Here is a 45,585-nt window from a genome sequence, read left to right as displayed (position 1 = left end):
ATTTATTAAAGCAATATTATGAGTGCTGGTGGTAAAGGGCGTCACATAAATGTGGTGCATTTCCGCCAACAAAATTTTCGCATATGTTAAGGATTAACACGTGAAAAAGGTTTACTTGCCACGGCTTTGCCTCTCTGTGTTACTTTCGCCGTTGCTGCAGACACCGCAGCGCTGAAAGTCGAATGTCTATTGAATAACGCAGCATTCACCCCAGAACCAAGCAGCGTGGCAGGGTGACATACGGTACAAATAATTCAGCTACTTTATCAGTTATAACCGTTAGCCGTTGGGTCATAAAGCGTGATCTGTTGAAAGACTGTTAATCGGTCGTAAAGTTGAAAGGTGAGAAGAGCCTCAGTCTGAAGTACCAGCAATCTTTTTCAAAGTAACGTGAGTTAAATAAATCCAGGGGATAAATGCATAACGTGTTTATTCCTTTTTTAACAGCACGATGAACATGGAATGTAATGTAATAGGCTTCTAAGGATTTACTCATATGTCATGCTTTAAAAATGTATTATTGAAAACATTTATTACTGCTGCGTTATTCTCAGTGCAATTTACTGCGCATGCTGGCGGTATGGTCCCTGAGACCAGTCTGCTCGTTATTGATGAAGCAACGCACAGTGGAACCATTAACGTTAAAAATACCGATAGTTTTCCTTCACTTCTTTACACCAACGTTGTGGATCTTCCGAATGACAAGGGGGTGAAAGTAATTGTCACTCAGCCTGTTGTTCGTCTGGAACCGGGTCAAACTCAGCAGCTGCGTTTCATATTGCAGACAAAAGAGCCTCTGAGCGTTGAACACTATAAGCGCGTGACCTTCGAAGGTATTCCGCCGAAGAGTAGTGACAACAAGGTCAAAATTGGTATTAACCTGCGTCAGGATCTTCCTGTGCTCATCCGGCCTAAGTCCCTGGAAGTGGTCACCGATGCCTGGAAAGAGTTGAAATGGAGTGTTAACGGCACTTCATTAAAGGTTAATAACCCGAGTAAATACGTTGTTCGTCTGGCGCAAAAAATGGTGACCAAGCCATCGGGCGCGGTTGGTAAGCTTTCTAAAACCTACATCCTGCCTGGTGAAACGCTCACTGCCACGTTAGATAAATCGGCAAATAGCGACAACAAAGTGCAATTCTTCCCGGCTAGCCGCTATGGGGTTGAAGTACCAAGTTTTACAACGGATTTAAATAAATAAATAGGGAAATGACGGTGTGTAAAAAAAGCCGCCTTGCACTTTGTGTCCGCGCGATCCTTTGCGGCACGTTACCTCTGGTGTTACTGAACTCCACTTCCCTCCAGGCGAGGGAAGTGACGTTTGATACAGGCATCATTCAGTCCCGTGGTTTAAGCATGGATCTTAACCATTACTTTGCCGAAGCGCCGCGCTTCCTTCCGGGAACGCACTCCGTGCAGGTTAAGGTCAATGGTCAGGATCGTGGAACTGCGGCAGTGCGCTTCAACGAAGACGGCGTACTGTGTATTGATAATGACTTCCTGGAGTTTGCTGGCCTCATTCCTGTTCCTCTGAAAGCCAGCGAGACGTGCCACGATATTCACAGCGATTATGCGCAGGCCGTGGTGAACTCACTGCCAAACCAGGAAGCTGTTGAGCTCTATCTTCCACAGGAAGCTATTAACAGCCTGACGGCAGACATCAAAAACTTCCAGCATGGCGGTACCGCTGGTCTGCTTAACTATTCGCTGTTTAGCACCCGTAATGAGTATGAAGGTTCTGATAATAGCCGCTATTCACAGGCGAACCTCGAAGCGGGCTTCAATGCTATGGACTGGTCGCTGCGCAGCCGATATATCCTGACGGATGATAACGGAGAAAGGAATGCGGACAGTATCTATACCTATGCCGAGCATGTGTTTGTCCCACAGCGGTTGACGTTGCAGGTCGGTGAAGTTAACGCCATGTCGGATGTCCTGAACGGCGTACCGATTACGGGTGTTCAACTGATGCCAACGCCTGGTTTGCAAAAAGATAATTCCGGCGTGACGGTAACGGGCATCGCGCGTTCCCCGCAGGCTCGTGTCGAGGTGCGTCAGAACGGTCAGCTCATCTTCAGTACGTTAGTGCCGGCAGGTCCCTTCACGCTTGACGACGTGCCGATGGTGCGTAACAACGTCGATCTTGACGTCACCGTGGTTGAGACAGATGGCTCTAGCAGCCACTTTATTGTGCCGGCCGCCTCCCTGCGATCGAAGAACCTGGCGCGCCCACAGGGCCTGACGTTCTCCGCAGGCCAGGTGCGTGACATCGACAGTGATTACGACGATCCGATGGTCGTGAACGTTTCCGACGGCTGGCGCATCATGCCGTGGATGAACCTTCTCGCATCCGGCGTGGCTGCGGAAGATTACCAGGCCGTAGGGGGCAGAGCTGACTTTATGCTCACTGACCGCTGGGGCGTATCGGCAACGGCAGCCACCAGCAAATCGAACTTTGGCGAGAGCTACAAGGGTTTGAAAACGGAGTTATCAAGCGACTATGCGCTGGGCGAAAACGTAGGGTTATCAGCCTCTGCAACGCACTTTAGCAAAGACTACCGTGAACTCGCTGACGCGATGGACGATGATTTTGAACCTAACGATAACTCCTACGCAGGCAATATTAGCTTCTCATCTGGGATTGCGGGGACATTCAGCGCCGGTTTCAACTACGACCAGAGCGCGGGTGACGGGCCTGATTCGCGCTACCTGCTGCTTAGCTGGGGGAAAACGTTCAAATACGCAACCGTCACGGTGAACTGGCAGAGTGAGGTAGGAAACAATGATGATGACGATGAGCAGGATGACGATCTGCTCTACGTCAACCTGAGCATTCCTCTCGGCGGGTCTCAAAGCCTGAGCACCTATATGCGTAAGCAGGGTGACAGCACCAGTTACGGCGTTGCGAATAACGGAGCGATTGGTGATAACACCTATTACTACGTCTCAGCTGACCGGGATGAAGAGTCTAAAGAAAACAATTTTAACGGCAATATCACGTCTAACCTCCACTATACCCAGCTTGGGATCGGTGGCGGCACCAGCAGCGATCACCAGCGTAACTACAATGCGACGCTGTCGGGCGGTATCGCGATGCACAAGGATGGCGTGACCTTCTCGCCTTATGCGATCAAAGACACCTTTGCTATCGCTAAACTCAGCGAGCCTAAGAGCGGCGTCGAGATATCCACCCCACAGGGAACCGTCTGGACGGACCGCTGGGGGCAGGCCGTTGTGCCGGGCTTAAGCGAATGGCGCAACTCACGCCTGGAAATCAATGCGAATAAGCTGCCTCAGAGTATGTCCCTCGCAAACGGTACTAAGTATGTTGCCGCGGCGCATGCGTCCGTCAGTGAAGTGACCTTTAAAGTGCTCAACAGCCGCCGCGTTATGCTGCGCGTGAAGCATCCTGATGGTAAGCCATTGGCAAAAGGCCTTTCGATTGTTGATGGTAAAGGAAATTACATTGTAACCAGCGTGGACGATGGGCACATCTTCCTGAGCGACGCCGATCAGCTTGATAAGCTGTATGCAATGGATGACAACAACAAACAACTGTGTCAGATCGATTTCACCCTCAGCGATAAGCGAGATGAAAACGCATTCTACGAAGAAGTGAATGGAGTATGTCGATGAACATTCAGCGAAAAATGACCCTCGCCGGGCTGCTGGCGCTCTGTTTACCTGCTGTAGCTTTTGCCGGTGACTGCCAGATCACGCTGTCGCAAACCGTGGTGGATTACCATCAGCTTCAGCGAGACAACATTGTCACCACCCAGCAGAACTGGCACAAAATGCCGGAGCGTGAAGTTAACGTGAATGTCTTCTGCCCTGAACAGCAGCAGATTGGCGTACTTCTTCAGGGGGCGGCGGGGGAAAAAGGCCGTTTTATGTTCGGTGAAAAGGGCGGCGTTGCGGTCAAAGTCGACAATATGATCATTGACGGCAAAAATTACAACGTCGGTAAAACCCTTGACCAGGTTAACTTAACGCCTGAGGGCGAAACCGCGTCATCGTTATATCTTAAAAATAACGAAACCGTTGTTGCCGTGGAAAACAACAAAGTCCCGACAGCGCAGCAGATGAGCTTTAGGGTAACGGTCTTCCCGGTGCTGAGGGATAACGCATTCAGGAACACGGCGGACGTCACGCAGCTGGAAAGCGATCTCAGCTGGAAAATTTTGACTCACTGATGTCCTGGCCTTATGGAGCGCCGTGCACCATAAGGCCATTTCCCCTCCCTTTAATTTCCTGTGTTATGATGAACTGTTTTCCTTCAATAGCACCGGACTGCAATGAAACCGACTGATCTTAAAGCTGAAAACTCTGAAGACATTCCAGGACGCAGCCTTCGTCGTCGACCGCTGGCGCGCAAAAAACTGTCCGAAATGGTGGAAGAAGAGCTGGAGCAGATGATCCGCCGAAAGGAATTTGCGCAGGGAGAGCAGCTGCCCTCCGAGCGTGAACTGATGGAATTTTTCAACGTGGGCCGCCCCTCGGTGCGTGAAGCGCTGGCGGCTCTCAAGCGCAAAGGCCTGGTGCAGATCAATAACGGCGAGCGCGCCCGCGTCACCATGCCTTCCGCTGATACTATCATCAGCGAGCTATCAGGGATGGCGAAGGATTTTCTGACCCAGCCCGGCGGTATCGCCCATTTTGAGCAGCTCCGCCTGTTCTTTGAATCCAGCCTCGTTCGCTACGCCGCAGAGTACGCCACTGACGATCAGATCGCGCAGCTGACAAAGGCGCTGGAGATCAACAGCCGGTCCCTCGACGACAATGCGCTGTTTATTCGATCCGATGTTGATTTTCACCGCGTGCTGGCGGAGATCCCCGGGAATCCCATCTTTAACGCGGTCCATGTGGCGCTGCTCGACTGGCTCATCGCTGCGCGTCCTACCGTTCCGGACGCGGAGCTCTATCAGCATAACGAAGCGAGCTACCGGCAGCATATTGCGATCGTCGATGCGATCCGCCGCCGCGATCCGGATGAAGCCGATCGGGCACTGCAAACCCATCTCAACAGCGTATTCGCCACCTGGCACGCCTTCGGCCAGAGCTCTAAAACCCAATAGTCACGATCCTTTAGTGAAGCAGATCGCAATATAGGCGTTCTGTATTCCACTGCTGCTTAATTAGTCTGGTATAACAGGTATAAAGGTATATCGTTATTACAAACATGCGACCGATTGAGGTAACTATGGCAACGCAATTACGCGGCGTAATGGCCGCGCTCCTGACACCGTTCAATTCACAGCAGGCGCTTGATAAAGAGAGCCTGCGCCGGCTTGTTCAGTTCAATGTTGCGCAGGGTGTTGATGGCCTGTACGTGGGAGGCTCGACGGGCGAGGCCTTTGTACAAAGCCTTTCCGAGCGTGAACAGGTTATGGAAATCGTGGCGGAAGAGGCGCAGGGAAAAATTACCCTGATCGCCCACGTCGGCTGCGTCAGTACGGCGGAAAGCCAGCGGCTGGCTACCTCCGCCGCCCGTTACGGCTTCGATGCCGTGTCTGCCGTCACGCCGCTTTACTACCCCTTCAGCTTTGAAGAACATTGCGACCACTACCGTGCAATCATTGATTCTGCTGATGGTTTACCGATGGTGGTCTATAACATTCCGGCGCTGAGCGGGGTTAAGCTGACGCTGGATCACATCAATACTCTGGTCACGCTGCCGGGCGTCGGGGCGCTGAAGCAAACCTCCGGCGATCTCTTCCAGATGGAGCAGATCCGCCGCGCGCATCCGGATCTGGTGCTCTACAACGGTTACGATGAGATCTTTGCTTCTGGCCTGCTTGCGGGCGCGGACGGTGGGATCGGCAGCACGTACAATATCATGGGCTGGCGCTACCAGGCGATCGCCAGGGCGGTGCGGGAAGGGGATAGCGCTACCGCGCAGCGTTTACAGAGCGAGTGCAACAAGGTCATCGATCTTCTCATCCAGGCGGGCGTTTTCCGCGGTCTGAAAACGGTGCTGCACTATATGGACGTGGTTTCCGTGCCACTGTGCCGCAAGCCGTTTGCTCCCGTGGACGGAAAATTTTTGCCAGAGCTGAAGGCCCTGGCGGAGCAGCTAATGGCGGAAAAACGCTAACGCAATGCCGTCCGGCAAACGACAGAGAAATCGTCGGGAGAGTGAAATGAGTAAGTCTACCCTAAGCATCCCGTGGTACCGCCATCTTAGCCGCCCTCAGTGGCGCGCGTTCTCCGCCGCCTGGCTGGGATATCTGCTCGATGGCTTCGATTTTGTTTTAATTGCCTTAGTGCTGACAGAAGTAAAAAGTGAATTTGGTCTGACAACGGTTGAAGCCGCGAGCCTGATTTCCGCGGCGTTTATTTCACGCTGGTTTGGCGGGTTACTGCTGGGCGCGATGGGCGATCGCTACGGGCGAAAGCTGGCGATGATTGCCAGCATTGTCCTGTTTTCCTGCGGGACGCTGGCCTGCGGTTTTGCGCCGGGCTACGTAACCCTGTTTATTGCCAGAATGGTGATCGGCATGGGGATGGCGGGCGAATACGGCTCCAGCGCAACCTACGTGATTGAAAGCTGGCCGAAGCACCTGCGCAATAAGGCGAGCGGTTTTCTGATCTCCGGTTTCTCCGTGGGTGCCGTCATCGCGGCTCAGATCTATAGCCTGGTGGTGCCGGTTTGGGGCTGGCGAGCGCTGTTCTTTATTGGCATTTTGCCCATCGTCTTTGCGCTGTGGCTGCGTAAAAACATTCCCGAGGCGGAAGACTGGCAGGCGAAGCATGAGGGTAAAGCCCCGGTGCGCACGATGGTCGACATTCTCTATCGCGGCAAATACCGCGCGATAAACATGATGATGACGCTGTTTGCCGGTACCGCGCTGTGGCTCTGCTTTGCGGGCGAGCTTAACAATGCGGGGCTGGTTATGATTCTTGGCCTGCTGTGCGCCATCGTTTTCATCAGCTTTATGGTGCAAAGCAGCGGCAAACGCTGGCCGACGGGCGTTACGCTGATGGTTGTTGTGCTATTTGCCTTCCTCTACTCGTGGCCTATTCAGGCGCTACTGCCGACTTACCTGAAAACCGAACTGGCGTATGACCCGTCAACCGTGGCAAAAGTCCTGTTCTTTAGCGGATTTGGCGCGGCGGTGGGCTGCTGCGTCGGCGGCTTCCTCGGCGACTGGCTGGGCACCCGCAGGGCCTACGTCTGTAGCCTGCTGGCCTCGCAGCTGCTTATAGTCCCCGTCTTTGCCATCGGCGGTGCAAACGTCTGGATTTTGGGTCTGCTGCTCTTTTTCCAGCAGATGCTGGGACAGGGGATTTCCGGGATCTTACCCAAGCTTATCGGCGGCTATTTCGATACCGACCAGCGCGCCGCGGGGCTGGGCTTTACCTACAACGTCGGCGCGTTGGGGGGCGCAATTGCTCCGGTCATTGGCGCTCTGCTATCACAGAATATGCAGCTCGGCACGGCGCTGGGGTCGCTCTCCTTTGGCCTGACGTTTGTGGTTATTCTGCTCATCGGTCTGGATATGCCTTCCCGCGTTCAGCGCTGGATAAGGCCGGAAGCGCTGCGCACGCATGACGCCATTGACGGTAAACCGCTGAGCGGCACAGTGCCCTTTAGCGGCATCAGGAATAGCCTGATTAAGCATAAAGGGTAACGTAATGCGCCGTCCCTTGTCGCCGGGAGGGGGATTTCGATCCCCTGTGTTTACTGCAGCGCGCGTTATTGATCCTGAACGACTATTTTCATATCCAATTCGTAAAGGTTAGTCACAATTTTTTTTATGGCCCCAGGCTCGTAAATCGAGCGTGTTGCACATCATCACTGGCTGTAATGTAAGCTTTTTAATTTGCCATATTTATGGTATGCGCAGAATAATTGATCAATAAATAATGATTCTATATATATAGAGAAAAAATCAAATGGTAAACTCGTTAAACAGCCCTTTACTTTGCGGTAATGGTAGTATAAAAATTCATTTCTCTCTAAATAATATTTTAAGTAGCGATTGTTTTATCCTCGATATATCCAGTGCATGCGTGTTTTTGTATTTGTCCTAAATATGCATAGTTGGATGCTAATTATCTTCATCATTGTAAATGCTCGTTTTTATCTAAAAATTCAATTAATGCTCTCAATTTTGTAGGTTTAGTGATCGGAAAGATCGAGTGGCCTAATTTTATTAGATGGGCTTAAAAGGATTTTTAGCGAATAATTATTGATATTACAATTGGAGAGACGAATACTGCTGCCCGCCTAAATGACATTATCTCTCCAGTAATAATCCATGGCAGGATTATATTGATATATGATGTTTTCTGATTATTCTCTGTAAGCTAATTATTATGGGCGCTGTTTTCACTATTCAGGATTATATAATTTCATTGCACGCTGATAAGTTTTAATAATGTCAGGTGCAGTCTATTTCTTTAAGGATGAAAAATGATTTCTACTGTAAAAAAAACGGTTTCTGCTGCGCTGTTAATGGGTTTTGCCTCTTTTGCTAATGCTGCTGGTACGAATACTGGCACCGTAACTTTCACCGGTACGATTGAAGATTCTCCATGCTCAATTGCGGTGGGTGACGAACATCAGACCGTTGACCTGGGCCACATCGGTACGGGGTCTCTTCTCGGCGGTAAAAGCTCTTCTATGGTTGATTTTAATATCAGCCTGGAAAACTGTGCCTTTACCACGGAGAAGAATATGTCCACCGTATTCTCCGCAACGGGTAATGAATCCACTACTAACGCGGGCAACGTCGCGCTGATGGGCGCTAAAGGCGAAATGGCAGGCTCCAGCATTGTGATCGGTAATGCTAAGGGAACCCGTATTCCACTGAGCGCTAACTCTGACCAGGCGATGACCTTAGATGGCGCAGGCGTTGCGCTGGCTAACCAGACGCTGAATTTTAAAGCATGGGTACAGGGTGATGCCGCCGCCACCAAGATTGATACCGGTGAGTTCAGCAGCGTAGTGAATTTTGCAATCAGCTATCTGTAATATCTGAGTCCCCTGCAGCATGACGCTGCGGGGCTTTTTAAAAAATCCGGGGGCACTGAAGAACCCTGGCGCCGGATTTTACTTTGTAAGAAATTATTATAAATAAGCCTGTGATCAAGGATGAATTGCTCAATGCTTAAATATTCTTCTTATCGTTTGAGCATCGTTGCGACTATTGCTGGCCTAACCTTTTTCGGCGATATTGGAAATAGTTTTGCTGAACAGCCCATCCAATTTAATACGCAGTTTCTGGATATTAAAGAAGGCGCAAAAATCAATCTGGGCCGCTTTTCGCGCAAGGGTTATGTCATGCCCGGACGCTATACGCTAACGGTACTGGTTAACCAGACTGTCGTGAGCCAGGACAGCGCAATTACCTACTCCGCCCTGAATGACAATCCTGATGAAAGCGATCCCTGCCTGACGCCCGAGCTGGTGGCATTATTTGGCCTGAAGCCTGAACTCGTTGAAAACCTGCGGTGGGGACAGGCGGGAACCTGCCTCGAGCCTCATCAGCTGGAAGGTATGGCGGCACAAACCGATCTGGGCAAATCCACGCTCACGGTGATTATCCCGCAGGCCTGGCTGGAATACGCCGATGCCGACTGGGATCCGCCGTCGCGCTGGGATGAAGGCATCTCCGGTCTGCTGTTTGACTACAGCGTGAACAGCCAGTGGCAGCGCCCGGAGCATGATGCGGGTGACCGCTACGACGTCAGTGGCAACGGTACCGTGGGGGCGAACCTCGCTGCCTGGCGTTTGCGCGCCGACTGGCAGGCCAGCTACCTCCGTGCAGAGGCGGATGAGAAGGACGACGACGCGTTTTCCTCGTCGCAAACTGAGCGACGCTGGGACTGGAGCCGCTACTATGCCTACCGCGCAATCCCGGCGCTGCGCGCGCAGCTGAAGCTGGGCGAAGACGCGCTGGTTTCCGATATTTTTGACAGTTTTAACTACGCTGGCGCCAGCCTGGTCACCGACGATCGGATGCTGCCGCCAAACCTTCGCGGCTACGCGCCGGAAATTTCCGGCGTCGCGCGCACCAATGCAAAAATCACGGTCACCCAGCAGGGGCGCGTGATCTATGAATCTCAGGTCCCGGCCGGTCCGTTTCGCATTCAGGACATTAACGAAACCGTCTCCGGCGATCTGCACGTCAGAATAGAAGAGCAGAACGGCCAGGTGCAGGAATATGACGTCAGCACCGCCTCTATCCCTTACTTAACCCGTCCAGGCCAGCTGCGCTACAAAGTTGCGGTGGGCCGACCTCAGGATTGGGACCACCACATGGAAGGCTCGCCGTTTTCCACGGCTGAGCTTTCGTGGGGGATGACTAACGGCTGGTCGCTGTACGGCGGCGGGATTGGTGAACAGGATTATCAGGCTCTGGCGATCGGTATCGGCCATGATATGGCGGCGTTAGGCGCGCTGTCGTTCGATGTTACTCACTCCCGGGCCAGCGTACCGGAGGGCAGCGACTATGGCGACGGCATGCTTCAGGGGAACTCATATCGCGCCAGCTATGCGAAGGATTTTGACGAACTGGACAGCCGTATCACCTTCGCCGGCTACCGTTTCTCAGAAGAGAACTACATGACCATGGATGAGTACCTGGACGCTAACAGCGGCGACGGTGAACGCGTTCGCTCGGGTCATGATAAAGAGATGTACACGTTGACCTACAGCCAGAGCTTCAGCGATTTGAACGTCAATGCCTACATTAATTTTACCCATCGCACCTACTGGAACCGCCCGAGCCAGGACAGCTACAACCTGACGCTATCGCACTTCTTTTCCGTGGGGCAAATACGCAACCTCAGCTTATCCATTAACGGTTACCGCAATGAATATGACGACGAGGCGGATGACGGCGTGTTTGTCTCGCTCACCGTGCCGTGGGGCACCGAGCGGACCTTAAGCTATAACGGCTCGTTCAGTGGGGGCAATAACAGCAGCCAGGCGGGCTACTACGAGCGGCTGGACGATAACAATAACTACCAGATTAACGCCGGTCACGGCGACACCGGCGCGACGCTGGATGGCTACTACCGGCATCAGGCCAGCGTCGCCGACGTGGATGCCAGCCTGAACTACCAGGAAGGCGAGTATACCTCTGGCGGCCTGTCGCTGCGCGGCGGTGCGACGCTCACCGCGAAAGGCGGGGCGCTGCACCGCAGCGGCGTCACGGGCAGTACGCGTCTGCTGGTTGACGTTGACCAGCAGGCGGATGTGCCGGTCGGCGGCTACGGCACGCCGGTATATACCAACATCTTTGGGAAAGCGGTGCTGACCGAGGTGAACGATTACTACCGCAATCAGGTGAAAATCGACGTCACGAAACTGCCGGAAAACGCCGAGGCGATTAACTCGGTTACCCAGGCAACGCTGACGGAAGGGGCCATCGGCTACCGTCATCTGGAGGTGGTCAGCGGCGAAAAGATGATGGCGGCGATCCGCCTGCGCAACGGCGACTCTCCGCCGTTTGGTGCCGAGGTGAAGAATGCACGTCAGCAGCAGGTGGGGATCGTCGACAGCGACGGCAGCGTATTCCTGATTGGCGTGAACGCGGGCGAAGCCATGCAGGTGAGTTGGGACAATCAACCTCAGTGTGAAGTGACGCTGCCCGCGCCGTTGCCCGCCGATCTCTACAGCGGCCTGCTGCTACTGTGCCAGGGCGGTGCGCTGCCGCAGGAGACGCAGCCCGTGCCCCAGCCCATGCTGCAGCTACAAACCAGACTCATGGCGGACAAAGCGCCAGAACGGCTTTCGTCCCGTCAACGCGTTACGCATAACGGAGAATAATTGACCATGAAAGGATATCACCTTCGTCCAAAGGCAATCGCGCTGCTGATTGCCAGCCTGGCGCTTGGGGCATGTAGCGCGCAAGCGGCTATCGCCCCCGATCGTACACGTCTGGTATTCAAGGGCGATGAGAAATCGATCGGGATCGATCTGAAAAACGCCAGCGACAAACTGCCATACCTGGCACAGTCCTGGGTAGAAGACGAAAAGGGCAATAAAATCACCTCGCCGCTGACGGCGATCCCTCCTGTACAACGCATTGAAGCGCAGTCGATAGGTCAGGTGAAAATTCAGGGAATGCCGGCGTTAAGCGCCCTGCCGCAGGATAAAGAGACGCTGTTTTTCTATAACGTGCGCGAAATTCCGCCGAAAAGCGATAAGCCGAACACGCTGCAGATTGCGCTGCAGACCCGCATCAAGCTGTTCTACCGTCCGGCGGCAATCGCGAAAGTGGACGCCCGGCATCCCTGGCAATACAAGGTTACGCTGGCCCGCCGGGACAACGGATGGCAGGTCAACAACCCTACCGCGTGGTATGTGATTGTCAGCGACGCCGCCGACAAGGTTAACGGCAAAACGGCACCCGGATTCGCGCCGCTTGTCGTCGCGCCGGGCAGCAGTCAGAGCATGGCCGTGAAGGTGAGCGACCTCGGCACGTCGCCGGTGCTGACCTACGTTGACGACTACGGCGCACGCCTGCCGCTGGTATTTACCTGCAGCGTCAACCCGTGCGTCGTGAACGAAGAGCAGACCCGAAAAGCGCACACGCGTTAGTAAGGGCCATGAGATGACGCGACACACGACAATTCGCTCTGCCATTTTACTGCTGCTGGTCAGCGTAGCGGCTTCGCCGTGGGCGGCAAATAAAACGGTGAACCTGAAGCTGATTATCGCCATAAACGCACCTCCGCCCTGTACGGTCACTGCCCCGACGGTAGAGTTCGGCACGATAATGACGACAAATGTTGATGGCAGTAGCAATGCAAAACAGGTGCCCTACAACCTGATTTGTTCCGGTGGCGCTAGCGATTATCTGAAAATGCAGATCCAGGGAACGGCAATGACGGTAAACGGTGAACAGGTTTTAAAGACGGATGTGAATGGATTAGGTATTCGCCTGCAAACGCGGGCGGATAAAACGCTGTTGCCCGTAGGGACGTCCAGCTGGTGGAACTTTCAGCCTGGCAGAACGGATCCGGTGTTAGAAGCTGTGCTCGTGAAGTCAGCAGGAACAACGCTTACGGCAGGAGAGTTCAATGCAGCGGCAACGCTGGTGGTGGAGTATCAATGAATAAATTCGCACTCGCGCTAGTGCTGTTCGCCAGCGGCACCGCACAGGCAGCAGATAATCTGAAATTTCATGGCACGTTAATTGCGGGGCCAAAATGTACCATCGATAACGCCCAAACGATCGACGTGAATTTCAATAACGTGCTGATCGAGAAGATCGACGGCAGCAATTACAGCCAGCCGGTTCCCTACACGATTACCTGCGATTCCACTTATCGCGACGAGGCGATGTCCATGACGTTGACGCTGAGCGGCACGCCGGTGGAGTTTAACAACGCGGCGGTGGCGACAAGCGTCGAGGGGCTGGGAATTGAGCTACGGCAGAACAATACGCCGTTTACGATCGGCAGCAACATTACCATTCAGGAAGCCTCCCGGCCGACGCTGACGGCGGTCCCGGTGAAGAAAAGCGGGGCGACGCTGAAGGAAGGGGGATTTGAAGCGTGGGCCACGCTACAGGTGGATTACCAATGATCGTATGCCGAAAGGCAGGGCGGATGCTGGCGTGCATCGGCATGCTGGCGTTTTCCGCTGCGCAGGCCAGCGTGGATAACCTGCGCTTTCGCGGTAACCTGGTCGCCAGCGCCTGCACGGTGGTGGTGAACGGCGGCACGCTGGCGGAGGTGGCCTTTCCGGTACTTAGCGCAGGTGATTTACTGCGTGCGCCCTCCGCGCCGCAGCCCTTTACCCTGCAGCTTAACGACTGCGACAGCGCGCTCAGCAGCGGCGTGCGGGTGACCTTTACCGGCACGGAGGCCGCCGGGTTAAAGGGGTATCTGGCGCTGGATGCCAATTCGACGGCGGGCGGCGTGGCCATTGGCATCAGGACGCTAACGGGCAGGGTGGTAGATATTAATAACGCCGCCGGGACCACCTTCACGCTGGTGGCGGGCAGCAACCAGCTGGCGCTGAATGCGGTGGTGCAGGCGATTTCGTCCTCCGGCATCTCTGCCGGCTCGTTTTCCGCGTCGGCAACGGTCAATTTTGAGTATCTGTAAGATGAACAAAAAAATAGTGCTGGCGGCCCTGCTGCTGTCTTTAGGCTTCAGTTCAGGCGGCATGGCGCAAAGTAAGCAGAAAGTAGGCAATACCTTTCAGGGGGTGAATATTTATTATGGCGCCGGGAAAATGGCCGCCACAACCGTTGATATTAATACTATGGTGGCAACCCCGAAGGGTGTGTATTACGGCGTCTACAGTATGCCGCCTAAGAAAAACCAAAATGCGACGCTTAAATCATGGAGCGGTCCTGGTACCGCGCCGGTATTAACGCTGAGAAGCTTCCAAAACGTTGATTATTCTCTTTGCCCAGGCATTGACCGCAGCCTTTACAGCTGTCGCCACAATATTTTTGATATTACGGTTTCACAGGATAACGACGGCTGCCCCTGGCTCACGACGACCTACGCCTACAGCTATCCCACCACGGCGACGAATATCGGATCCTATCGCGGCCCGATGGTACGTGACTCACGATGTTCCGTACCGGTTGCCACCTACGACGTCTCCTGGTCGCCCAGTGCTATGCAGCATGAGAAGGTGCTAAAGGTGGTGCCAAATGGCGGAACGGTTAACGCCACGCTGCATACCTACCTGATGGAAAGCAGCATGCTGTGTGACGGCAGCAAGTTCGACGAACGCGGTGCGGGGTGCCGTTATGTTGCAACCGGGACAACGCTAACGGTGCTGGGGTGTGATAACCAGATTGTCACTACCACGGCGGTAGCGCATCCGATAACGGACAAAGAGCTGCATGATATTAACGTTGCCGTTAACACGAAGAGCGTAGGTTCAGGGACGATCAGCGCGACCTGTAATTTCCAGTATATTCTTGAACAGCTATAGCGCTGCACATCAGGCGGAGGCGTTTTTCCTCCGCCTGATGTTGTGACTACACTTCCAGGTAGTTCAGGATCCCGTCAGCCGCCTTGCGGCCTTCGGCAATCGCCGTCACCACCAGATCCGAACCGCGCACGATGTCGCCACCGGCGAAGATTTTCGGGTTGCTGGTCTGGAAGGCGTTGTCGCTGCCTTCCGGCGCAATGACGCGGCCCTGTGAATCCAGCTCGACGCTGTGCTTCGCCAGCCACTCCATGCTGTGAGGACGGAAGCCGAACGCCATGACAACGGCGTCTGCCGGGATCACGTGCTCAGAACCCGCGACGATCTCCGCGCGACGACGACCTTTTGCATCCGGCGCGCCCATCTCGGTGCGCGCCATCTTCACGCCGCTCACCCTGCCGTTAGCATTCACTTCCACGCCCAGCGGCTGGATATTGAACTGGAACTCTACGCCCTCTTCGCGCGCGTTTTTCACCTCGCGCTTAGAGCCCGGCATGTTCTCTTCGTCACGGCGATAGGCGCAGATGACGTGCGCCGCGTTCTGACGAATCGAGGTACGCACGCAGTCCATCGCGGTATCACCGCCGCCCAGCACCACCACGCGTTTACCTTCCATGCTGACGAACGGCTCATCGGCGGTTTCGCCGTAGCCCATCAGCTGTTTGGTGTTGGCAATCAGAAACGGCAGCGCGTCGTACACGCCCGGCGCATCTTCGTTTTCCAGCCCGCCGCGCATGGACTGATAGGTGCCCACGCCGAGGAACACGGCGTCGTAGTCCTTCAGCAGATCGTCGAGCTGCACGTCGCGGCCCACTTCCACGTTCAGCCTGAACTCAATGCCCATGCCGGTGAAGATTTCACGGCGGCGGGTCATGACCTCTTTTTCCAGCTTAAAGGCCGGAATGCCGAAGGTCAGCAGACCGCCGATTTCCGGATGGCGGTCGAAAACCACCGCCTTCACGCCGTTGCGGGTCAGCACGTCAGCGCAGGCCAGGCCCGCCGGACCCGCGCCGATAATCGCCACGCGCTTGTCGGTTTGACGCACGCCGGTCATATCCGGACGCCAGCCCATCTCGAACGCCTTATCGTTGATATAGCGCTCGATGTTGCCGATAGTCACCGCGCCGAACTCGTCGTTCAGCGTGCAGGAGCCTTCGCAAAGGCGATCCTGTGGACAGACGCGGCCGCACACTTCCGGCAGGGTGTTGGTCTGGTGAGACAGCTCGGCGGCCTCAAAAATACGCCCTTCGTTGGCCAGCTTCAGCCAGTTCGGGATGTAGTTGTGTACCGGGCATTTCCACTCGCAGTACGGGTTGCCGCAGGACAGGCAGCGGTCCGCCTGCGCCTTGGCCTGGCCTTCTGAAAACGGCTCGTAGATTTCAACAAATTCGATTTTACGGATCTTCAGCGGTTTCTTTGGCGGATCAACGCGCTGCAGGTCGATAAACTGGTATACGTTCTGGCTCATTGCTACCCCTTACTGCGCCTGCACGCGCAGCTCTGCTGCGCTACGACTACGGTGACCCAACAGGGCTTTAACATCGCTCGACTTTGGCTTAACCAGCGCGAATTTCGCCGAGAATGCCGGCCAGTTCGCCAGGATCTCTTCGCCGCGCGAAGAACCGGTATGCTGCACGTGTTCGGTAATCAAACCGCGCAGGTGTTCTTCGTGGATAGCCAGCGTATCAACGTCCAGCACTTCCACCAGCTCCGGGTTCACGCGCTTGCGGAACTCGCCGTCTTCGTCCAGGACGTACGCAAAACCGCCCGTCATGCCTGCGCCGAAGTTCACGCCGGTTTTACCCAGCACGCACACGATCCCGCCCGTCATGTATTCACAGCCGTTATCGCCGATGCCTTCCACCACGGTGATGGCACCGGAGTTACGCACCGCAAAACGCTCGCCCGCACGGCCCGCGGCAAACAGACGGCCGCCGGTCGCGCCGTACAGGCAGGTGTTACCGATGATGCTGGCCTCGTGGCTGCGGAAGGCGGAACCGACCGGAGGACGGATCGCCAGCAGGCCGCCCGCCATGCCTTTACCGACGTAGTCGTTGGCATCGCCGGTCAGGTACAGCTCAACGCCGCCCGCGTTCCACACGCCGAAGCTCTGACCCGCGGTACCGCTGAAGTGCGCGGTAATCGGATCGGCTGCCAGCCCCTGGTCACCGTGCGTCTGCGCGATGTAGCCGGAGAGCGAGGCGCCCACGGAGCGGTCGGTGTTGCGGATATCAAACCAGAACGTTTTGCTCTGCTTGTCGTCCACGTACGGTTTTGCCTGCTGCAGCAGCTGCGCGTTCAGCACGCCGTTGTCGAACGGCGGGTTGTTCTCGGTGCAGTACACCGCTTTGCCAGCTTTAGGCTGCGCGGTTTCCAGCAGCTTGCCCAGCGCCAGCTTCTGCTGCTTGGCGGTGAAGCCTTCCAGCTCTTTCAGCAGGTCGGTACGGCCAATCAGGTCGACCAGGCGCTTCACGCCCAGCTGCGCCATCAGCTCGCGGGTTTCGCGGGCGATGAAGTCAAAGTAGTTGGTCACTTTGAACGGCAGGCCGTGATAGTGATTCTTACGCAGCTTCTCGTCCTGGGTCGCCACGCCGGTTGCGCAGTTGTTCAGGTGGCAAATACGCAGATATTTACAGCCGAGCGCCACCATCGGGCCGGTACCGAAGCCGAAGCTTTCCGCACCCAGAATCGCCGCTTTAATGATGTCGAGGCCGGTTTTCAGGCCGCCGTCCACCTGCAGGCGGATCTTGTGGCGCAGGCCGTTAGCCACCAGCGCCTGCTGGGTTTCCACCAGGCCAAGCTCCCACGGGCAGCCCGCGTATTTCACGGAGGAGAGCGGGCTTGCGCCGGTGCCGCCGTCATAGCCGGCAATGGTGATCAGATCCGCATAGGCTTTCGCCACGCCGGTGGCGATGGTGCCGACGCCCGGCTCGGAAACCAGCTTCACGGAGATCATCGCTTTCGGGTTGACCTGCTTCAGGTCAAAAATCAGCTGCGCCAAATCCTCGATAGAGTAGATATCGTGGTGCGGCGGCGGGGAAATCAGCGTCACGCCCGGCACCGAGTAGCGCAGTTTGGCGATGTACGGGGTGACTTTATCACCCGGCAGCTGACCACCTTCGCCCGGTTTTGCACCCTGAGCGACTTTAATCTGGATCACGTCGGCGTTGACCAGGTATGCCGGCGTCACGCCAAAGCGGCCGGAGGCGACCTGCTTGATGCGGGACACTTTGTTGGTGCCGTAGCGCGCCGGATCTTCACCGCCTTCGCCGGAGTTCGAGTTACCGCCGATGCTGTTCATGGCTTCCGCCAGCGCTTCGTGGGCTTCCGGGCTTAGCGCGCCGATGGACATCGCGGCGGTGTCGAAGCGTTTAAACAGCTCGGACGCAGGCTCAACGTCGTCAATGCTGACCGCTTCATCCCCTGGATTCAGGGCAATCAGGTCGCGCAGCGTCGCCGCCGGACGGTTATTGACCAGCTCGGCATACTGCTGATAATCGCTATATTCGCCGCTCTGAACCGCCTGCTGCAGCGTGCGCACCACGTCCGGGTTGTAGGCGTGGTATTCGCCGCCGTGAACGTACTTCAGCAGCCCGCCCTGATCCAGCGGCTTGCGCGCCAGCCAGGCGCGTTTCGACAGATTCACCAGATCCTGCTGGAAGTCAGCAAATCCGGCGCCGCCGATGCGGCTGACCACGCCGTTGAAGCAGAGGTTAGCAACGTCATCGTGCAGGCCGACCGCTTCAAAAAGCTTCGAGCAGCGGTAGGAGGCAATCGTTGAAATGCCCATTTTGGACATGATCTTGTACAGGCCTTTGTTGATGCCGTTACGGTAGTTCAGCATCACGGCGCGGTAGTCTTTCTCGATCGCGCGGGTATCGACCAGCTTCGCCAGCGTTTCGTAGGCCAGGTACGGGTAGATTGCCGTCGCGCCAAAGCCCAGCAGCACGGCAAAGTGGTGCGGATCGCGCGCGCTGGCGGTTTCAACGATAATGTTGGCGTCGCAGCGCAGGCTCTTGTCCACCAGGCGCGTCTGGATCGCCCCCACGGCCATTGGCGCAGGCACCGGCAGACGGTTTTTCGCGATGTTGCGGTCAGACAGTACCAGCAGAACGGTGCCGTTTCGCACCATCTGCTCGGCTTTGTCGCACAGCGCCTTCACCGTCTCTTCGAGGCTCGCTTCGTTCACGTCGAAGGTAATATCGAGCGTGTCCGCGCGGTAGTGCTCCTCTTCCATGGTGGTGAGCTGTTTGAAATCGGAGTAGAGCAGGATCGGCGACTTGAAGGTCAGGCGGTGCGCCTGGCCTTCGGCCTCGCAGAAGACGTTCATCTCGCGGCCGATGCTGGTGGCCAGCGACATTACGTGCGCTTCGCGCAGCGGATCGATTGGCGGGTTGGTCACCTGCGCAAACTGCTGGCGGAAGTAGTCGTAAATGATGCGCGGCTGGCTGGAGAGCACGGCAAACGGCGTGTCGTCGCCCATTGAGCCGACCGCTTCCTGGCCGTTTTCACCGAGCACGCGGATCACCGAGTCCAGCTCTTCCGCGCTGTAGTTAAACTGTTTCTGGAAGCTCGCGAGGGCGTCGTCATCCATCTCGCGGCTGCCAACCTCGTCATCAGAGAGGTCTTCGAACGGCACCAGGCGGCGAACGTTTTTCTCCATCCACTCTTTATACGGGTGGCGGCTCTTCAGATCGTTATCGGTTTCAGCGGAGTGCAGTATACGCCCGCCGCGGGTATCGATAACCATCAGCTCGCCCGGGCCAACGCGGCCTTTCTCGACCACTTCGTCAGGCTGGTAGTCCCAGATACCGACTTCAGAGGCGCAGGTGATGAGCTTGTCTTTGGTGATGACGTAGCGCGCCGGACGCAGGCCGTTACGGTCCAGGTTACAGGCGGCGAAGCGGCCGTCGGACATGACGATGCCCGCCGGGCCGTCCCACGGCTCCATGTGCATGGAGTTAAAGTCGAAGAACGCGCGCAGCTCCGGGTCCATATCCGGGTTGTTCTGCCAGGCCGGCGGCACGAGCAGGCGCATGGCGCGCACGATGTCCATCCCGCCCGCCAGCAGCAGCTCAAGCATGTTATCCATGGAGCTGGAGTCCGAGCCGGTTTCGTTGACGAACGGCGCGGCATCGTGAAGGTCAGGGATCAGCGGGGTCTGGAACTTATAGGTACGGGCGCGCGCCCACTGGCGGTTGCCGGTGATAGTGTTGATCTCGCCGTTGTGCGCCAGGTAGCGGAATGGCTGCGCCAGCGGCCAGCGCGGCACGGTGTTGGTGGAGAAGCGCTGGTGGAACAGGCAAATGGCCGATTCCAGACGCAGGTCCGCCAGGTCCAGGTAGAAGCGCGGCAGGTCAGCCGGCATACAGAGACCTTTATAGATGTTCACCAGGTTGGAGAGGCTACAGACGTAGAACTCTTTATCATCCTGAAGACGTTTTTCAATGCGGCGGCGGGCGATAAACAGGCGGCGCTCCATATCGCGTGGACGCCAGCCCGCAGGCGCGTTGACAAAAATTTGTTCAATACGAGGCAGCGAGGAGAGGGCAATTTCACCGAGCACCCCTTCATTGGTTGGCACATCGCGCCAGCCAACAATCGACAGGGTTTCACGCTGAAGTTCTTCTTCGACGATGCGGCGCGAGGCGGCTGCCTTTTCAGGGTCCTGATTCAGGAACAGCATGCCGACGGCGTAGTTTTTGGCTAAACGCCAGCCGCGCTCTTGCGCCACTATGCGGAAGAAACGATCCGGTTTTTGCAGCAGTAGGCCGCAACCGTCGCCCGTTTTACCATCGGCAAGAATAGCGCCACGGTGCTGCATTCGGGCCAGTGCGTGAATAGCAGTACGCACTACCTTGTGGCTAGGTTCGCCTTCTATGTGGGCGATCAGGCCGAAACCACAGTTATCCTTCTCAAGGGATTTATCGTACAACATATCAGTGAACCTCCCCAGGCTCGTCGGGCTTCCCACTGAACTTTACCGTGGCGCGCAGGCGCAGAAAGAGCATGGCGACGGGGTTTGCGTTTCATACGCGGACCTCGCATTCGCCCTCTTTTTCATCCTTTCGCGCAGGTAAACAAGTTTGAGGACTTGCTTCAGAGGGAATCTCAATTACTGCATAAATATGATGAGCAGGCCGCTCATCCAGAAAGCTTCCAGCGGATTTCCAACTTATCGGGAATTGATACACAGGTCAAATGGCAATCTTATTTATAAAAAAATGTGCTAATAGTGTTTTATCTGATTGAATTTAAATGACATTTAATGATTTTTACAAGCGTATTGGCCTTCGGAAAGACGCAGCGTAATGTGATCTGACTCACTATATGAAAGCGGTATTATCAATGCAGCGTGCTGAATAGTGTTTTTAGTGCAGGATAATCCTCTGGTATGCAGTGCAAACCCGCATAAACTCACTGTTTTTCCGTGGGGGCGGTATTAATAAAAAAAACCATCAGAACATAAGGAAAAGTAATCACGAATGTCGTGAATGAAATTGCGGTAATCTTGAGTAGTTATTCAAATAGATAAAGGCCGTCCATGGCGATTGATCCAGGTCATCGCCGACAGAGGCTAAAAATGGCAGGCTTGTCCCCTTTCATCGGGACGGTCTATCAGATTATGCAGTTACAGAAATTAGTCAATATGTTTGGTGGGGATCTTTTGCAGCGGTATGGGCAAAAGGTTCACAAGCTGACGCTGCACGGGGGCTTTAGCTGCCCAAACCGCGACGGCACCATCGGGCGCGGCGGCTGCACCTTCTGTAACGTTGCGTCTTTTGCTGACGAAGCCCAGCAGCACAAATCCATTGTTGAACAGCTCGCCCATCAGGCCAGCCTGGTAAACCGCGCCAAACGGTATCTGGCCTATTTTCAGGCCTACACCAGCACGTGGGCGGAGGTGCAGGTATTACGCTCGATGTACCAGCAGGCGGTGAGCCAGGCCAATATCGTGGGGCTGTGCGTCGGCACGCGTCCGGACTGCGTGCCGGAAGCCGTGCTGGATCTGCTCAGCGAGTACAAAGAGCAGGGCTACGAAATCTGGCTCGAGCTGGGCCTGCAAACGGCGCATGACAAAACGCTGCACCGCATCAACCGCGGGCATGACTTTGCCTGCTACCAGCGCACTACGCGCCTTGCGCGCGCGCGAGGTTTGAAGGTCTGTTCACATCTGATTGTCGGCCTGCCGGGCGAAGGACAGCAGCACGGACTCGACACGCTGGAAAGAGTGGTCGAAACCGGTGTGGACGGCATCAAGCTCCACCCGCTGCACATTGTGAAAGGCAGCATTATGGCGAAGGCCTGGGAAGCGGGGCGGCTAAGCGGCATCGAACTCGATGAGTACACCGTGACGGCAGGCGAGATGATTCGCCACACGCCGCCGGAGATCGTCTATCACCGCATCTCCGCCAGCGCCCGCCGCCCCACGCTTCTGGCACCGCTCTGGTGTGAAAACCGCTGGACGGGGATGCTGGAAATCGACCGCTATCTGCACGAACACGGCGTTCAGGGCTCGGCGCTGGGCCGCCCGTGGGGTCCGCATTTACCGACGACGGCCGCCTAACAGGCTTCCCAGCATGCCGCGCACAATCTGGTTGGTGACCTGCCGCGCCGCGCTTTTCGCCATCGTTTGTACCACGCCGTCGCGCTTGCCGCCGCGCGGCCCGGTGGTGCCGAAGAGAATATCTTTCAACCCACCGAGAATGCCGTCGTCCACGGCCACTGATTCACCTTTGGCAGCCGGCGCGTCCTGAGATTCGGTAGCCGCCTGCACCCCTTTTTGCAGTATCTCAAACGCCGACTCCCGATCCACTTCATCTTCGTATTTGCCGTAAACCGGCGAGTGGTTGATCAGGCCGTTGCGTTCATCGTCGGTCACGGGCCCCATTCTTGAACAGGGGGCAATGACCATTGCGCGTTCGACCACCGACGGGCTGCCTTTTGCGTCCAGGAAGGAGATGAGCGCCTCACCTGTCCCCAGAGCTTGAATCGCGGCCTCGGTATCAAACGCGGGATTGGCCCGCATGGTTTGCGCGGCGGCTTTCACCGCTTTCTGATCTTTTGGCGTAAAGGCGCGCAGGGCATGCTGAACGCGGTTACCGAGCTGGCCGAGCACGTTGTCAGGAATATCCGATGGGTTTTGCGAAACGAACCAAACGCCCACGCCTTTGGAGCGAATCAGGCGGATGACCTGTTCAATCTTATCCAGCAGCACCTGAGGCGCATCGTTAAACAACAGATGCGCTTCGTCAAAGAAGAAGACCAGCTTTGGCTTTTCCAGATCGCCCGCTTCCGGCAGCTGTTCGTACAGTTCAGACAGCATCCACAGCAGGCTTGCCGCATAGAGCTTGGGCATCTGATAGAGCTTTTCCGCGCTGAGAATATTAATGATGCCTTTGCCGCTACCGTCGGTGCGCATCCAGTCTTTGATATCCAGCATCGGCTCGCCGAAGAAGTGCGCGGCACCCTGTTGCTCCAGCGTCAGCAGCCCGCGCTGAATAGCACCCACCGAGGCGCTGCTGATGTTGCCGTACTGGTTCTGGAAGGATTTAGCGTTATCCCCGATATATTGCGTAATGGCGCGCAGATCTTTGAAATCAAGCAGCAGCAGCCCCTGATCGTCGGCGATGCGAAAGATGATGTTCAGCACGCCGGACTGCACCTCATTCAGGTTCAGAAGACGGGCGAGAAGAAGCGGGCCAAGGTCGGAGACGGTCGCGCGAACAGGGTGGCCTTTCTCGCCAAAAATGTCCCATAGCACAACCGGGTTGTTGTGGGGAGTCCAGTCCGTAATACCAATGTTTTTGAGGCGCTCGAGCAGTTTTTCCGACGCCGCGCCTTCCTGAGCTACGCCGGTTAAATCGCCTTTTACATCGGCCATAAATACCGGTACGCCAATCTCTGAAAGCGACTCTGCCAGCTTCTGTAGGGTGACGGTTTTCCCCGTCCCCGTCGCGCCGGTGATCAGGCCGTGGCGGTTTGCCATCGCGGGCAGTAAAAACAGCTCTTTTTCCCGCGTCCGGGCAATTAACAAGGGTGTACTCATGATGCGCGTCCTCACTTTGACATGGGTGCAGTATAGGCAACCCGACGGCAAAATGTCTGCGTAAATTCCTGACTTTGCGGCGCGTTATCCAGCGCAGGCTATGCTTTTGCATACGGTAAACAAAATTTTGGAAAGCTATATCCAGATTCTTCTTTAACGACCGCAAACAGCTGGTCAACGACGCCATTGAAGGCATACTGATCTCCGCGCCGCACGGTAATCTCGTGAAGCTTGATATCGACCCTGCAATTCGCGTGGTGGCGCGCGGCGACTGGGACAAAAGCCGCGTGGCGGTCATCTCCGGCGGTGGCTCTGGTCACGAACCGGCACATGCCGGTTTTGTAGGGAAAGGGATGCTCACGGCGGCGGTGTGTGGCGATCTGTTCGCCTCGCCGAGCGTGGATGCGGTGCTGAATGCCATCGTGGCGGTAACGGGCGACCGTGGCTGTCTGCTGATTGTCAAAAACTACACCGGTGACCGCCTTAACTTCGGCCTGGCGGCTGAAAAAGCCAAGCGCTACGGGTTGAAGGTCGAAATGGTCATCGTCGCGGATGATATTGCCCTGCCGGACAACAAGCAGCCGCGCGGCATTGCCGGTACGGCGCTGGTGCATAAAATTGCGGGCGATGCGGCAGAGCGCGGCAAGTCGCTGAATGAGGTTCGGGATATCGCGCGGCAGGCGTGCGATAACCTCTGGAGCCTGGGCGTGGCTATGCAAACCTGCAATCTTCCAGGAAGCGATGATGAAGAGGGGCGCATCAAAAAAGGCCACGTTGAGCTTGGTCTGGGCATCCACGGGGAGCCGGGGGCTTCCGTTGTGGATACGCAAAACAGCAGGCGGATTATCGAGACGTTGGTGAAGCCGCTTATGGAACAGGCGGGTAAGGGTCGCTTCGCGGTGCTGATTAACAATCTGGGCGGCGTTTCGGCGCTGGAGATGGCGCTGCTGACCAAAGAGCTGGCGCATTCGGCCCTCAAAGAGCAGATCGCCTACCTGATTGGCCCCGCGCCGCTGGTGAGCTCGCTGGATATGAAAGGGTTTTCGCTTTCCCTGCTGAAGCTTAATGACGCCTTTGAGAAGGCGCTTACTGAAAGCGTTGAGACGCTGGGCTGGCAAAAGCCCGTTGCATTTTCGCCGGTGAAAACGCTGCCCCATACCGCAATTCACGACAGCGTGGAGTTTACGCCGTCGGAGAATGCGCAGGTTGCTGCAGGCGTGCGGGCGGTGACGCAGACGCTGCTCGATCTTGAGAACAGGCTGAACGCGCTGGATGCCAAAGTGGGCGACGGGGATACGGGGTCAACCTTTGCGCAAGGCGCGCGGGACATTGCGCAGCGGCTGGAGAAAAAGCAGCTGCCGCTTAACGACCTGCCAAAGCTGCTCCTGCTGGTGGGCGAACGTCTGGCGACCGTGATGGGGGGATCGAGCGGAGTATTGATGTCGATCTTCTTTACGGCGGCCGGGCAGAAGCTGCAAGACGGCAAGCCGCTGGCGGACGCGCTGCTGGGCGGGCTGGCGCAGATGAAGCACTACGGTGGGGCCGATCTCGGAGATCGTACCCTGATCGATGCGCTGCAGCCGGCGCTTGAGGCGCTGCAGAAAGGCGATCTTAAGGCGGCGGCAAAGGCGGCACAGGCAGGCGCTGACGCGACGGCGAAAATGGAAAAAGCGGGCGCGGGGCGTTCGTCGTATGTGAATAAAGAGAATCTGGACGGGGTGACCGATCCGGGGGCAGTTGCGGTGGCAGAAGTGTTTAATGCCATGATAGAAGCAAAACGGTAACAACCGTTACCGTTTTAGTGTTTGCGCCCTCTCCCAGGGGAGAGGGCTGGGATGCGGGCAGCAGGCCGCACATTCCCCGGCAAACTCACATCAAAAATCCGCTTTCAACACTACGCGGTAACGGGCTTTACCGTCGCGCACGTGCTGGATAGCTTCGTTGATCTTCGACATTGGATACAGTTCGGTGGTCGGCGCCACTTTGGTGCGTCCGGCAAACTTCATCAGCTTGCGCAACTCGTACGGCGTGCCCGTCGCGGAGCCGGAAACGCTGCGATCGCCGCCGATCAGCGTAAACGCCGGAACCGGCAGCGGCTTCATCACGGCACCCACGGTATGGAAGTTACCGCCGTAGGCCAGCGCTTCGAAGTACGGCTGCCAGTCGAGATCGACGTTTACGGTATTGATGATCAGATCAAACTGGCCCGCCAGCGCGTTGAGCGCCTGAGGATCGCGGCTGTTCACGACTTTGTCTGCGCCCATCGCCAGCACTTCTTTCTCTTTGGCGGGGTTCGAGCTGAAGGCCGTGACTTCGCAGCCCATAGCATGCAGCAGCTTAATGGCGATATGGCCCAGGCCACCGATGCCGATCACGCCTACGCGGCTGGTGGCGGTGATATGGTGCATCAGCAGCGGTTTGAACACGGTAATACCGCCGCACAGCAGCGGACCCGCGGTTTCGATATCAATGCTGTCCGGCAGCGGGATGACCCATTGCCAGCCGGCGCGAAGCTTATCGGCAAAACCGCCCTTGTTCATGATGGTCGGCGTTGCGCCTTCCAGACAGTTGATCTGGTTACCGCTGATACAGGCGTCGCAGTGGCCGCAGCTGCGTGCCGTCCAGCCAATGCCCACGCGCTGGCCAATCTTCAGTCCTTTGTCCTGTGCGGCTGTGCCGAGCGCGACGACGCGACCAATGATTTCGTGGCCTGCAATCAGCGGATACTGCGAAAAGCCCCATTCGTTGTCGATCATCGAGAGATCCGAGTGGCAGATCCCGCAGTAGTCGACCTGGACCTCGACGTCTTCTGCTTTTAGTTCGCCCGCGTCGTACTCGTACAGCTCAAGTTCTGCACCCGCCTGCGGTGCGGCGTAGCTTTTTATCTTCGACATCGTCCTTCCCCTTTATGGTGTGAAATGAAAAGTGTAGAGCATTCAGTTTACGGTCGCTTAGCAGAAGGGGGCGGTAACGAAACTTACAGACTTTTCAGCATTCTGACTTCGCAATCAACGTGGCCGGTACAGCCCAGAGGCGCGTCAATATGCTCAAAGCCCAGATGTTCATACAGGCCAATTGCCTCTTTGAGGAAGGCGGTGGTTTCGAGGTAGCAGCGTTTGAAGCCCTGCGTGCGGGCGTGCTCGAGCGCCTGCAGCGCAAGCTTCTTAGCCAGCCCCTGTCCGCGCACGCTGGGCAGGAAGTACATTTTTTGCAGCTCGCAGATGTCCGGCTCGCTGCAGCTGAGCGGCGCGATGCCGCCGCCGCCCACGACTTCACCGTCCTGCTCGATGATCCAGTAGGCATGGCCCGGCTGGCTGTAGAGCTGGTACAGCTCGTCAAGATTCGGATCGGCAACGGTGTAGCCTTTGTCGGCGGTCAGTCCGTACTCCGCAGAAACGTGGCGAATGACGGCGGCAATCGCCGGGTTGTCTTGCTCAATGAGACGACGCATCGTCGTCGCGGCGGGGGTAATCACGCTCATAGCCATACTCATGACAAAAATGACACATTGCTGGTGTTAATAGCACCGCAGAAAGGGGAGTGCAAGCGAGGAGTTTTCAGGAAGGTTACCCCTTACGCCCTGAAGCGTAAGGGGTAAAAGCATTACAGGGCGGCGATAACCGCCTGCTGCTCGATCAGTTTGGATTTCGCATCTGCGAAAGCAACCAGACGCTCACGCTCTTTGGCGATGACCGCTTCCGGCGCGCGGGCGACAAAGCCTTCGTTCGCCAGCTTGCTTTCGATTTTGCCGATTTCCACGTCGACTTTCGCCACTTCCTTCGCCAGACGCGCCAGCTCGGCGTCTTTGTCGATCAGGCCCGCCATCGGGATCAGCAGCTCTGCGCCGTCGATGATTTTGGTCACGGAGACCGGACCTTTGTCATCAGCAGGCAGCACGGTGATGCTTTCCAGGCGCGCCATCGTTTTCAGGAAGGTGTTGTTCTCACTGACGCGACGAACGGCAGCCTCGCTGCAGCCGCGCAGAAGCAGTTCCAGCGGCTTGCTCGGCGCGATATTCATTTCCGCACGAATATTACGTACGGCAACGATCGCCTGCTTCAGCCATTCGGTATCCGCCGCTGCGGCTTCATCAACGCGCGCAGCGTCAAATTCCGGGAACGGCTGCAGCATGATGGTGTCCGCGTTGATGCCTGCAATCACCTTCACGCGCTGCCAGATGGTTTCGGTAATGAATGGAATAACCGGATGCGCCAGGCGCAGCAGGCCTTCCAGCACGGTAATCAGCGTGTTGCGCGTGCCGCGCAGCTCTGCTTCAGACCCGCCGTTCATCACCGGCTTCGCCAGCTCCAGATACCAGTCGCAGAACTGGTTCCAGGTGAATTCGTACAGGATACCCGCCGCGATGTCGAAGCGGTAGCTGTCCAGCGCTTCGCGGAACGCTTTCACCGTCTGGTTGAACTCGGCCAGGATCCAGCGGTCCGCCAGCGACAGGGTCATCTCGCCGCCGTTAAAGCCGCAGTCCTGGTCTTCGGTGTTCATCAGCACGAAGCGACTGGCGTTCCACAGCTTGTTACAGAAGTTGCGGTAGCCTTCCAGGCGCTTCATGTCCCAGTTGATGTCGCGGCCGGTAGAGGCCAGCGCCGCCAGGGTAAAGCGCAGGGCGTCGGTACCGTGAGACTCAATCCCGTTCGGGAACTGCTTCTCGGTGCGCTTGCGGATTTTCTCTGCCAGCTGCGGCTGCATCATGTTGCCGGTACGTTTTTCCAGAAGTTCTTCCAGAGAGATACCGTCAACCATATCCAGCGGGTCAATAACGTTACCCTTGGACTTGGACATCTTCTGGCCTTCGTCGTCGCGGATCAGGCCGGTCATGTAGACGGTGTGGAACGGAACCTGCGGCTTGCCGTTTTCATCTTTGATGAAGTGCATGGTCATCATGATCATGCGGGCGATCCAGAAGAAGATGATGTCGAAGCCGGAAACCATCACGCTGGTTGGGTGGAACTGACGCAGCGCGTCGGTGTTTTCCGGCCAGCCGAGGGTAGAGAAGGTCCACAGCGCGGAGGAGAACCAGGTATCCAGCACGTCTTCGTCCTGACGCAGCGCGACGTCTGCACTCAGGTTATTTTCCTGACGCACTTCGTCTTCGGTACGGCCAACGTAGACGTTGCCTTCGTTGTCATACCAGGCCGGGATGCGGTGGCCCCACCACAGCTGGCGGGAGATACACCAGTCCTGAATGTCACGCATCCAGGAGAAGTACATGTTTTCATACTGCTTCGGCACGAACTGGATATCGCCATTCTCAACCGCTTCAACGGCCGGCTTCGCCAGCACGTCGGCGCGCACGTACCACTGGTCGGTCAGCATGGGCTCGATAACCACGCCGCCGCGGTCGCCGTACGGCACGGTCAGATCGTGAGGTTTGATCTCTTCCAGCAGGCCGAGCGCGTCAACGGCAGCCACGATCGCTTTACGCGCGGCAAAGCGCTCCAGCTTCTGGAACTCTGCCGGAATGTCGCTGGAGTAAACGTCAGATTCTTCGCCTTTCGTGTCAAAGACCTGCGCGCTTTCGCGGATATCGCCGTCGAAGGTCAGAATGTTGATCATCGGCAGGGCGTGACGACGGCCCACTTCATAGTCGTTAAAGTCGTGCGCAGGGGTAATTTTCACGCAGCCGGTGCCTTTTTCCATGTCGGCGTGTTCGTCGCCCACGATTGGAATACGGCGGTTTACCAGCGGCAGGACCACAAATTTGCCGATCAGATCTTTGTAGCGTGGATCTTCCGGGTTAACGGCCACGCCGGTATCGCCCAGCAGGGTTTCCGGACGGGTGGTGGCAACCACCAGATAGTCTTTACCGTCTGCGGTTTTTGCACCGTCGGCCAGCGGGTAGCGGATGTGCCACATGGAGCCTTTCGACTCGCGGTTTTCCACTTCCAGGTCAGAAATTGCGGTGCGCAGTTTCGGGTCCCAGTTTACCAGGCGCTTGCCGCGGTAAATCAGGTCTTCTTTGTACAGGCGGACGAAGACTTCTTTCACGGCATTGGAAAGGCCTTCATCCATCGTGAAGCGCTCGCGCTCCCAGTCTACGGAGTTACCGAGACGGCGCATCTGACGGGTAATGGTGCCGCCAGATTCCGCTTTCCACTGCCAGATTTTGTCGATGAACGCCTCGCGACCGTAGTCGTGACGGGTTTTACCTTCTTCAGCGGCAATTTTACGCTCAACCACCATCTGGGTCGCGATACCCGCGTGGTCAGTCCCCGCCTGCCACAGGGTGTTTTTTCCCTGCATGCGCTGGTAGCGGATCATGGTATCCATGATGGTCTGCTGGAAAGCATGACCCATATGCAAACTGCCGGTGACGTTCGGCGGCGGGATCATGATGCAGAAGGACTCTTTGCTTTCGTCGCCGTTAGGCTTGAAATAGCCCTGCTGTTCCCAGTGCTCGTAAAGCGGCTGTTCGATATCGCGTGGGTTATATGTCTTTTCCATTATTTCCAGGTTGCCGTATTCAGGTTAAAACCGGCCAGGCGGTACGCTTTGTAGCGTTCGCGCGCCAGCTGTTTCAAGGATTCTTCGTAAGGGACAAAGTCTACCACTTCTGTGAAAGCGGTGGCAAAATCTGCAAAATCTATCCGCAGGCTAATCAGGATATCGCGCGCGCTGCTGTTGCGTTTTTGCGGCCAGGCAATTTCTACCGGTGCACCGCCGCGCGGGCCTTCTCCGGACAAGTTATGCGGTACAAAACTCTCCGGCGGGCGCGCCCAAAGCGCCTCATCAAGGCGAATCGCCTGCTGTTCATCTTCACAGGCAATCAATACGCGCTTGCCTGCGCGCCAACGTTCTGCGGCAATTTCGCACACCAGCTGTTCAACGGCGCTAAGACCGTCCTGATGGGTGTCGTTGTCCAGAAGGTAGAACGTTGCATTCTTCATATATGGGGCTTCTTGTGCTCACTTTAAATGCTTAAGCCGGGTGGCGGCTTCGCCTTACCCGGCCTACGGTTTACTGCCGTTCTGACTTACTCGTCGCCGTTAAAACCCGCGCGGTTCAGCAGGAACTGCGACAGCAGGGCGACCGGGCGACCGGTCGCGCCTTTGGCTTTACCCGAGCGCCATGCGGTGCCCGCGATGTCCAGGTGCGCCCAGTTGTACTTGCGGGTAAAGCGCGACAGGAAGCAGCCTGCGGTGATAGCACCGCCCGGACGGCCGCCGATGTTCGCCATGTCCGCGAAGTTGGACTCCAGCTGCTCCTGGAACTCGTCGCCCAGCGGCAGGCGCCACGCGCGGTCTCCCGCCTGTTCGGACGCGCCAATCAGCTCGTGCGCCAGCGGATTATGGTTCGACATCAGGCCGGTGATATGGTGGCCCAGCGCAATCACGCAGGCACCGGTCAGGGTTGCTACGTCGATAACGGCTTCAGGTTCGAAACGCTCCACGTAGGTCAGCACGTCGCACAGCACCAGACGGCCTTCGGCGTCAGTGTTCAGCACTTCAACGGTTTGTCCGGACATGGTGGTCAGGACGTCGCCCGGGCGATAGGCGCGTCCGCCAGGCATGTTTTCACAGCCCGCCAGTACGCCAATGACGTTAATCGGCAGCTGAAGCTCCGCGACCATGCGCATCACGCCGTATACCGCCGCCGCGCCGCACATATCGTACTTCATCTCATCCATGCCTTCGGCAGGCTTAATGGAGATGCCGCCTGAGTCGAAGGTCAGGCCTTTACCGACCAGCACGATAGGGCGCGCGTCTTCGGACGGATTGCCTTTGTACTCAATGACCGACATCAGGGATTCGTTCTGCGAGCCGTTGCCAACCGCCAGATAGGAATGCATCCCCAGCTCTTTCATCTGCTGTTCGCCGATGACGCGGGTAATCACGTTTTTGCTGTAGGAATCGGCAAGCTGACGCGCCTGAGAGGCCAGGTAGGCGGCGTTACAGATGTTTGGCGGCATGTTGCCGAGATCTTTTGCCGCTTTGATGCCGGCGGCAATCGCCAGGCCATGCTGGATCGCGCGCTCGCCGCTGGTCAACTCGCGGCGGGTCGGGACGTTAAAGACCATCTTACGCAGCGGACGACGCGGTTCGCTTTTCGTGGTTTTCAGCTGATCGAAGCTGTAGAGGCTCTCTTTCGCGGTTTCGACAGCCTGACGCACTTTCCAGTAGGTGTTACGGCCTTTGACGTGCAGCTCGGTCAGGAAGCAGACGGCCTCCATTGAGCCGGTATCATTCAGCGTATTGATGGTTTTCTGAATGACCTGCTTATACTGGCGCTCATCCAGCTCGCGCTCTTTACCGCAGCCAATCAGCAAAATGCGTTCGGACAGCACGTTTGGCACGTGGTGCAGCAGCAGGGTCTGGCCCGGTTTACCTTCCAGCTCGCCGCGGCGCAGCAGGGCGCTAATGTAGCCGTCACTGATTTTATCGAGTTGTTCGGCGATCGGGGAGAGCCGGCGTGGTTCAAAAACGCCCACAACGATGCAGGCACTCCGCTGTTTCTCCGGGCTACCGCTTTTTACACTGAACTCCATGCACTACGCTCCTGAATCTTAAAGACAACGGCGGCCGCTACAGATAGAATTGAAACCTTTCGTAACTCATATCCGCTGTTGTGATGACTTCGTGTTAATCTTACGTTATTACGGTTTCGACACGTCAGACAATGTCCTGAAGCGTGAATCCGCCGGGTTTTTTAATCTTAGCGATGATTTCGACGACTCAAGAGAATAAATGACGTTTAAGCCATGAAACAAGCGATTTTCCAGCAAAAAGACGGGTTTTTACGGGCGTATTAATAGTGATAATCATAAGATATCTGGTGCGGGAGACGCTCAAGAGCCAACTGGCGATCCTCTTTATCCTTCTTCTGATCTTCTTCTGTCAGAAGCTGGTCAAGATCCTCGGTGCGGCGGTTGACGGCGAAATTCCAACAAATCTGGTGCTTTCCCTGCTCGGGCTAGGCGTGCCGGAAATGGCGCAGCTTATCCTGCCGTTAAGCCTTTTCCTCGGTTTGCTGATGACGCTGGGTAAGCTCTATACCGAAAGTGAAATCACGGTGATGCATGCCTGCGGCTTAAGCAAAGCCGTTCTGGTCAAAGCCGCCATGATTCTGGCGCTGTTCACGGGGATTGTTGCCGCCGTGAATGTGATGTGGGCAGGGCCCGCGTCGTCGCGCCATCAGGATGAGGTGCTGGCTGAAGCCAAAGCTAACCCGGGCCTGGCTGCGCTCGCGCAGGGCCAGTTCCAGCAGGCTACCGACGGCAATTCCGTGCTCTTTATTGAAAGCGTTAACGGCAACCGCTTCAACGACGTTTTCCTTGCCCAGCTTCGCCCGAAAGGCAATGCCCGCCCTTCCGTTGTGGTGGCTGACTCCGGACAGCTTTCACAGCGTAAAGACGGTTCTCAGGTGGTGACGCTGAACAAAGGCACGCGTTTCGAAGGCACCGCGATGCTGCGCGACTTCCGCATTACGGATTTCCAGAACTATCAGGCCATTATCGGGCATCAGGCCGTCGCGCTTGACCCAACCGATACGGAACAGATGGACATGCGCACGCTGTGGAATACCGATACCGACAGAGCGCGCGCGGAATTCCACTGGCGTCTCACTCTGGTATTCACCGTATTTATGATGGCACTGATTGTGGTTCCCCTCAGCGTGGTCAACCCGCGTCAGGGACGCGTGCTGTCTATGCTGCCCGCAATGCTGCTTTACCTGGTCTATTTCCTGTTGCAGACCTCGATTCGTTCCAACGGTGCGAAAGGTAAGCTGGACCCGATGGTCTGGACATGGGCGGTTAACAGCCTGTATATCCTGCTGGCAGTGGGATTGAACGTATGGGACACGGTGCCAGTGCGCCGAATTCGTGCCCGATTTACGCGTAAAGGAGCCATCTGATGCAGCTTTTTGGCGTTCTCGATCGCTATATCGGTAAAACCATTTTCACCACCATCATGATGACCTTATTCATGCTGGTGTCGCTCTCCGGCATTATTAAATTCGTCGACCAGTTGAAAAAGGCCGGACAGGGGAGCTATGACGCGCTAGGGGCGGGCATGTATACCCTGCTCAGCGTGCCAAAAGATGTGCAAATCTTCTTCCCGATGGCGGCCCTGCTGGGGGCGCTGCTCGGCCTGGGGATGCTCGCGCAGCGCAGCGAGCTGGTTGTGATGCAGGCGTCGGGCTTTACCCGCATGCAGGTTGCGCTCTCGGTGATGAAAACGGCTATTCCGCTGGTTATTCTGACGATGGCAATCGGCGAGTGGGTGGCACCGCAGGGTGAGCAGATGGCGCGTAACTATCGTGCCCAGGCGATGTACGGCGGTTCGCTGCTGTCGACGCAGCAGGGCCTGTGGGCGAAAGACGGCAGCAACTTCGTGTATATCGAACGCGTTAAAGGTAACGACGAGCTGGGCGGAGTGAGTATTTACGCCTTCAACAGCGATCGCCGCCTGCAGTCAGTCCGTCACGCCTCTTCCGCGAAGTTTGATGCTGAAAACAAACAGTGGCGCCTGTCGCAGGTGGATGAGTCCAACCTGACCGATCCGAAACAAATTACCGGCTCGCAGACGGTGTCCGGAACGTGGAAAACCAACCTGACGCCTGACAAGCTGGGCGTTGTGGCGCTGGATCCTGATGCGCTGTCCATCAGCGGCCTGCACAACTACGTGAAGTATCTGAAGTCGAGCGGCCAGGATGCGGGGCGCTATCAGCTCAACATGTGGAGTAAAATCTTCCAGCCGATGTCCGTGGCCGTCATGATGTTGATGGCGCTGTCGTTTATCTTTGGTCCGCTGCGCAGCGTGCCGATGGGCGTGCGCGTCGTGACCGGTATCAGCTTTGGCTTTGTTTTCTACGTGTTGGATCAGATCTTTGGGCCGCTGACGCTGGTTTACGGCATTCCGCCGATTATTGGCGCGCTGCTGCCAAGCGCCAGCTTCTTCCTGATCAGCCTCTGGCTGCTGCTTAAGCGCTCCTGACGGCTCGTCTTCTCGCTCCCGGTTCGTCGGGAGCGAGCTAATCTCCTGTTTCATCCCGCACTTTTTCTCATAACCTTCAACGCCCCGCCGCGAATTTGAGTATTATTGAGCGATATAGTCGTGAAGGGATCCTCTATGAAGCAAATTCGAATGCTCGCCCAGTACTACGTCGACCTGATGATGAAGCTTGGGCTGGTGCGTTTCTCCATGCTGCTGGCGCTGGCCCTGGTGGTTCTGGCGATTGTCGTGCAGATGGCCGTCACCATGGTGCTGCACGGCCAGGTCGAAAGCATCGACGTTATCCGCTCTATCTTCTTCGGCCTGCTGATCACCCCATGGGCCGTCTACTTCCTCTCGGTGGTGGTTGAACAGCTGGAAGAGTCCCGCCAGCGCCTGTCGAAGCTGGTTGAAAAGCTGGAGGAGATGCGCGACCGCGACCTTAAGCTCAACGTTCAGCTGAAGGACAACATTGCGCAGCTGAATCAGGAGATTACGGACCGCGAGAAGGCGGAGGCCGAGCGTCAGGCGACGCTGGAACAGCTGAAGGTGGAGATGAAAGAGCGTGAGGTGACGCAGATCCAGCTTGAGCAGCAATCCTCTTTCCTGCGCTCCTTCCTGGATGCGTCTCCGGATCTCGTTTTCTACCGCAATGAAGATAAAGAGTTTTCCGGCTGTAACCGGGCGATGGAACTGCTGACCGGCAAGAGCGAGAAGCAGCTTATCCACCTCAAGCCGCAGGACGTCTATTCAGAAGAGGCCGCCGCCAAGGTAATGGAAACGGACGAGAAGGTCTTCCGCCATAACGTCTCGCTGACCTACGAGCAGTGGCTGGATTATCCGGACGGGCGCAAAGCCTGCTTCGAGATCCGCAAGGTGCCGTACTATGACCGCGTGGGCAAGCGCCACGGCCTGATGGGCTTTGGCCGCGATATTACCGAACGCAAACGCTATCAGGATGCGCTTGAGCGCGCCAGCCGCGACAAGACGACCTTCATTTCCACCATTAGCCACGAGCTGCGTACGCCCCTGAACGGCATTGTCGGCTTGAGCCGCATTCTGCTGGATACCGACCTGACCGGCGAGCAGGAAAAATACCTTAAAACCATCCACGTCTCGGCGGTAACGCTCGGCAATATTTTCAACGATATTATCGACATGGATAAAATGGAGCGCCGCAAGGTTCAGCTTGATAACCAGCCGGTCGATTTCACCGGTTTTCTGGCCGACCTGGAAAACCTGTCCGGCCTCCAGGCGCAGCAAAAGGGGCTGAGCTTCCTGATGGAGCCAACGCTTCCGCTGCCGCATAAGGTGGTGACGGATGGCACGCGCCTGCGCCAGATCCTGTGGAACCTGATCAGCAACGCCGTGAAATTCACCCAGAACGGCGGCCGGGTAGCGGTGCGTATTCGCTACGATGAGGGCGATATGCTGCACTTTGAGGTGGAAGACTCCGGCATCGGTATTCCGCAGGAAGAACAAGACAAAATTTTCGCCATGTATTATCAGGTCAAAGACAGCAACGGCGGCAAGCCCGCTACCGGCACCGGAATTGGCCTGGCGGTGTCGAAACGCCTGGCGAAGAGCATGGGCGGGGATATCACCGTAGCGAGCCTGCCGGGCAAAGGCTCAACCTTTACGCTGACGGTGCATGCGCCTGCGGTGGCGGAAGAGGTTGAGGATACCTTCGATAATGACGATATGCCGCTGCCGGCGCTGCACGTGCTGCTGGTGGAAGATATTGAGCTTAACGTCATCGTGGCGCGCTCGGTGCTTGAGAAGCTGGGCAATAGCGTTGATGTGGCGATGACCGGAAAAGCCGCTCTGGAGATGTTTACGCCGGGAGAATATGACCTTGTGCTGCTGGATATTCAGCTGCCGGATATGACCGGGCTGGACATTTCCCGCGAATTGACCCGCAAATACGCCGCCGACGATCTGCCGCCGCTGGTCGCGCTGACGGCGAACGTGCTGAAGGATAAAAAAGAGTACCTTGATGCCGGTATGGATGATGTGCTCAGCAAGCCGCTGGCAGTGCCTGCGCTGACTGCCATGATCAAGAAGTTCTGGGATACCCGTGATGAAGAGGAGAGCACCATGACGTCTATTGATAGCGAAAAAGCTCAAACGATATTGGATACCGCCATGCTGGAGCAGTACATCGATCTGGTGGGGCCAAAACTGATTACCGACGGCCTGGCCGTGTTTGAAAAAATGATGCCGGGCTACCTGAACGTGCTGGAATCCAACCTGACGGCGCGTGACAAAAAGGGCATCGTGGAGGAAGGGCATAAGATTAAAGGTGCAGCGGGATCAGTAGGCCTGCGCCATCTGCAGCAGCTCGGTCAGCAGATTCAATCTCCCGATTTACCCGCCTGGGAAGATAACGTAGGTGAATGGGTTGAAGAAATGAAGCAGGAGTGGCAAAACGACGTGGCGGTATTAAAAGCGTGGGTGGATGCCAGAAAAAAATGACCCCGGCTTAACCGGGGTGCGCGAATACTGCGCCAACACCAGGGAAATTGTGGCTGCGCCGAATTTTTCGTGTTGTTTTCGCATGGGCGCCGCCTTAATGTGAGGCCGCACGCAAATAAGATAGCAAATCTTAAATGGTTTGTTACATGAATCAGTGAAATGTGTGAAGCATAGCGTTTTAATCAGAATTATTAATGTGCTTCAGCGAGTTGGAAAGAAGGATCGTCATGATGAAAAAGATTGGTGTCGTGCTGAGCGGGTGCGGTGTTTACGACGGATCGGAGATACACGAAGCCGTATTAACGCTGCTGGCCCTGTCCCGCCACGGGGCGGAAGTCGTCTGCTTCGCGCCGGATAAAAATCAGGCCGATGTCATTAATCATCTGACCGGCGAACCGATGGCGGAAACGCGTAACGTGCTGACTGAAGCGGCGCGTATTGTCCGCGGCGATATCCGCCCTCTGAAGGAGGCTGATGCCTCAGCGCTGGATGCGTTAATCGTGCCGGGCGGGTTTGGTGCGGCGAAAAATCTGAGCAATTTTGCGTCGCAGGGCGCGGAGTGTCGCGTTGAACCGGAGCTAAAGGCGCTGTCGCTGGCGATGCACGCGGCGGGTAAACCGCTGGGCTTTATCTGTATTGCGCCTGCCATGCTGCCTAAAATCTTTGATTTCCCGCTGCGCCTGACCATCGGAACCGATATCGATACCGCCGAGGTGATTGAAGAGATGGGCGGGGAACACGTGCCGTGTCCGGTCGATGACATCGTGGTGGATGAAGACAATAAAATCGTCACGACGCCCGCGTACATGCTGGCGCAGAACATTGCCGAGGCGGCCGTGGGGATCGATAAGCTGGTGGACAGAGTGTTGGTTCTTACTGAATGAGCCGGAAATTTGCTCCGGGCGCATGGGTAAAACGTCTCCTGCTGCGCGCTATCGTGATTCTGGCGGTCTTTTGGGGCGGCGGGATTGCTCTGTTCAGCGTCATGCCCGTTCCCTTTTCCGCGGTGATGGTTGAGCGTCAGGTTAGCGCATGGCTGTCGGGTGATTTCGGCTACGTTGCGCATTCAGACTGGGCGGGCATGGATGATATCTCGCCGTGGATGGGGCTGGCGGTAATCGCGGCCGAAGATCAAAAATTCCCGGAACACTGGGGGTTTGACGTCGCGGCGATAGAGAAAGCGCTGGCGCACAACGAGCGAAATGAGAGCCGCGTGCGCGGGGCGTCGACGCTATCTCAGCAGACGGCAAAAAACCTGTTTCTTTGGGATGGCCGCAGCTGGGTGAGAAAGGGGCTGGAGGCTGGCCTGACGGTGGGCATCGAAACCGTCTGGAGCAAGAAACGTATTCTGACGGTGTATTTGAATATCGCCGAGTTCGGCGACGGCGTCTTTGGCGTTGAAGCCGCATCCCAGCGTTATTTCAATAAACCCGCCAGCAGGCTGAGCCTTTCTGAAGCGGCGCTGCTGGCCGCCGTCCTGCCGAATCCGATCCGTTTCAAAGCGGACGCGCCTTCGGGCTATGTGCGAAGCCGCCAGGCGTGGATTATGCGCCAGATGCGACAGCTCGGTGGAGAAGGATTTATGGAGAGAAATTCACTCATGTAGGGCGGGAAGCGCAGCGCAACCCGCCTCGGAGACAGGGATCAGTCTTCGTCAAACCCGGCGTTGAATAGCGCGATAACTGCGGCCAGGGCTTCCTCTTCCTGAGGGCCAGTGGCTTCCACTTCAATCTGACGGCCTTTGGCTGAATCCAGCATCAGCAGCGCGATCACGCTGTTGGCTTCGGCTTCGGTGCCCTCGTCGTTACGCAGCAGAACCTCTGCATCAAAACCCTGCATCAGCTCAAACAGCTTCATCGCCGGGCGGGCGTGCATGCCCAGCTTGTTGGTGATCTCAACGGTCTGTTTTACGGTCATGTTTTACGTTTTTCCAGCGTGCGATGACGGGACTGAACGTTCTTCCCGCGCGAGCGGAAGTAGTCGGCCAGCTGTTCGGCGATATAGACCGAACGATGTTTACCGCCGGTACAGCCAATCGCCACCGTCAGGTAGCTACGGTTGTTGGTCTCCAGCATAGGTAACCATAGCTCAAGGTAGCTTCGCGTCTGGTAAATAAAATTGTGAACTTCTGTGTGTCTGTCGAGGAACGCCGCCACGGGCTTATCGAGGCCGGTCATTGGGCGCAGCTTAGGGTCCCAGTGCGGGTTCGGCAGGAAGCGCACGTCGAAAACATAATCTGCATCGATAGGAATGCCGTGCTTGAAGCCGAAGGATTCAAACACCATCGTCAGCTCGCGCTCGCGTTTGCCCAGCAACCGGGTGCGCAGCATTTCCGCCAGCTCATGCACGGACATTTCGGAGGTGTCGACAATCAGGTCGGCGCGGGAGCGTAGCGGCTCCAGCAGATCGCTCTCCTCGTCGATGGCGCTTTCCAGCGAGAGATTTTTACTGGAAAGAGGATGCAAACGACGCGTGTCGCTGTAGCGACGGATCAGCGTATTGCGGTCAGCATCAAGGAACAGCAGCTGAGGCGAGAAGGCTTCCGGCAGGCTATTCATTGCCTGTTCAAAAACTTCAGGTGATTCCGGCATATTACGGACGTCAATGCTGACTGCCGCCGAGATTTGTCTGTCTGCGAGCGTGCGGGCCAGATCGGGCAGCAGCACCACCGGCAGGTTATCTACGCAGTAAAAGCCCATATCTTCCAGCGCGCGCAGGGCCACGGACTTTCCCGAACCCGAACGACCGCTGACGATCATCAGCACCATGTTCCGTTTCTCCTCAGGGCAACAGATGTGAAGGTCATCTCCCGGTTACTCATCTTCCTGGCGGCCTTCTGATTCCGTGATAATTTGATATAGCTCTTCATCACTTTGCGCGGAGCGCAGCCGACGACAAATGGTTTTATCCGCCAGACGTTTCGCGACCAGCGAAAGGGTATGCAGATGCGTTTTCGTCTGGTCCGCGGGCACCAGCAGCGCGAAGAGGAGATCGACGGGCTGGTTATCGATAGCGTCGAAGGCGATTGGCGTTTCGAGCTGCACGAAAACACCGACGGCACGCAGGGTGTCTTCTTCCAGTTTGCCGTGGGGGATCGCAATGCCGTTGCCGATGCCGGTACTGCCCATTTTTTCGCGGGTCAGAATGGCTTCGAACACGACCTGCGGCGGCAGGCCCAGCTGTTTCGCGGCCAGTTCACTGATGATCTCCAGCGCACGTTTTTTGCTCTGGCAGTGAACGCCACTGCGGGTACATTCCTGGTTAAGGACATTGCTCAGTTGAAGAGCGGAATCGTTGTTCATCATAATTTCACCTAAGCGCTAACTGTACAAATGGCCCGTTGTGCTCCACAACAGGCCGTCCTGCACCCGTTAACTGCCCGGACAATTAGTGTTGTTTCAGTTTATCTTTATGTTTATTAAGCTGTCGCGCAAGCTTGTCAATCAAGCCGTCGATAGCAGCGTACATGTCTTGCCCTTCCGCACTGGCATGAAGTTCACCCCCGTTAACGTGCAGGGTGGCATCCGAGATGTGAGTCACTTTCTCCACTTTCAACACAATATAGACCTGATTGATCCTTTCGAAATACTGCTCGAGCTTGGCGAACTTCGTGTTCAAAAACTCACGTAAGGCGTCAGTAATTTCGACATTGTGTCCTGTGATATTGAGCTGCATAGTGTCTTCCTTATCGGTTGTGTCACACCAGTTGTTTACGCTGGTTTGACGGCGGAATGGATAAAGACTCTCGATACTTCGCAACGGTACGTCGTGCCACCATAATACCCTGGTCGGACAGCAGGGTGGTCAACTTACTGTCGCTCAGTGGTTTCGCGGGGTTTTCCGCGGCGATCAACTTCTTCACCAGCGCGCGAATTGCCGTTGACGAGGCTTCGCCGCCGCCCTCGGTGTTCACGTGGCTGGAGAAGAAATACTTAAGCTCAAATATGCCGCGCGGACTGTGCAGATACTTTTGCGTGGTCACGCGAGAAATGGTTGATTCATGCATCTCGACGGCCTGGGCGATATCGGCCAGCACCATCGGTTTCATAAACTCTTCGCCTTGTTCAAAGAAGGCCTGCTGCTGTTCAACAATGCAGCGGCTGACGCGCAGCAGCGTATCGTTTCGGCTTTCAAGGCTTTTAATCAGCCATCGTGCTTCCTGTAAATTACTGCGAATGTATTGATTATCGGAATCGTTACGCGCGCTGGTGCACAGGGAGGCGTACTGCTGATTGATTTGCAGGCGAGGAAGGCTGTCGGAATTGAGTTCAACGATCCATCTGTCGTTATGCTTTCTCACCAGCACGTCCGGAATCACGTATTCCGGTTCGCTGGTCTGGATCGACTGCCCGGGACGCGGATCGAGCGACTGGATCAGGTTTACCGCTTCCTTCAGCACCTCTTCTTTGAGGCGCGTTACGCGCATGAGCGAGCGGAAATCGTGGTTAGCCAGCAGATCGAGATGTTCGCTGATGATCAGGCGGGCTTCGTCAATCCAGGGCACGCCCTTGTCGAACTGGGAGAGCTGGATCAGCAGGCAGTCGCGCAGATCTTTCGCCGCCACGCCCACCGGGTCAAAGCGCTGAATGCGTTTTAAAACGGCTTCCACCTCTTCGAGTTCGATCTCGTCGTTACCGATGCTTTCGAGAATGTCGTCCAGCGTGACGGTTAAATACCCGGTGTCATCAACGGCGTCGACAATCGAGGTCGCAATGGCGCGATCGGTATCGGAGAAAGGCGTCAGCTCCACCTGCCACATCAGGTAATCCTGTAGCGACTGGGTGGTTTCCCCCTGATAAACGGGCAGCTCGTCATCCTGATAGTCAGCGCGCGTGCCTGAAGGGGTACCCGCAGTGTAGATTTCATCCCAGCTGGCATCGAGAGGAAGCTCATCCGGCATCTCTTTTTGCTCAAGGGCGTCAGCGGTGTCGAGCGTTTCGGTATCCTGCGTTTGCTGAGTGTCTACTTCTTCATGAAGATCGGTTTGCTCCAGCAGCGGGTTACTGTCCAGCGCCTGCTGGAGCTCCTGCTGGAGTTCTAACGTGGACAGCTGCAACAGGCGGATTGCCTGCTGGAGCTGAGGCGTCATCGCCAGTTGTTGGCTCAGCCTTAATTGCAAACCTTGCTTCATATTCAGAGCATTTTTCTCCGCGCCGGCGTTACGTTACCTCTACCCTATCAGAGTCTGAAGTCTTCCCCAAGGTAGACGCGCTTAACATGCTCATCTTCAAGGATCTGCTGCGGCGTACCGTGGGCAATCAAATGGCCCTGGCTCACGATATACGCACGTTCACAAACGGCCAGCGTTTCGCGAACGTTGTGGTCGGTGATCAGCACGCCAAGCCCGCTGTCGCGCAGATGCTCGATAATACGTTTGATATCGATGACGGAAATCGGGTCAACGCCCGCAAACGGTTCATCCAGCAGAATGAATTTTGGGTTGGCTGCCAGCGCGCGGGCAATCTCAACGCGGCGGCGTTCACCGCCGGAGAGCGCCTGGCCGAGGCTGTCGCGCAGGTGTTCGATGTGGAACTCTTCCATCAGCTCGTTCGCGCGGTCGGTGCGCTGCTCGCTGGTGAGATCGTCACGGATCTGGAGCACGGCCATCAGGTTATCGAAAACGCTCAGGCGACGGAAAATGGACGCTTCCTGGGGCAGGTAGCCTATGCCACGACGCGCGCGCGCGTGCAGCGGCAGCAGGCTGATATCTTCATCATCGATGATGATATTGCCCGCATCGCGAGGCACGATGCCCACAACCATGTAAAAGGTGGTGGTTTTACCCGCACCGTTTGGGCCAAGCAGACCGACGATTTCGCCTGAATTCACGGTCAGACTGACATCTTCCACGACGCGGCGGCCCTTATAGGCCTTCGCGAGATTTTTAGCAGTTAATGTTGCCATAACGAATTAGTTACTCTTCTTCTGTGCCGGGGCCTGGCTTTTATCCTGCAGCTGAGACGGAACAAGCACGGTAGTCACGCGTTTGCCTTTCTCGCTGGAGGCCTGCATTTTCTGCTCTTTCACCAGGTAGGTGATCTTGTCGCCGGTAATATTGCTGTCCAGCTGTTCCAGATAGGCGTTACCGGTCAGGATGACGAGATCTTTCGCCAGCTCATAGTGCATGTGCGAGGCACGGCCTTTGACCGGCTTTCCGTTATCCTGCATCTGGTAGAAGGTCGCCGGATTGCCGTAGCCATCAATAATCTCTTTGCCCTGTTCACCGCCTGGGCGAGTGACCACCACTTTATCGGCGTTGATTTTGATCGTGCCCTGAGTCATCACAACGTTGCCGGTGAACGTAACGACATTACCCTGCATATCAAGCGACTGCGTGTCGGATTCGATATGGATCGGCTGTTCGGTGTCACCCGTCACGGCAAGCGCGGGAAGGCTGGCCGCCAGCAGCGCGCTGGCAATAACAACTTTAAGGCTGAGTTTGTTTGTTTTGAATTTCATAAGAGGTTCTAACCTTTTCAATCAGCTCGGCGTTTTTGCTGCGTAAGTTCCCGCGCATTTTCATACCGCTGGAATTAAATGTAGTGCCGTACAATGTCACCAGATCCTGTGACGTCACGTCCTGAGTCACCAGGTTAATCTGGGCGTTATCCGTCGTGATTTTGCGCAGTTGTGCGTCAGCGGTCAGGGCGTTGACTTCAACGTGGCCATACAGATAAAGCATACGGTCATTCGTTAATTTTGCTTTGTCAGCCTTAATCGACCACGTCGGGACTTTATCGGTATCAAAGGTGGTCATGATCGGTTGCGTAAACCATGAAACGCTGTCATCCGAGAAATATTCAACGTGCTGTGCAATCAGGCGATAGTTCAGCGCACCTTCCGGGCTGTAGACCACGGTGTCGCTATGATCGCTTTTATACGTAGGCTCGCTGGTGTTGACGACTTCCGTCTGGCTATCGTCACGGTCAGCGAGATTGACGCCAATCAGTATCAGTGCGACAAGCGTTAGCAGAATGATAACCCAACGTCTGGTTTTACTCATATCGATTGCCCTTTGGCCTCATCAAGCTTGCCCTGCGCCAGCAGCAGCAGATCGCAGACTTCCCGTACGGCGCCGCGCCCGCCGTTAATGTGGGTAACATAGTCAGCCCGCGGGATCAGCAGCGGATGCGCGTCGGCAACGGCGATACTCAGCCCCACTTCTGCCATGACCGGCCAGTCGATGAGGTCGTCCCCCACGTAGGCCACGTTTTCCGGGGCAATAGCCAGTTTTGCCAGCAAATCCCTGAAGGCGACCATCTTGTCAGATTGCCCCTGATACAGATGGGTAATGCCCAGCGTTTCGCAGCGGTCTTCTACCAGTTTAGCTTTTCGTCCGGTGATGATGGCAACTTCGATACCGGACGTGAGCGCACAGCGAATGCCGTAGCCGTCGCGCACGTTGAAGGCTTTAAGCTCTTCGCCGTTGTTGCCCATATAAATCAGGCCATCGGAGAGCACGCCATCCACATCAAGGATCAAGAGACGGATGTTTTCCGCCTTTGCCATCATGCTCGCGCTGACCGGACCATAACAGGTTGCAAGGGATGCACCCGCATTACTCATTGTCTTATCCTTCATTACACTACGCCAGCGCGCAGCAGATCATGCATATGTACCACACCCAGCAGTTGGTCGCCATCGGCAACCATCACTGAGGTGATATGTCGGGACTGCATCAGGTTCAGTACGTCCACGGCCAGCGTACCCGGGCGGACGCGAATGCCGCCGGAAGTCATCACGTCGGCGATGCCTAGCGTACGCACGTCAACGCCCATATCGAACACGCGGCGCAGATCGCCATCGGTGAAAATGCCCTGGATTTTCATCAGGTCGTCGCAGATTACCGTCATGCCCAGATTTTTACGGGTGATCTCCAGCAGCGCATCGCGCAGGGAGGCCTCTTTGCTGACGTGAGGGATCTCATCGCCCGTGTGCATAATATCGTTAACCCGCAGCAGCAGCTTGCGCCCAAGCGCGCCGCCGGGATGGGAAAGCGCGAAATCTTCGGGAGTGAAGCCACGGGCCTCCAGCAGCGCGACGGCGAGCGCGTCGCCCATGACCAGCGCGGCGGTGGTACTGGAGGTAGGAGCCAGGCCCAGCGGACAGGCTTCCTTCGGCACTTTGACGCAAAGATGGATATCCGCCGCGCGCGCCATGCTGCTTTCCGGGCGGCTGGTCATGCAAATCAGCGGAACATGCAG

Annotated in this window: 38 protein-coding genes (1 of these 38 running past the window's edge); 20 read left to right on the top strand and 18 right to left on the bottom strand. The window is 56.3% G+C overall.

The window, feature by feature from the left end; all coding sequences use genetic code 11:
• Nucleotides 1-496: 496 nt before the first annotated feature.
• From DBY73_RS09690 to DBY73_RS09630, 13 genes are all read left to right on the top strand, one after another.
• Nucleotides 497-1,201, top strand: coding sequence for a fimbria/pilus chaperone family protein (locus DBY73_RS09690; protein WP_112010941.1), 705 nt, complete (start codon nt 497-499; stop codon nt 1,199-1,201).
• A gap of 8 nt (nt 1,202-1,209) precedes the next feature.
• Nucleotides 1,210-3,636: a fimbrial biogenesis outer membrane usher protein gene (locus DBY73_RS09685; protein WP_112010940.1), complete on the top strand. Its 2,427-nt coding sequence runs from the start codon at nt 1,210-1,212 to the stop codon at nt 3,634-3,636.
• Complete coding sequence (locus DBY73_RS09680; RefSeq protein ID WP_181573223.1) at nt 3,633-4,193, top strand: hypothetical protein; 561 nt, start codon at nt 3,633-3,635, stop codon at nt 4,191-4,193. The genes DBY73_RS09685 and DBY73_RS09680 overlap by 4 nt, the downstream gene beginning before the upstream one ends.
• A 102-nt stretch (nt 4,194-4,295) precedes the next feature.
• The gene (gene nanR, locus DBY73_RS09675) at nt 4,296-5,075 is read left to right on the top strand and encodes a transcriptional regulator NanR (protein WP_112010938.1); all 780 of its coding nucleotides are present in this window, start codon (nt 4,296-4,298) and stop codon (nt 5,073-5,075) included.
• A 125-nt stretch (nt 5,076-5,200) separates the two neighbouring features.
• A complete protein-coding gene (nanA, locus tag DBY73_RS09670) occupies nt 5,201-6,094 on the top strand; it encodes an N-acetylneuraminate lyase (protein WP_112010937.1) in 894 nt (297 codons plus the stop codon).
• A 46-nt stretch (nt 6,095-6,140) separates the two neighbouring features.
• Nucleotides 6,141-7,631 (top strand): MFS transporter, encoded by a 1,491-nt coding sequence (locus DBY73_RS09665; protein WP_112010936.1) that lies wholly within the window; start codon nt 6,141-6,143, stop codon nt 7,629-7,631.
• A gap of 785 nt (nt 7,632-8,416) precedes the next feature.
• The gene (stfA, locus tag DBY73_RS09660; protein ID WP_112010935.1) at nt 8,417-8,977 is read left to right on the top strand and encodes a fimbrial major subunit StfA; all 561 of its coding nucleotides are present in this window, start codon (nt 8,417-8,419) and stop codon (nt 8,975-8,977) included.
• A gap of 132 nt (nt 8,978-9,109) precedes the next feature.
• Complete coding sequence (locus DBY73_RS09655) at nt 9,110-11,779, top strand: outer membrane usher protein (RefSeq protein WP_112010934.1); 2,670 nt, start codon at nt 9,110-9,112, stop codon at nt 11,777-11,779.
• 6 nt (nt 11,780-11,785) lie between these two features.
• Nucleotides 11,786-12,553, top strand: a complete 768-nt coding sequence (locus DBY73_RS09650) for a fimbria/pilus periplasmic chaperone (protein ID WP_112010951.1) — start codon at nt 11,786-11,788, stop codon at nt 12,551-12,553.
• A 13-nt stretch (nt 12,554-12,566) separates the two neighbouring features.
• The gene (locus tag DBY73_RS09645; protein WP_112010933.1) at nt 12,567-13,070 is read left to right on the top strand and encodes a fimbrial protein; all 504 of its coding nucleotides are present in this window, start codon (nt 12,567-12,569) and stop codon (nt 13,068-13,070) included.
• On the top strand, nt 13,067-13,543 hold the full coding sequence (locus tag DBY73_RS09640) for a fimbrial protein (RefSeq protein ID WP_112010932.1): 477 nt from the start codon (nt 13,067-13,069) through the stop codon (nt 13,541-13,543). The genes DBY73_RS09645 and DBY73_RS09640 overlap by 4 nt, the downstream gene beginning before the upstream one ends.
• A complete protein-coding gene (locus DBY73_RS09635; RefSeq protein ID WP_112010931.1) occupies nt 13,540-14,067 on the top strand; it encodes a fimbrial protein in 528 nt (175 codons plus the stop codon). The genes DBY73_RS09640 and DBY73_RS09635 overlap by 4 nt, the downstream gene beginning before the upstream one ends.
• 1 nt (nt 14,068) lies before the next feature.
• The gene (locus DBY73_RS09630) at nt 14,069-14,914 is read left to right on the top strand and encodes a StfH/YfcO family fimbrial adhesin (RefSeq protein WP_181573222.1); all 846 of its coding nucleotides are present in this window, start codon (nt 14,069-14,071) and stop codon (nt 14,912-14,914) included.
• Nucleotides 14,915-14,960: 46 nt separating this feature from the next.
• On the opposite strand, the gene DBY73_RS09625 is transcribed toward DBY73_RS09630, so the two are convergent.
• Complete coding sequence (locus tag DBY73_RS09625; protein WP_112010929.1) at nt 14,961-16,379, bottom strand: glutamate synthase small subunit; 1,419 nt, start codon at nt 16,377-16,379, stop codon at nt 14,961-14,963.
• A gap of 9 nt (nt 16,380-16,388) precedes the next feature.
• Nucleotides 16,389-20,849, bottom strand: coding sequence for a glutamate synthase large subunit (gene gltB, locus DBY73_RS09620; RefSeq protein WP_112010928.1), 4,461 nt, complete (start codon nt 20,847-20,849; stop codon nt 16,389-16,391).
• 687 nt (nt 20,850-21,536) lie between these two features.
• On the opposite strand from gltB, the gene DBY73_RS09610 reads away from it, so the two are divergent.
• Nucleotides 21,537-22,478: a TIGR01212 family radical SAM protein gene (locus tag DBY73_RS09610; RefSeq protein WP_112010950.1), complete on the top strand. Its 942-nt coding sequence runs from the start codon at nt 21,537-21,539 to the stop codon at nt 22,476-22,478.
• Here DBY73_RS09610 and DBY73_RS09605 read toward each other — a convergent pair.
• The gene (locus tag DBY73_RS09605; RefSeq protein ID WP_112010927.1) at nt 22,458-23,960 is read right to left on the bottom strand and encodes a helicase HerA-like C-terminal domain-containing protein; all 1,503 of its coding nucleotides are present in this window, start codon (nt 23,958-23,960) and stop codon (nt 22,458-22,460) included. The genes DBY73_RS09610 and DBY73_RS09605 overlap by 21 nt on opposite strands.
• 137 nt (nt 23,961-24,097) lie before the next feature.
• Here DBY73_RS09605 and DBY73_RS09600 point away from each other — a divergent pair, with 137 nt between their 5' ends.
• Nucleotides 24,098-25,744, top strand: coding sequence for a dihydroxyacetone kinase subunit DhaK (locus tag DBY73_RS09600; protein WP_112010926.1), 1,647 nt, complete (start codon nt 24,098-24,100; stop codon nt 25,742-25,744).
• Nucleotides 25,745-25,834: 90 nt separating this feature from the next.
• Here the strand turns inward: DBY73_RS09600 and DBY73_RS09595 are convergent, their stop codons facing one another.
• The 5 genes from DBY73_RS09595 to pepA form a co-directional block, all read right to left on the bottom strand.
• On the bottom strand, nt 25,835-26,854 hold the full coding sequence (locus tag DBY73_RS09595) for an NAD(P)-dependent alcohol dehydrogenase (RefSeq protein WP_112010925.1): 1,020 nt from the start codon (nt 26,852-26,854) through the stop codon (nt 25,835-25,837).
• Between the two features lie 83 nt (nt 26,855-26,937).
• On the bottom strand, nt 26,938-27,441 hold the full coding sequence (locus tag DBY73_RS09590; RefSeq protein WP_112010924.1) for a GNAT family N-acetyltransferase: 504 nt from the start codon (nt 27,439-27,441) through the stop codon (nt 26,938-26,940).
• 122 nt (nt 27,442-27,563) lie between these two features.
• Nucleotides 27,564-30,419 (bottom strand): valine--tRNA ligase, encoded by a 2,856-nt coding sequence (locus DBY73_RS09585; protein ID WP_112010923.1) that lies wholly within the window; start codon nt 30,417-30,419, stop codon nt 27,564-27,566.
• The gene (holC, locus tag DBY73_RS09580; RefSeq protein WP_008502815.1) at nt 30,419-30,862 is read right to left on the bottom strand and encodes a DNA polymerase III subunit chi; all 444 of its coding nucleotides are present in this window, start codon (nt 30,860-30,862) and stop codon (nt 30,419-30,421) included. The genes DBY73_RS09585 and holC overlap by 1 nt, the downstream gene beginning before the upstream one ends.
• Nucleotides 30,863-30,948: 86 nt before the next feature.
• Nucleotides 30,949-32,460 (bottom strand): leucyl aminopeptidase, encoded by a 1,512-nt coding sequence (gene pepA, locus DBY73_RS09575; RefSeq protein WP_112010922.1) that lies wholly within the window; start codon nt 32,458-32,460, stop codon nt 30,949-30,951.
• Between the two features lie 266 nt (nt 32,461-32,726).
• Between pepA and lptF the strand changes: the two genes are divergently transcribed.
• The 5 genes from lptF to mtgA all read left to right on the top strand — a co-directional run bounded on the left by lptF (nt 32,727) and on the right by mtgA (nt 38,987).
• A complete protein-coding gene (lptF, locus tag DBY73_RS09565; RefSeq protein ID WP_112010921.1) occupies nt 32,727-33,827 on the top strand; it encodes an LPS export ABC transporter permease LptF in 1,101 nt (366 codons plus the stop codon).
• Entirely contained in the window at nt 33,827-34,909 is a 1,083-nt protein-coding gene (gene lptG / locus DBY73_RS09560) for an LPS export ABC transporter permease LptG (protein WP_112010920.1), read from the top strand. The genes lptF and lptG overlap by 1 nt, the downstream gene beginning before the upstream one ends.
• 135 nt (nt 34,910-35,044) lie before the next feature.
• The gene (gene arcB / locus DBY73_RS09555) at nt 35,045-37,381 is read left to right on the top strand and encodes an aerobic respiration two-component sensor histidine kinase ArcB (protein ID WP_112010919.1); all 2,337 of its coding nucleotides are present in this window, start codon (nt 35,045-35,047) and stop codon (nt 37,379-37,381) included.
• A 230-nt stretch (nt 37,382-37,611) separates the two neighbouring features.
• On the top strand, nt 37,612-38,265 hold the full coding sequence (gene elbB / locus DBY73_RS09550) for an isoprenoid biosynthesis glyoxalase ElbB (protein ID WP_112010918.1): 654 nt from the start codon (nt 37,612-37,614) through the stop codon (nt 38,263-38,265).
• A complete protein-coding gene (gene mtgA, locus DBY73_RS09545; RefSeq protein WP_112010917.1) occupies nt 38,262-38,987 on the top strand; it encodes a monofunctional biosynthetic peptidoglycan transglycosylase in 726 nt (241 codons plus the stop codon). The genes elbB and mtgA overlap by 4 nt, the downstream gene beginning before the upstream one ends.
• A 38-nt stretch (nt 38,988-39,025) precedes the next feature.
• On the opposite strand, the gene npr is transcribed toward mtgA, so the two are convergent.
• The 10 genes from npr to kdsD all read right to left on the bottom strand — a co-directional run.
• The gene (gene npr, locus DBY73_RS09540; RefSeq protein WP_003861872.1) at nt 39,026-39,298 is read right to left on the bottom strand and encodes a PTS phosphocarrier protein NPr; all 273 of its coding nucleotides are present in this window, start codon (nt 39,296-39,298) and stop codon (nt 39,026-39,028) included.
• The gene (gene rapZ, locus DBY73_RS09535; RefSeq protein WP_112010916.1) at nt 39,295-40,149 is read right to left on the bottom strand and encodes an RNase adapter RapZ; all 855 of its coding nucleotides are present in this window, start codon (nt 40,147-40,149) and stop codon (nt 39,295-39,297) included. The genes npr and rapZ overlap by 4 nt, the downstream gene beginning before the upstream one ends.
• A 45-nt stretch (nt 40,150-40,194) precedes the next feature.
• On the bottom strand, nt 40,195-40,686 hold the full coding sequence (gene ptsN / locus DBY73_RS09530) for a PTS IIA-like nitrogen regulatory protein PtsN (protein WP_112010915.1): 492 nt from the start codon (nt 40,684-40,686) through the stop codon (nt 40,195-40,197).
• A gap of 82 nt (nt 40,687-40,768) precedes the next feature.
• Complete coding sequence (hpf, locus tag DBY73_RS09525) at nt 40,769-41,056, bottom strand: ribosome hibernation promoting factor (protein ID WP_112010914.1); 288 nt, start codon at nt 41,054-41,056, stop codon at nt 40,769-40,771.
• 22 nt (nt 41,057-41,078) lie between these two features.
• Nucleotides 41,079-42,512 carry an RNA polymerase factor sigma-54 gene (gene rpoN, locus DBY73_RS09520; protein ID WP_112010913.1) on the bottom strand — a complete coding sequence of 478 codons (1,434 nt, stop codon included), beginning with the start codon at nt 42,510-42,512 and terminating at the stop codon, nt 41,079-41,081.
• A 47-nt stretch (nt 42,513-42,559) separates the two neighbouring features.
• Nucleotides 42,560-43,285 carry an LPS export ABC transporter ATP-binding protein gene (lptB, locus tag DBY73_RS09515; RefSeq protein WP_003861862.1) on the bottom strand — a complete coding sequence of 242 codons (726 nt, stop codon included), beginning with the start codon at nt 43,283-43,285 and terminating at the stop codon, nt 42,560-42,562.
• A 6-nt stretch (nt 43,286-43,291) separates the two neighbouring features.
• Nucleotides 43,292-43,840 (bottom strand): lipopolysaccharide ABC transporter substrate-binding protein LptA, encoded by a 549-nt coding sequence (gene lptA, locus DBY73_RS09510; RefSeq protein WP_112010912.1) that lies wholly within the window; start codon nt 43,838-43,840, stop codon nt 43,292-43,294.
• Complete coding sequence (gene lptC / locus DBY73_RS09505) at nt 43,809-44,384, bottom strand: LPS export ABC transporter periplasmic protein LptC (protein ID WP_112010911.1); 576 nt, start codon at nt 44,382-44,384, stop codon at nt 43,809-43,811. Before lptC ends, lptA begins: the two co-directional genes overlap by 32 nt.
• A complete protein-coding gene (gene kdsC, locus DBY73_RS09500; protein WP_112010910.1) occupies nt 44,381-44,947 on the bottom strand; it encodes a 3-deoxy-manno-octulosonate-8-phosphatase KdsC in 567 nt (188 codons plus the stop codon). The genes lptC and kdsC overlap by 4 nt, the downstream gene beginning before the upstream one ends.
• A 14-nt stretch (nt 44,948-44,961) precedes the next feature.
• Nucleotides 44,962-45,585, bottom strand: the 3' portion of a protein-coding gene (kdsD, locus tag DBY73_RS09495) for an arabinose-5-phosphate isomerase KdsD (protein WP_112010909.1). Its footprint extends 363 nt past the window's final position; 624 of the gene's 987 nt are visible here — the last part of the coding sequence; its start codon lies beyond the right edge, outside the window; the stop codon is at nt 44,962-44,964.

It is taken from the genome of Enterobacter sp. RIT418 (assembly GCF_003057745.1).
Lineage (GTDB): Bacteria > Pseudomonadota > Gammaproteobacteria > Enterobacterales > Enterobacteriaceae > Enterobacter.
Note: the sequence above shows the minus strand (reverse complement) of the source record. Positions and strands in the feature narration are given on the sequence as shown.

Excerpts from the sequence above, each read along its gene's own strand:
- mtgA (WP_112010917.1), top strand. The coding sequence starts at position 38,262 with ATGAGCCGGAAATTTGCTCCGGGCGCATGGGTAAAACGTCTCCTGCTG.
- DBY73_RS09645 (WP_112010933.1), top strand. The coding sequence starts at position 12,567 with ATGACGCGACACACGACAATTCGCTCTGCCATTTTACTGCTGCTGGTC.
- ptsN (WP_112010915.1), bottom strand. The coding sequence starts at position 40,686 with ATGATGAACAACGATTCCGCTCTTCAACTGAGCAATGTCCTTAACCAG.
- DBY73_RS09635 (WP_112010931.1), top strand. The coding sequence starts at position 13,540 with ATGATCGTATGCCGAAAGGCAGGGCGGATGCTGGCGTGCATCGGCATG.
- lptB (WP_003861862.1), bottom strand. The coding sequence starts at position 43,285 with ATGGCAACATTAACTGCTAAAAATCTCGCGAAGGCCTATAAGGGCCGC.
- DBY73_RS09595 (WP_112010925.1), bottom strand. The coding sequence starts at position 26,854 with ATGTCGAAGATAAAAAGCTACGCCGCACCGCAGGCGGGTGCAGAACTT.
- kdsC (WP_112010910.1), bottom strand. The coding sequence starts at position 44,947 with ATGAGTAATGCGGGTGCATCCCTTGCAACCTGTTATGGTCCGGTCAGC.
- DBY73_RS09585 (WP_112010923.1), bottom strand. The coding sequence starts at position 30,419 with ATGGAAAAGACATATAACCCACGCGATATCGAACAGCCGCTTTACGAG.
- lptG (WP_112010920.1), top strand. The coding sequence starts at position 33,827 with ATGCAGCTTTTTGGCGTTCTCGATCGCTATATCGGTAAAACCATTTTC.
- lptA (WP_112010912.1), bottom strand. The coding sequence starts at position 43,840 with ATGAAATTCAAAACAAACAAACTCAGCCTTAAAGTTGTTATTGCCAGC.
- gltB (WP_112010928.1), bottom strand. The coding sequence starts at position 20,849 with ATGTTGTACGATAAATCCCTTGAGAAGGATAACTGTGGTTTCGGCCTG.
- arcB (WP_112010919.1), top strand. The coding sequence starts at position 35,045 with ATGAAGCAAATTCGAATGCTCGCCCAGTACTACGTCGACCTGATGATG.
- DBY73_RS09640 (WP_112010932.1), top strand. The coding sequence starts at position 13,067 with ATGAATAAATTCGCACTCGCGCTAGTGCTGTTCGCCAGCGGCACCGCA.
- DBY73_RS09685 (WP_112010940.1), top strand. The coding sequence starts at position 1,210 with ATGACGGTGTGTAAAAAAAGCCGCCTTGCACTTTGTGTCCGCGCGATC.
- DBY73_RS09630 (WP_181573222.1), top strand. The coding sequence starts at position 14,069 with ATGAACAAAAAAATAGTGCTGGCGGCCCTGCTGCTGTCTTTAGGCTTC.
- rpoN (WP_112010913.1), bottom strand. The coding sequence starts at position 42,512 with ATGAAGCAAGGTTTGCAATTAAGGCTGAGCCAACAACTGGCGATGACG.
- DBY73_RS09610 (WP_112010950.1), top strand. The coding sequence starts at position 21,537 with ATGCAGTTACAGAAATTAGTCAATATGTTTGGTGGGGATCTTTTGCAG.
- pepA (WP_112010922.1), bottom strand. The coding sequence starts at position 32,460 with ATGGAGTTCAGTGTAAAAAGCGGTAGCCCGGAGAAACAGCGGAGTGCC.
- lptC (WP_112010911.1), bottom strand. The coding sequence starts at position 44,384 with ATGAGTAAAACCAGACGTTGGGTTATCATTCTGCTAACGCTTGTCGCA.
- DBY73_RS09680 (WP_181573223.1), top strand. The coding sequence starts at position 3,633 with ATGAACATTCAGCGAAAAATGACCCTCGCCGGGCTGCTGGCGCTCTGT.
- hpf (WP_112010914.1), bottom strand. The coding sequence starts at position 41,056 with ATGCAGCTCAATATCACAGGACACAATGTCGAAATTACTGACGCCTTA.
- stfA (WP_112010935.1), top strand. The coding sequence starts at position 8,417 with ATGATTTCTACTGTAAAAAAAACGGTTTCTGCTGCGCTGTTAATGGGT.
- nanR (WP_112010938.1), top strand. The coding sequence starts at position 4,296 with ATGAAACCGACTGATCTTAAAGCTGAAAACTCTGAAGACATTCCAGGA.
- DBY73_RS09650 (WP_112010951.1), top strand. The coding sequence starts at position 11,786 with ATGAAAGGATATCACCTTCGTCCAAAGGCAATCGCGCTGCTGATTGCC.
- DBY73_RS09590 (WP_112010924.1), bottom strand. The coding sequence starts at position 27,441 with ATGAGCGTGATTACCCCCGCCGCGACGACGATGCGTCGTCTCATTGAG.
- DBY73_RS09690 (WP_112010941.1), top strand. The coding sequence starts at position 497 with ATGTCATGCTTTAAAAATGTATTATTGAAAACATTTATTACTGCTGCG.
- nanA (WP_112010937.1), top strand. The coding sequence starts at position 5,201 with ATGGCAACGCAATTACGCGGCGTAATGGCCGCGCTCCTGACACCGTTC.
- DBY73_RS09665 (WP_112010936.1), top strand. The coding sequence starts at position 6,141 with ATGAGTAAGTCTACCCTAAGCATCCCGTGGTACCGCCATCTTAGCCGC.
- DBY73_RS09605 (WP_112010927.1), bottom strand. The coding sequence starts at position 23,960 with ATGAGTACACCCTTGTTAATTGCCCGGACGCGGGAAAAAGAGCTGTTT.
- holC (WP_008502815.1), bottom strand. The coding sequence starts at position 30,862 with ATGAAGAATGCAACGTTCTACCTTCTGGACAACGACACCCATCAGGAC.
- elbB (WP_112010918.1), top strand. The coding sequence starts at position 37,612 with ATGAAAAAGATTGGTGTCGTGCTGAGCGGGTGCGGTGTTTACGACGGA.
- npr (WP_003861872.1), bottom strand. The coding sequence starts at position 39,298 with ATGACCGTAAAACAGACCGTTGAGATCACCAACAAGCTGGGCATGCAC.
- rapZ (WP_112010916.1), bottom strand. The coding sequence starts at position 40,149 with ATGGTGCTGATGATCGTCAGCGGTCGTTCGGGTTCGGGAAAGTCCGTG.
- DBY73_RS09625 (WP_112010929.1), bottom strand. The coding sequence starts at position 16,379 with ATGAGCCAGAACGTATACCAGTTTATCGACCTGCAGCGCGTTGATCCG.
- DBY73_RS09655 (WP_112010934.1), top strand. The coding sequence starts at position 9,110 with ATGCTTAAATATTCTTCTTATCGTTTGAGCATCGTTGCGACTATTGCT.